This is a genomic window from Paenibacillus tabacirhizosphaerae (assembly GCF_040812395.1).
In the GTDB taxonomy this organism is placed as follows: Bacteria; Bacillota; Bacilli; order Paenibacillales; family NBRC-103111; genus Paenibacillus_E.
Window position 1 is genome coordinate 1 of record NZ_JBFNXH010000016.1, and the last position, 57,671, is coordinate 57,671.

The 57,671-nt window shown below is 49.5% G+C and carries 54 protein-coding genes and 2 other annotated features (1 of these 56 running past the window's edge); of the genes, 25 read left to right on the forward strand and 29 right to left on the reverse strand.

The genetic code is table 11. The features are described from left to right. Nucleotides 1–193: 193 nt before the first annotated feature. The gene (locus ABRS97_RS22195) at nucleotides 194–370 is read right to left on the reverse strand and encodes a hypothetical protein (RefSeq protein WP_367818016.1); all 177 of its coding nucleotides are present in this window, start codon (nucleotides 368–370) and stop codon (nucleotides 194–196) included. Nucleotides 371–991: 621 nt separating this feature from the next. Between ABRS97_RS22195 and ABRS97_RS22200 the strand changes: the two genes are divergently transcribed. After that, nucleotides 992–1,402 carry a tyrosine-type recombinase/integrase gene (locus ABRS97_RS22200; protein ID WP_367818018.1) on the forward strand — a complete coding sequence of 137 codons (411 nt, stop codon included), beginning with the start codon at nucleotides 992–994 and terminating at the stop codon, nucleotides 1,400–1,402. Between the two features lie 139 nt (nucleotides 1,403–1,541). On the opposite strand, the gene groL is transcribed toward ABRS97_RS22200, so the two are convergent. The 8 genes from groL to ABRS97_RS22240 form a co-directional block, all read right to left on the reverse strand. Then, complete coding sequence (groL, locus tag ABRS97_RS22205) at nucleotides 1,542–3,170, reverse strand: chaperonin GroEL (RefSeq protein ID WP_367818020.1); 1,629 nt, start codon at nucleotides 3,168–3,170, stop codon at nucleotides 1,542–1,544. A gap of 99 nt (nucleotides 3,171–3,269) precedes the next feature. After that, nucleotides 3,270–3,551, reverse strand: a complete 282-nt coding sequence (gene groES / locus ABRS97_RS22210; protein WP_028553854.1) for a co-chaperone GroES — start codon at nucleotides 3,549–3,551, stop codon at nucleotides 3,270–3,272. Between the two features lie 230 nt (nucleotides 3,552–3,781). Then, nucleotides 3,782–4,540 (reverse strand): twin-arginine translocase subunit TatC, encoded by a 759-nt coding sequence (gene tatC / locus ABRS97_RS22215; protein WP_367818022.1) that lies wholly within the window; start codon nucleotides 4,538–4,540, stop codon nucleotides 3,782–3,784. Nucleotides 4,541–4,620: 80 nt separating this feature from the next. Continuing rightward, entirely contained in the window at nucleotides 4,621–4,911 is a 291-nt protein-coding gene (locus ABRS97_RS22220) for a twin-arginine translocase TatA/TatE family subunit (protein ID WP_367818023.1), read from the reverse strand. A gap of 20 nt (nucleotides 4,912–4,931) precedes the next feature. Then, a complete protein-coding gene (locus ABRS97_RS22225) occupies nucleotides 4,932–5,948 on the reverse strand; it encodes a molybdopterin-binding protein (RefSeq protein ID WP_367818025.1) in 1,017 nt (338 codons plus the stop codon). Then, a complete protein-coding gene (gene mog, locus ABRS97_RS22230) occupies nucleotides 5,945–6,436 on the reverse strand; it encodes a molybdopterin adenylyltransferase (RefSeq protein WP_367818026.1) in 492 nt (163 codons plus the stop codon). Before mog ends, ABRS97_RS22225 begins: the two co-directional genes overlap by 4 nt. Nucleotides 6,437–6,477: 41 nt before the next feature. Next, nucleotides 6,478–6,966: a cyclic pyranopterin monophosphate synthase MoaC gene (gene moaC / locus ABRS97_RS22235; RefSeq protein WP_367818027.1), complete on the reverse strand. Its 489-nt coding sequence runs from the start codon at nucleotides 6,964–6,966 to the stop codon at nucleotides 6,478–6,480. Nucleotides 6,967–6,981: 15 nt separating this feature from the next. Beyond that, a complete protein-coding gene (locus tag ABRS97_RS22240) occupies nucleotides 6,982–7,614 on the reverse strand; it encodes a 5-formyltetrahydrofolate cyclo-ligase (protein WP_367818029.1) in 633 nt (210 codons plus the stop codon). 286 nt (nucleotides 7,615–7,900) lie between these two features. Here ABRS97_RS22240 and ABRS97_RS22245 point away from each other — a divergent pair, with 286 nt between their 5' ends. After that, the gene (locus tag ABRS97_RS22245; protein WP_367818030.1) at nucleotides 7,901–9,859 is read left to right on the forward strand and encodes an ABC-F family ATP-binding cassette domain-containing protein; all 1,959 of its coding nucleotides are present in this window, start codon (nucleotides 7,901–7,903) and stop codon (nucleotides 9,857–9,859) included. 1,484 nt (nucleotides 9,860–11,343) lie between these two features. On the opposite strand, the gene ABRS97_RS22250 is transcribed toward ABRS97_RS22245, so the two are convergent. The 7 genes from ABRS97_RS22250 to ABRS97_RS22280 all read right to left on the reverse strand — a co-directional run bounded on the left by ABRS97_RS22250 (nucleotide 11,344) and on the right by ABRS97_RS22280 (nucleotide 17,111). Further along, complete coding sequence (locus ABRS97_RS22250; RefSeq protein ID WP_367818031.1) at nucleotides 11,344–12,909, reverse strand: 2-isopropylmalate synthase; 1,566 nt, start codon at nucleotides 12,907–12,909, stop codon at nucleotides 11,344–11,346. 87 nt (nucleotides 12,910–12,996) lie between these two features. Then, nucleotides 12,997–13,254, reverse strand: a binding site (T-box leader). 63 nt (nucleotides 13,255–13,317) lie between these two features. After that, nucleotides 13,318–13,569, reverse strand: a binding site (T-box leader). Nucleotides 13,570–13,652: 83 nt separating this feature from the next. Next, the gene (gene tsaD / locus ABRS97_RS22255) at nucleotides 13,653–14,720 is read right to left on the reverse strand and encodes a tRNA (adenosine(37)-N6)-threonylcarbamoyltransferase complex transferase subunit TsaD (RefSeq protein WP_483312496.1); all 1,068 of its coding nucleotides are present in this window, start codon (nucleotides 14,718–14,720) and stop codon (nucleotides 13,653–13,655) included. A 15-nt stretch (nucleotides 14,721–14,735) separates the two neighbouring features. After that, a complete protein-coding gene (rimI, locus tag ABRS97_RS22260; RefSeq protein ID WP_367818033.1) occupies nucleotides 14,736–15,245 on the reverse strand; it encodes a ribosomal protein S18-alanine N-acetyltransferase in 510 nt (169 codons plus the stop codon). A 2-nt stretch (nucleotides 15,246–15,247) separates the two neighbouring features. Continuing rightward, on the reverse strand, nucleotides 15,248–16,075 hold the full coding sequence (tsaB, locus tag ABRS97_RS22265) for a tRNA (adenosine(37)-N6)-threonylcarbamoyltransferase complex dimerization subunit type 1 TsaB (protein WP_367818035.1): 828 nt from the start codon (nucleotides 16,073–16,075) through the stop codon (nucleotides 15,248–15,250). Further along, nucleotides 16,072–16,524 carry a tRNA (adenosine(37)-N6)-threonylcarbamoyltransferase complex ATPase subunit type 1 TsaE gene (tsaE, locus tag ABRS97_RS22270; protein ID WP_367818037.1) on the reverse strand — a complete coding sequence of 151 codons (453 nt, stop codon included), beginning with the start codon at nucleotides 16,522–16,524 and terminating at the stop codon, nucleotides 16,072–16,074. The genes tsaB and tsaE overlap by 4 nt, the downstream gene beginning before the upstream one ends. Nucleotides 16,525–16,708: 184 nt before the next feature. Beyond that, complete coding sequence (locus tag ABRS97_RS22275; RefSeq protein WP_367818039.1) at nucleotides 16,709–16,891, reverse strand: H-type small acid-soluble spore protein; 183 nt, start codon at nucleotides 16,889–16,891, stop codon at nucleotides 16,709–16,711. A gap of 34 nt (nucleotides 16,892–16,925) precedes the next feature. Further along, nucleotides 16,926–17,111, reverse strand: coding sequence for a hypothetical protein (locus ABRS97_RS22280; protein WP_367818040.1), 186 nt, complete (start codon nucleotides 17,109–17,111; stop codon nucleotides 16,926–16,928). A 166-nt stretch (nucleotides 17,112–17,277) separates the two neighbouring features. On the opposite strand from ABRS97_RS22280, the gene ku reads away from it, so the two are divergent. Continuing rightward, nucleotides 17,278–18,159, forward strand: a complete 882-nt coding sequence (gene ku, locus ABRS97_RS22285; RefSeq protein WP_367818042.1) for a non-homologous end joining protein Ku — start codon at nucleotides 17,278–17,280, stop codon at nucleotides 18,157–18,159. Between the two features lie 65 nt (nucleotides 18,160–18,224). Here ku and ABRS97_RS22290 read toward each other — a convergent pair whose 3' ends face one another. Next, a complete protein-coding gene (locus ABRS97_RS22290; RefSeq protein ID WP_367818043.1) occupies nucleotides 18,225–19,175 on the reverse strand; it encodes an ATP-dependent DNA ligase in 951 nt (316 codons plus the stop codon). Nucleotides 19,176–19,428: 253 nt separating this feature from the next. On the opposite strand from ABRS97_RS22290, the gene ABRS97_RS22295 reads away from it, so the two are divergent. Next, nucleotides 19,429–19,923, forward strand: a complete 495-nt coding sequence (locus tag ABRS97_RS22295) for a C40 family peptidase (RefSeq protein ID WP_367818045.1) — start codon at nucleotides 19,429–19,431, stop codon at nucleotides 19,921–19,923. A 527-nt stretch (nucleotides 19,924–20,450) separates the two neighbouring features. On the opposite strand, the gene ABRS97_RS22300 is transcribed toward ABRS97_RS22295, so the two are convergent. Beyond that, nucleotides 20,451–21,050, reverse strand: a complete 600-nt coding sequence (locus tag ABRS97_RS22300; RefSeq protein WP_367818047.1) for a nitroreductase family protein — start codon at nucleotides 21,048–21,050, stop codon at nucleotides 20,451–20,453. 217 nt (nucleotides 21,051–21,267) lie between these two features. Between ABRS97_RS22300 and ligD the strand changes: the two genes are divergently transcribed. Beyond that, complete coding sequence (gene ligD, locus ABRS97_RS22305) at nucleotides 21,268–22,149, forward strand: non-homologous end-joining DNA ligase (RefSeq protein WP_367818049.1); 882 nt, start codon at nucleotides 21,268–21,270, stop codon at nucleotides 22,147–22,149. Nucleotides 22,150–22,157: 8 nt separating this feature from the next. Here the strand turns inward: ligD and cls are convergent, their stop codons facing one another. Further along, nucleotides 22,158–23,588 carry a cardiolipin synthase gene (gene cls / locus ABRS97_RS22310; protein WP_367818050.1) on the reverse strand — a complete coding sequence of 477 codons (1,431 nt, stop codon included), beginning with the start codon at nucleotides 23,586–23,588 and terminating at the stop codon, nucleotides 22,158–22,160. 351 nt (nucleotides 23,589–23,939) lie between these two features. Between cls and ABRS97_RS22315 the strand changes: the two genes are divergently transcribed. The 4 genes from ABRS97_RS22315 to ABRS97_RS22330 are packed head-to-tail and all read left to right on the forward strand — an operon-like array spanning nucleotide 23,940 to nucleotide 28,310. Next, nucleotides 23,940–25,475: a spore germination protein gene (locus ABRS97_RS22315; protein ID WP_367818153.1), complete on the forward strand. Its 1,536-nt coding sequence runs from the start codon at nucleotides 23,940–23,942 to the stop codon at nucleotides 25,473–25,475. Beyond that, the gene (locus tag ABRS97_RS22320; RefSeq protein ID WP_367818052.1) at nucleotides 25,475–26,656 is read left to right on the forward strand and encodes a Ger(x)C family spore germination protein; all 1,182 of its coding nucleotides are present in this window, start codon (nucleotides 25,475–25,477) and stop codon (nucleotides 26,654–26,656) included. The genes ABRS97_RS22315 and ABRS97_RS22320 overlap by 1 nt, the downstream gene beginning before the upstream one ends. A 5-nt stretch (nucleotides 26,657–26,661) precedes the next feature. Next, entirely contained in the window at nucleotides 26,662–26,895 is a 234-nt protein-coding gene (locus tag ABRS97_RS22325) for a hypothetical protein (protein ID WP_367818053.1), read from the forward strand. A 44-nt stretch (nucleotides 26,896–26,939) separates the two neighbouring features. Then, complete coding sequence (locus tag ABRS97_RS22330; RefSeq protein WP_367818055.1) at nucleotides 26,940–28,310, forward strand: GerAB/ArcD/ProY family transporter; 1,371 nt, start codon at nucleotides 26,940–26,942, stop codon at nucleotides 28,308–28,310. A 57-nt stretch (nucleotides 28,311–28,367) separates the two neighbouring features. On the opposite strand, the gene ABRS97_RS22335 is transcribed toward ABRS97_RS22330, so the two are convergent. Beyond that, nucleotides 28,368–29,462, reverse strand: a complete 1,095-nt coding sequence (locus ABRS97_RS22335; protein WP_367818057.1) for a ParM/StbA family protein — start codon at nucleotides 29,460–29,462, stop codon at nucleotides 28,368–28,370. A 197-nt stretch (nucleotides 29,463–29,659) separates the two neighbouring features. On the opposite strand from ABRS97_RS22335, the gene ABRS97_RS22340 reads away from it, so the two are divergent. The 3 genes from ABRS97_RS22340 (at nucleotide 29,660) to ABRS97_RS22350 (ending at nucleotide 31,980) form a co-directional block, all read left to right on the forward strand. After that, nucleotides 29,660–30,682, forward strand: a complete 1,023-nt coding sequence (locus ABRS97_RS22340; protein ID WP_367818059.1) for a M23 family metallopeptidase — start codon at nucleotides 29,660–29,662, stop codon at nucleotides 30,680–30,682. Between the two features lie 2 nt (nucleotides 30,683–30,684). Then, a complete protein-coding gene (locus ABRS97_RS22345; protein ID WP_367818061.1) occupies nucleotides 30,685–31,134 on the forward strand; it encodes a bactofilin family protein in 450 nt (149 codons plus the stop codon). Nucleotides 31,135–31,230: 96 nt separating this feature from the next. Further along, nucleotides 31,231–31,980: an HAD family hydrolase gene (locus ABRS97_RS22350; protein ID WP_367818063.1), complete on the forward strand. Its 750-nt coding sequence runs from the start codon at nucleotides 31,231–31,233 to the stop codon at nucleotides 31,978–31,980. A 21-nt stretch (nucleotides 31,981–32,001) separates the two neighbouring features. Here the strand turns inward: ABRS97_RS22350 and ABRS97_RS22355 are convergent, their stop codons facing one another. Further along, a complete protein-coding gene (locus ABRS97_RS22355; RefSeq protein WP_367818064.1) occupies nucleotides 32,002–32,937 on the reverse strand; it encodes an ABC transporter permease in 936 nt (311 codons plus the stop codon). Continuing rightward, nucleotides 32,930–33,868: an ABC transporter ATP-binding protein gene (locus ABRS97_RS22360; RefSeq protein WP_367818065.1), complete on the reverse strand. Its 939-nt coding sequence runs from the start codon at nucleotides 33,866–33,868 to the stop codon at nucleotides 32,930–32,932. The genes ABRS97_RS22355 and ABRS97_RS22360 overlap by 8 nt, the downstream gene beginning before the upstream one ends. 178 nt (nucleotides 33,869–34,046) lie before the next feature. Here ABRS97_RS22360 and ABRS97_RS22365 point away from each other — a divergent pair, with 178 nt between their 5' ends. Both ABRS97_RS22365 and ABRS97_RS22370 read left to right on the forward strand, forming a co-directional pair. After that, a complete protein-coding gene (locus ABRS97_RS22365) occupies nucleotides 34,047–35,249 on the forward strand; it encodes a sensor histidine kinase (protein WP_367818067.1) in 1,203 nt (400 codons plus the stop codon). A gap of 186 nt (nucleotides 35,250–35,435) precedes the next feature. Next, entirely contained in the window at nucleotides 35,436–36,125 is a 690-nt protein-coding gene (locus ABRS97_RS22370) for a response regulator (protein WP_367818069.1), read from the forward strand. A gap of 50 nt (nucleotides 36,126–36,175) precedes the next feature. On the opposite strand, the gene ABRS97_RS22375 is transcribed toward ABRS97_RS22370, so the two are convergent. Then, nucleotides 36,176–36,628 carry a hypothetical protein gene (locus ABRS97_RS22375; RefSeq protein WP_367818070.1) on the reverse strand — a complete coding sequence of 151 codons (453 nt, stop codon included), beginning with the start codon at nucleotides 36,626–36,628 and terminating at the stop codon, nucleotides 36,176–36,178. Nucleotides 36,629–36,781: 153 nt separating this feature from the next. Between ABRS97_RS22375 and ABRS97_RS22380 the strand changes: the two genes are divergently transcribed. Then, nucleotides 36,782–37,057, forward strand: a complete 276-nt coding sequence (locus ABRS97_RS22380; RefSeq protein ID WP_367818072.1) for a hypothetical protein — start codon at nucleotides 36,782–36,784, stop codon at nucleotides 37,055–37,057. Between the two features lie 278 nt (nucleotides 37,058–37,335). On the opposite strand, the gene ABRS97_RS22385 is transcribed toward ABRS97_RS22380, so the two are convergent. From ABRS97_RS22385 to ABRS97_RS22395, 3 genes are all read right to left on the reverse strand, one after another. Continuing rightward, on the reverse strand, nucleotides 37,336–38,820 hold the full coding sequence (locus ABRS97_RS22385) for a glutamate synthase subunit beta (RefSeq protein WP_367818074.1): 1,485 nt from the start codon (nucleotides 38,818–38,820) through the stop codon (nucleotides 37,336–37,338). Between the two features lie 102 nt (nucleotides 38,821–38,922). Further along, complete coding sequence (gene gltB / locus ABRS97_RS22390) at nucleotides 38,923–43,515, reverse strand: glutamate synthase large subunit (RefSeq protein ID WP_367818076.1); 4,593 nt, start codon at nucleotides 43,513–43,515, stop codon at nucleotides 38,923–38,925. Nucleotides 43,516–44,318: 803 nt separating this feature from the next. Continuing rightward, nucleotides 44,319–44,915: a YdcF family protein gene (locus tag ABRS97_RS22395; protein WP_367818078.1), complete on the reverse strand. Its 597-nt coding sequence runs from the start codon at nucleotides 44,913–44,915 to the stop codon at nucleotides 44,319–44,321. Between the two features lie 101 nt (nucleotides 44,916–45,016). Between ABRS97_RS22395 and ABRS97_RS22400 the strand changes: the two genes are divergently transcribed. From ABRS97_RS22400 to ABRS97_RS22415, 4 genes are all read left to right on the forward strand, one after another. Further along, nucleotides 45,017–45,994, forward strand: a complete 978-nt coding sequence (locus ABRS97_RS22400) for an HD domain-containing protein (RefSeq protein ID WP_367818080.1) — start codon at nucleotides 45,017–45,019, stop codon at nucleotides 45,992–45,994. 27 nt (nucleotides 45,995–46,021) lie between these two features. Beyond that, nucleotides 46,022–46,603 carry a thymidine kinase gene (locus ABRS97_RS22405; RefSeq protein ID WP_367818082.1) on the forward strand — a complete coding sequence of 194 codons (582 nt, stop codon included), beginning with the start codon at nucleotides 46,022–46,024 and terminating at the stop codon, nucleotides 46,601–46,603. Nucleotides 46,604–46,666: 63 nt separating this feature from the next. Continuing rightward, entirely contained in the window at nucleotides 46,667–47,845 is a 1,179-nt protein-coding gene (locus tag ABRS97_RS22410) for an MGDG synthase family glycosyltransferase (protein WP_367818084.1), read from the forward strand. A gap of 27 nt (nucleotides 47,846–47,872) precedes the next feature. Then, a complete protein-coding gene (locus ABRS97_RS22415) occupies nucleotides 47,873–48,373 on the forward strand; it encodes a hypothetical protein (RefSeq protein ID WP_367818085.1) in 501 nt (166 codons plus the stop codon). Between the two features lie 601 nt (nucleotides 48,374–48,974). Here ABRS97_RS22415 and ABRS97_RS22420 read toward each other — a convergent pair. Both ABRS97_RS22420 and ABRS97_RS22425 read right to left on the reverse strand, forming a co-directional pair. Then, on the reverse strand, nucleotides 48,975–50,180 hold the full coding sequence (locus ABRS97_RS22420) for a WD40/YVTN/BNR-like repeat-containing protein (protein ID WP_367818087.1): 1,206 nt from the start codon (nucleotides 50,178–50,180) through the stop codon (nucleotides 48,975–48,977). Between the two features lie 219 nt (nucleotides 50,181–50,399). Next, nucleotides 50,400–51,245: a helix-turn-helix transcriptional regulator gene (locus tag ABRS97_RS22425; protein WP_367818089.1), complete on the reverse strand. Its 846-nt coding sequence runs from the start codon at nucleotides 51,243–51,245 to the stop codon at nucleotides 50,400–50,402. 154 nt (nucleotides 51,246–51,399) lie between these two features. On the opposite strand from ABRS97_RS22425, the gene ABRS97_RS22430 reads away from it, so the two are divergent. The 6 genes from ABRS97_RS22430 to ABRS97_RS22455 all read left to right on the forward strand — a co-directional run bounded on the left by ABRS97_RS22430 (nucleotide 51,400) and on the right by ABRS97_RS22455 (nucleotide 57,138). Further along, nucleotides 51,400–52,758, forward strand: coding sequence for an MFS transporter (locus ABRS97_RS22430; RefSeq protein ID WP_367818091.1), 1,359 nt, complete (start codon nucleotides 51,400–51,402; stop codon nucleotides 52,756–52,758). A 118-nt stretch (nucleotides 52,759–52,876) separates the two neighbouring features. Next, nucleotides 52,877–53,878 carry a M23 family metallopeptidase gene (locus ABRS97_RS22435; protein WP_367818092.1) on the forward strand — a complete coding sequence of 334 codons (1,002 nt, stop codon included), beginning with the start codon at nucleotides 52,877–52,879 and terminating at the stop codon, nucleotides 53,876–53,878. Continuing rightward, on the forward strand, nucleotides 53,878–54,318 hold the full coding sequence (locus tag ABRS97_RS22440) for a bactofilin family protein (RefSeq protein WP_367818094.1): 441 nt from the start codon (nucleotides 53,878–53,880) through the stop codon (nucleotides 54,316–54,318). Before ABRS97_RS22435 ends, ABRS97_RS22440 begins: the two co-directional genes overlap by 1 nt. 250 nt (nucleotides 54,319–54,568) lie before the next feature. Further along, nucleotides 54,569–55,027 carry a MarR family winged helix-turn-helix transcriptional regulator gene (locus tag ABRS97_RS22445; RefSeq protein ID WP_367818096.1) on the forward strand — a complete coding sequence of 153 codons (459 nt, stop codon included), beginning with the start codon at nucleotides 54,569–54,571 and terminating at the stop codon, nucleotides 55,025–55,027. 83 nt (nucleotides 55,028–55,110) lie between these two features. After that, on the forward strand, nucleotides 55,111–56,094 hold the full coding sequence (locus ABRS97_RS22450) for an aldo/keto reductase (RefSeq protein WP_367818098.1): 984 nt from the start codon (nucleotides 55,111–55,113) through the stop codon (nucleotides 56,092–56,094). Between the two features lie 165 nt (nucleotides 56,095–56,259). Continuing rightward, complete coding sequence (locus tag ABRS97_RS22455; protein ID WP_367818100.1) at nucleotides 56,260–57,138, forward strand: SDR family oxidoreductase; 879 nt, start codon at nucleotides 56,260–56,262, stop codon at nucleotides 57,136–57,138. Between the two features lie 116 nt (nucleotides 57,139–57,254). On the opposite strand, the gene ABRS97_RS22460 is transcribed toward ABRS97_RS22455, so the two are convergent. Next, nucleotides 57,255–57,671: the 3' end of an FAD-dependent monooxygenase gene (locus ABRS97_RS22460; RefSeq protein ID WP_367818102.1), read on the reverse strand. 690 nt of this gene lie beyond the right edge of the window; only the last 417 of its 1,107 coding nucleotides appear in the window; the start codon falls outside the window, past its right edge; its stop codon occupies nucleotides 57,255–57,257.

Genomic DNA, 57,671 nt, shown 5'->3' on the forward strand with positions numbered 1-57,671 from the left:
GCTCTTTTTAACGATGAGATCCGTCCCACACATCTATAATTGTTACTTTTGAGACAGCCTCTTGATTTTATTCTGCACGCGCTGTAAGTTTGGCTACCGCGAATCTCTCAAGACTTTTATCCTGAGAGGCTCAGGTCAATCCATTTTAGCTTTATGCTAAATCCTCAATATTCAGCAATGTTCGTCAGAACAGTTACTTATAATCTTTTTCGCCAGCAATATAACCGAATCGATGCGGCGCTTCCAAGAGACTCATGACTGCACTTATCGTATAATCATCCAACCCATTCAACCATGTAATAACCTTAGCCGCTTTCACTGTAAGCCCGCGACCTACCAAAGCTTCTACTGATTCTGTTGTAATCTCCATAACAACTACTCTCCCATGTTCTTTGATATTCAAACTTGCCGTCACAAGGCGGCTACAAATTCACCTTCATTATCTATTAAAGCAGCCCAAATTACCGCTTTTTATTTTGCTCGCATTTGTTGCAGGATAATTCCTCAAAAACGCCGCTGTTGTTCGATGCCTCTTTGCAGTCGTAGTCAGCATCTTCAAAATTGACTGATCCATCGAAATTTTCTTTAGAGTAAGAAATTTAAACATGTGACATTCGGTTAATCCCCTCTCATGTTCTTCGATATTCAGACCTTCTCATAACGTGAACTCACTAAAGGGAAAAGAAATAGACCGCTAGTGAAAAAAGTAGCGGTCTATTGTACATGGCGTAGATGTTACTAGCATCTGCGGCTTTTCTTATTTTTATAGATCAACCAAATTATTCATTTAAGTCTATAGATGAAGCTAACATAAATCTTCGAAGAGGAGGATTTCTTATATGGCTAGGATTCACAAAATTCCTTCAAAGAACGAACAGGGATTTAAGTGGGTTTGCGTAGCCGATGGCCCCCGATCCCGGTAACAGGTAAACGGCAACAAATAACGCGGCGCAGACCTAAAGAATCAACCCTTTGATACCCACAAAACAATATGAAAGAATATGAGCTCCCCCCACCTAAAACGGCTGGATCTATTCGTACCTTTAACATCGATGAGAGTGTGTTTGAATTGTTGAAGCTTCCTCAAAAGAAACAAGCTAAATTCAAAATGAAACATCGTCAAGATTTTGAGAATTTCCATGATAAGCATTTTGTATTCTACCGTGATAACGGATACCCATATATTCAAAAAACAATTTTGAACCGAATGCATCGGATTCTTAAGAAAACGTCAATTACCAAAGAAGCGACTCCTCATATTTTCCGTCATACACATATCAGCATGCTATCAGAGGCAGAGGTTGACCTCAAAACGATTATGCGACGCGTTGGGCATGATGACCCTGAAACAACAATGAAAATTTACACGCATGTCACGAAAAAAAATGAAAAAAGATGCTGATCAAAGATCAAAATCCATTTCGGAGACATCCTTGGAACCCTCAATTTGCAAGAAATGTGATTTTTTTGTGATTTAAATTTAAAACGGGCCCCCGAAGGAGCCCATCATTACAGTGTTTATAATGGTTCTGGCGAACGACTTACATCATGCCGCCCATTCCACCCATGCCGCCCATATCAGGCATGCCTGGTTTGTCTTTTTCAGGCTTGTCAGCGATGACAGCCTCAGTTGTCAGGAACATAGCCGCTACGGAAGCTGCGTTTTGCAGTGCGGAGCGTGTTACTTTCGCAGGGTCAACGATACCTGCTTCGAACATGTTTACCCACTCGCCGGAAGCTGCGTTGTAGCCGATGCCGACTTTTTCGTTTTTCAAGCGCTCAACGATGACAGAGCCTTCTTGACCAGCGTTAGCTGCGATCGTGCGAACTGGCTCTTCCAGGGAGCGCAGGATGATGTTTACGCCTGTTTGCTCGTCGCCAACAGCAGTAACCTTAGCTACAGCGTTGTATACGTTCACAAGGGCTGTACCACCACCAGAAACGATACCTTCTTCAACAGCTGCGCGAGTTGCGTTCAGAGCATCTTCGATGCGCAATTTGCGCTCTTTCAGCTCAGTTTCAGTCGCTGCGCCAACTTTGATAACGGCTACGCCGCCAGAAAGTTTAGCCAGACGCTCTTGCAGTTTTTCTTTATCGAAATCGGAAGTGGTTTCTTCCAATTGTGAGCGAATTTGAGTTACACGTGCGCCGATGTCTTTTTTGTCGCCAGCGCCATCAACGATAATTGTGTTTTCTTTCGTTACGCGAACTTGACGCGCGCTACCCAGTTGCTCTGGTTTTGTGGACTTCAGATCCAAACCAAGCTCTTCTGTGATCACTTGACCGCCAGTCAGAGCAGCGATATCGCCCAGCATGGCTTTACGGCGATCGCCGAAGCCTGGAGCTTTAACAGCTACGCAAGTGAATGTTCCGCGAAGTTTGTTCACAACCAAAGTAGCTTGTGCTTCACCTTCAACATCTTCAGCAATGATCAGAAGTTGTTTGCCGGATTGAACCACTTTTTCAAGAACAGGCAAGATCTCTTGGATGTTCGAGATTTTTTTGTCAGTGATCAGGATATATGGGTTATCAAGGATAGCTTCCATTTTATCTGTATCAGTGATCATATAAGGGGAAGTGTAGCCACGGTCAAATTGCATACCTTCTACAACTTCAAGTTCAGTAGCGAATCCTTTGGATTCTTCAACAGTGATAACACCGTCGTTCCCTACTTTTTCCATAGCTTCTGCAATCAATTGGCCTACTTCATCGTCAGCAGCGGAGATGGAAGCTACTTGTGCGATGGATTGTTTGCCTTCGATTGGTTTTGCGATAGCTTTCAGCTCTTCAACAGCTGCTTTAACCGCTTTGTCGATCCCTTTGCGGATAACCATTGGGTTAGCACCTGCTGTTACGTTTTTCAGACCTTCGCGAATCATCGCTTGAGCCAAAACAGTTGCTGTTGTCGTACCGTCACCGGCTACATCATTTGTTTTTGTTGCTACTTCTTTAACGAGTTGAGCGCCCATGTTTTCGAAAGCATCTTCAAGCTCGATTTCTTTTGCGATCGTAACACCGTCATTGGTGATGAGCGGGCTGCCGAATTTTTTCTCAAGAACAACATTACGGCCTTTAGGACCGAGGGTTACTTTAACAGCATTTGCTAATGCATCAACCCCACGAAGCATCGCGCGGCGTGCATCTTCACTGAACTTAATATCTTTTGCCATGAATAGGAAACCTCCTCTAATTTAGAACATGTACATAGTTAAGTAACAAAAACGGAAAAACTAAGTAGACTGCAAAACCCGAAACTATATCCTGCTAAATTAGGCTAATACAGCGAGAATGTCGCTTTCGCGCAAGATCAACAGTTCGCGGCCTTCGTATTTCACTTCAGTTCCAGCGTATTTGGAGAAAATGATGCGGTCGCCTTCGCTTACTTCAAGCGGAACGCGTACGCCATCTTTCAAAGCGCCTGCGCCAACGGCTACAACTTTACCTTCTTGCGGTTTTTCTTTAGCTGTATCTGGCAGCACGATGCCGCTTGCAGTCGTCTCCTCTTTCGCAACGGCTTCAATGATTACTCGATCACCTAACGGTCTGATCATGGAAAATAGCCTCCTTTAGAAATTGGTAATGGTAGTGTATGTTACATTATTAGCACTCGAATGTGTTTAGTGCTAACAACAATTCTTATGATACTCATTCTGGGAGTAATTTGCAAGTCCTTTTACACATTTTTCATTCTTTCCGGCACCCCCCTCATTGTATCCAAATGAAATGCAAATATTCTTCCATCTAAAGAAAAAACAGTCTGCATCCTGTGCAAACTGTTTGCTCATTTAGCCCCAAACTCCCGTTCCCATTCTGCGTCTTTCAACAGCTGCTTACGGTAGATGAAGCCGGACATAAATACGCTAAATTCATACAAAATAATGAGCGGAATCGACACCAAAATCGCTGAAATCGCATCCGGCGGTGTGATGACCGTTGCGAGAACAACCATCAGCATATAGGCATATCTTCTGAACTTATGAAGCCGCTTCGGGTTCAACAACCTTATTTTTGTCAGAAACATCACCACAATCGGCATCTCGAACACAAGCGCGAGTGGCAAAACGATATTGAACATAAAGGAAAAATATTGGGCAGCGCCGTACATTTCCGTAATTTCAAGGCTTTTGCTAATCGAAGTGGTAAAGTAAAAGGCCATCGGAAATACGACGAAATAACCAAAAGCTAAGCCAAGCAAAAATAAAATGAACGCATAAGGGACGTAAAGGATCGAAGCCCGCTGCTCCACTTCACGCAGCCCCGGCCTCACGAACGCCCAAATATGGTACAGCGCAACAGGCAGGGTAATTAGCAGCCCTACAGCCAAGCCGAAATTCATATACAGCCGCAGTGCGTCCCATGGCGAAAAAACATGCCAGCCAATCGTATCGGCTGGTGGAATGTTTTTCAAATATCGGATAATCGGTTTGGCAAGCACTAGGCCTCCCACCATGCCAATGACCAATACGATCATTATCCACATTAGCCGCTTGCGGAGCTCGGTAAGATGCTCCACGAGCGACATTTCTTCGTTCGTTGTCATGTTTCACCAACCTAATATGGGATCTTTGAGCCAAGCTCAAAGCTCCTTATTGTGAATCGAGCTTAAATCAAGAACGCGCCTTAGTCCGGCAGCCGCCGCGTTGCACTCGCAGGTGCCGGCTCAGATGCCGCCGAGGAAAGTTCATCTTCCGGCGCGGCCGTATTCTGTGATGCGGCCGGCGTCTCAGCTGGCGTCTCGGCCGCCGGCTCTGCGAGCGGCGTTTCGCTCAGCAACTCGCGCGTGCCCTTCTTGAACTCCTGAATCGTGCGCCCCAGTGTGCGTCCGATCTCAGGCAGCTTTTGAGGGCCGAACAGGATCAAGGCCACAATGGCAATTAATAAAATCTCGGTGAAACCGATATTTTGAAACATGGAACTTCATCTCCATCGAATTAGCATTGATAAAATCCACCGTAGCCCATCTCGGTAATGTCGCTGCGTACAATCTCTTCTCCCGCGCAGATACGCGGGAGAAGCACGTCAAAGGACGTGTACGGGTCGTGCATCACGCAACCCGGCAGGCCCATGATCGGCACATCGCCCAGATAGCCGATCATCAGCATCGAGCCCGGCAGCATCGGCGTGCCGTAGCTGACAACCCTTGCGCCGGCCATCTTGATCGCGCCTGGCGTACGGTCGTCGGGGTCCACGGACATGCCGCCCGTGACCAGGATCAGATCCACGCCAATCGCTTGCAGCGCGTGGATCTCCCGAACAATCGCTTCGCTGTCGTCGGACACGAAGCGTTGGTCTATCACCTCGGAGCCGAGCTGCGCGACCTTCTCCTTCACAACGGGGCCGAATTTGTCCTTGATTCGCCCCTTGAACACTTCGCTGCCGGTCGTGATGACGCCGACGCGCAGCTTGCGAAACGGCTTCACACTAACCACAGCCGTTCCTTTCTCTCGCAGCTCAGCCGCAAGCCGCTCGACTTCGACAATTTTCGCTTCCTCGACGATCAGCGGGATGACGCGCGTGCCCACTAATGATGCGCCGGGCTGCACAACCGCGTTCGAGCGAATCGTCGACAAGACGATTTGATCCACGCCGTTCACCGTATCGACGAATGCCTTGCCGATCTTCACGAGTCCGTGGATGGATGACTTCACGTTCACCTTGCCTTCATGAGGCTCGGTCAGCGTTACGTTCTCCCCCTGTATTGCTCTCGCCATGCGCTGCGCGGCTTCATCCTCATGCAGAAAGCCTGGCTGCAGCTCCATGACATAAATATGCTCTTTGCCAATGCTGAGCAGCGCAGGAATATCCGCTTCCGTCACCTGATGGCCTTTTCGAAACAAACGTCCTTTAAACTCGCCAGGCAAAATTTGCGTAAGATCATGCGGCAAAATCATGCCGATAGCGTCCTCCACTTTAACCTCGCGCAGCATAGCATCCAATGCTGGCTTCATCCATGATCACCTTCTTTGCCCGTCAAAATGCCGAGCGCATGCGGAAGCTGATCGATAATCGCCATTAAGTTCTCCTGAACACCCTTCGGACTGCCGGGGAGGTTAATAATCAATGTGCGTCCGCGAATACCGGACACTGCTCGCGATAGCATCGCTTTCGGCGTCTTCTGCATCGATACCATCCGCATCGCTTCAGCAAAACCAGGCGCAACACGATCAACCACATTGAGCGTCGCCTCAGGCGTGACATCTCTAGGTGCGAGTCCGGTGCCGCCTGTCGTCAAAATCAGATCCGCCTGATAATAATCGGTCATTTCTATTAATGAAGCCATAATCTCATCCATTTCATCTGGAACAACCCGGTATTCAATGATTTCGCCTTGAATTTCCTCTTCAATCAGCTCGCGGATTACCTGAGCACTGGTGTCTTCTCGTTCTCCTCGGTAACCGCGGTCACTGGCTGTCAAAATAGCAACTTTCCAGTGCATCCTTGTCACCTCTCCTTTTATACCTGAATGAGATAACCTTATTATGAATCATTTCGTTGGAAATCCCCGTTTTTGCCCCCTGTTTTGCTGATCAGCATCGTGGAGCCGATAACCATATCCTTTTCTACTGCTTTGCACATGTCGTAAACCGTTAACGATGCGGCGGACACGGCAGTAAGGGCCTCCATTTCAACACCGGTAGGACCTGTTGTACGCACAGTAGCTTCTATGTAAAGTTCATTGTTGCCGTTATCGCTGAATTGAATATCGATGCCTGTCAAGGCAATGGGATGGCACATCGGAATCCAGTCTGACGTTTTTTTGGCAGCCATAATGCCTGCCACTTGAGCAACGGCGAGCACATCGCCCTTTTTCATTTTGCCCAACTTGATTTTATCGAGTGTTTCACTTTTCATGAGCAAGGTGGAACGCGCCGTTGCGGTACGCTTCGTTTCCGTTTTTTCCGAAATATCCACCATCCGCGCTCTTCCTTGTTCATTGAAATGGGTCAGTCCCCAGGAATCGCTCAACGCACTCACCTCTCTCTAAACTTGTTCGGATTTAAAAATCATTTTGCTCTCTGTGATTAATCCATCTACCCGGAAATCATGCCATGACGAAGGCACCGCGGAAATCAATTGAAGATCAAAAGCCGCCGCTACCGACAAAGGCCTCTTCAACCCGCGCGCTGCAAACAACTGCATGAACCGGTCATAAAATCCGCCGCCGTATCCGAGCCTCCCAAAGTCCATGTCAAATGCGAGTCCAGGAACAACAATCATAGAGATTCGCGACAAATCATTCTCAATGGGCCCACCGCTGCGCGGCTCCCTAATTCCATAAGCTCCGCTTTCCAGATCTTCATAGCTGCTCACGATATGCAAATCCATCGTCTTCGTTTTCGCTACAACTTTCGGCAGCAATACACGAATTCCCTGCTGCCAGCACCATTCCATGAACGGAGCAACGTCAGGTTCGGACCGAAAAGGCATATAAGTCATTAAGGTAGGGGACTGGAAATCAGGTCCGTGCGATTGTCCTAGCAGCCGCTCCGCAGTTAGCTTGACCACTCTTTCATGAATCCGCTGCTGTTTCAATATTCGATCTTCATTCGTTAAGGAGGCGCGCTTTTCTTCCATCTGCTTGCGCAATTCAATTTTCTGCTCCCGGATGTTCATAGCTGCTCAGCCCTTCACTATAAGAGGAGTTGTTTCCCCCATTTTAACATAAACAAGGAAAAAAACTATACTCGTACGACAGGCACCAGTAGAATGCGCTCTACAGCGCCATTAAATTGTTCACATATGATTAGCAACAGTCCTGATAGTAAAGGATGCTGGGGGATGAATAAGCCTTTTACGATCATACCGCGCATGGTGTATACTAATGAATTAATGGGTTTTTGACCGCTGTTCCGGCGGAGTTCTTAATGCTTTCATTACAAGGCAGGAGGTAGCAGAGCAAATGCTTTTGCAGGTTTCTAATCTTTCAAAAAGCTATGGAGTTCGCTCCATTCTATCCAATATAACGCTACAAATTGAAAACAAGGAACGCATCGGGTTGGTAGGTGTGAACGGCGCGGGCAAGTCGACATTGCTGCAAATCATTGCGGGCGAGCTTTCTTATGACAGCGGCGATTTGTTTAAAGCGAAAGAAACGAAAATAGGCTATTTGAAGCAAAATAGCGGACTGCATACAGAAAAATCTATTTGGGATGAGTTATTGGGCGTATTCAGCTCCTTACTGGAGACAGAGAAGGAGCTTCGTGAGCTGGAAGCGCTTATGGCAGACCCGGCTCTGGCTGCCGATGAGAAAAAATACGAGTCCACGATGAACCGTTATGCCCAAAGATCTGAATGGTTCCGCGAACATGGCGGCTATGAGATTGAGGCCAAAATCCGCGGTATTCTCCACGGTATGGGATTCGGGCAGTTTCCGCCGAACACGCTGGTGCAGACGCTAAGCGGCGGGCAGAAAACAAGACTGGCCCTTGCCAAGATGCTGCTCGAAGAACCAGATCTGCTTATGCTGGATGAGCCGACGAACCATTTGGACATTGCAACGTTAACTTGGCTGGAAGGTTATTTGCGCGGCTATCCGGGCGCGATTCTCGTTGTATCTCACGACCGCTTTTTCCTGGATGCGCTGGCAACCTCGATCTATGAAATCGAGCGCAATGCCTCCAGACGATACACGGGCAATTACTCCCGTTTCATCGAAATCAAAGAAGCTAACTATGAAACGGAAATGAAACAGTATGAGAAGCAGCAGGATGAAATCGCCAAGCTGGAGGATTTCGTCCAGCGCAACATTGTGCGCGCCTCTACGACCAAAAGGGCTCAAAGCCGACGCAAAACACTTGAAAAAATGGAGCGGCTCGACAAGCCGATGGGCGATTTGAAGCGAGCTTCGTTTTCTTTCGAAATTGAGATGACCTCAGGCAAGGAAGTGCTGCAGGTTGATCGGTTGGCACTCTCCTATGACGGGAAGAAACGTTTGCTCGACAATGTGTCCTTCCAACTGCGCCGCTCCGAAACGGCGGCTTTGATCGGGCCGAACGGTGTAGGTAAATCCACCATGTTGAAGACCTTGATAGGGCAGCACAAGCAGGACGAAGGCACCTTCAAATGGGGAGCAAACGTTACGATTGGCTACTACGATCAGGAGCAAACGGGGTTGAATCCCGCGAACAGCGTGCTGGAGGAAGTGTGGAACACCTACCCGCACCTCGAGGAAGCGCGCATTCGGACTGTCCTTGGCAGCTTTTTATTCAGCGGCGAGGATGTGTTTAAGAAAGTTGCTTCACTTAGCGGCGGTGAGAAAGCCCGCGTTGCTTTAGCGAAGTTAATGCTGCAAAAAGCAAATGTACTCATTCTGGATGAGCCTACCAATCATCTTGATTTATATAGTAAAGAAGTGCTGGAATCCGCGTTAATGGATTATGAGGGCACGCTGCTCTTCATCTCCCATGACCGGTATTTTCTCAATAAAATGGCGGAAAGCATGCTCGATCTGAAGCCTGATGGCATCACCAGCTATTTAGGCAACTACGACGACTATGTTGAGAAAAAAGCGGAGCTTGCCGAAATGGAAACCAAACGTCTTGCTAAAGAGGCGGAAAAGAAGTCAGCTAGCAGCGCGGGCAGCGCACCTAGTGAAAAGAACGAGCAAGCTGGCGGAACCGGCAGCTACGAAGCCGATAAATTGGCGAAGCGCGAGCAGCGCAACCGCCAACGCAAAGTTGAACAGCTCGAGCAGGATATTGCCCGGCTGGAGGAGGAAGTGACCCTTCTTGAGGCGGAACTGGCTGATCCGGCTGTCTATAACGACTATGTCCTCGTACAGGAGAAGACAGCCTCTGTCGACCAGAAGAAAGAGCAGCTCGCTGCTTGTTATGAGGAATGGGAGACACTGCTTGCTTAGCGTAAATAGAGAGAACCTTCAATCTCACGTGGATTGAAGGTTCTTTTAGTATATGGATGGCCGTGCCGAATGGGAGCTGATCTGCGCTGTAAGGGTTCATCTGACTGGGAAATCTAGTCTGTAGTGGTGTTTTTGAACCTTTCAGCAGGGATGGCTGCGCCGATGGGAGCTGCTCTGCGCTGTAAGGGTGTTTTGGGGCGCTACGCTCTCATCTGACTCGGAAATCGAGTCTGTAGCGGTGTTTTTGACCCTTTCAGCAGATGATGGCGTGCCGAATGAGAGCTTCACTGCGCTGTAAGGGTCTTTTAGGGCGCTACGCTCTCATCTGACTCGGAAATCGAGTCTGTAGCGGTGTTTTTGGCCCTTTCAGCAGATGATGGCGTGCCCGATGGGAGATGATCTGCACTGTAAGGGTCTTTTGGGGCGCTACGCTCTCATCTGACTCGGAAATCGAGTCTGTAGCGGTGCTTTTGAACCTTTCAGCAGGGATGGCGTGCCGAATGGGAGCTGCTCTGCGCTGAAAGGGTGTTTTGGGACGCTACGCTCTCATCAGACTGGGAAATCGAGTCTGTAGCGGTGCTTTTGACCCTTTCAGCAGATGATGGCGTGCCGAATGGGAGCTGATCTGCGCTGTAAGGGTCTTTTGAGGCGCTACGCTCTCATCTGACTCGGAAATCGAGTCTATAGCGGTGTTTTTGAACCTTTCAGCAGATGATGGCGTGCCGAACGGGAGCTGATCTGCGCTGTAAGGGTCTTTTGGGGCGCTACGCTCTCATCTGACTCGGAAATCGAGTCTGTAGCGGTGTTTTTGGCCCTTTCAGCAGATGATGGCGTGCCGAATGGGTGCTGACTTGCGCTATAAGGGCCTTTTGGGGCGCTACGCCCTCATCCGACTCGGAAATCGAGTCTGTAGCGGTGTTTTTGACCCTTTCAGCAAGTGATGACATGCCCACTGGATGCTGATCTGCGCCAAATGGAAGGCAGGAATGGTTGTTGGTAGTGTGGTTAACAGAGTATCGGGTATTCTCTGTCCACATCACCCTTACGTCGATAGTCTCTTGATCTGCTTTTGTGGACAACTCCCACAAAAAAATAAAGATACCCACAGAACACTAACAAATACGGCGTTATAGTTGATGCTCCGCATATTTTTGTCTACAGCCTTTTTCTCTCCGTAGGAAAACGTCCCCGCTGCCGGATTGTTCCGAAAATTTACGGGACGTCTATTTTTACTTATTCACCTATTCACAACGTTATCCACAAAGAAAGAGAGGCATAATCTGCCTCTCCATCAGTGTTTTTTCCCTTTTCCACATTTTTATCCACATTATCCACAAAAACCTGTGAAAAAGTTATTCTTTTTCTGCCGCTTATAAATCCGTTGATAAACGTGGGTTTACACTAGTTATACACATTGTACACAGGGGGTGTGAATAACTTTGCACACATGCTGTGTATATATCTAAGTTTTCTTACAATTCAACTTAGGAAGCGGGAGCAGCCTCGGCTTCAGTAGCTTCATTGCCTTGCATGCGCACCGCTTGGTTGCAAGCCAACACGAATGCCTTAGCTACAGCGATCAGGATATCTTGATCAATTCCTGTATTTTTGTAAGTTTGACCGTTTACCGAGACAGTGACTTCTGCTTCTCCGGTTGCTTTTTCGCCTGTGGATAAGGAATGCAGTTCCAGATCGGAGAAATCCACGTCCATCGGCATCGCCTGTCTGAGACTCTGGATAATCGCTTCAATCGGACCTTCGCCCGTACCCGAATATGTTTTTTCCTCGCCCGTCTGATTGTTGCGTACTGAGACCGATGCGACACGATCCCGGTCGCTGCTGCTCACGACCTGCACATGCGACAGTGTAAAAGCCTCCATTTGCCCTTCAACCGTTGAGCCCACCAGCTCCATCAGCTGATCGTCGGTGACGATTTTCTGCTCATCAGCTTTCTCTTTGAAACGTGTATACAGAGTTTCCAGCTCTTCGCCTGTCAATTGTACGCCGAACTGTCCGACTCTATGCTTCAGCGCGTGGCGGCCCGAGTGTTTGCCCAGAATGATCATGGAGCGCGGGATTCCCAGCTTCTCTGGATCCATAATTTCGTAAGTATTGCGGTTTTTCAGCAGTCCGTCCTGATGAATGCCCGCCTCATGCTGGAATGCGTTGCGTCCAACGATTGGTTTGTTATACGCAATGGGGAAACCCATAATTCGGCTGACCATTTTGGATGTATTGAACACCTCGCCAGGGACGATGCCTGTTTCCACTCCCATCGTGTGTTTGCGCGTTTCGATGGCCATGACCAGCTCCTCCAGCGAGCAGTTGCCCGCGCGTTCCCCGACGCCGTTCACGGTTACTTCCACGTGCGTGACACCTGCCGCGATAGCAGCCAGGCTGTTTGCAACCGCAAGACCAAGGTCGTTATGGCAGTGCGCGCTGTACTCGACGGTGTCTCCGCCTCTGACACTTTGTCTCACGCGGCGGAACATAGCGCCGTATTCTTCAGGGAGCGCGTAGCCAACCGTGTCAGGGATATTGAGGATCGTAGCTCCCTCTGCAATAACCGCCTCTAGCACCTCGAAGAGGAATTCGTCCCCTGTCCGCGTTGCATCCATTGGCGAGAATTCGATGCGATCCACGAATTGCTTGGCGTAAGCAACCATCGAACGGGCCATTTCGACGACTTGCTGGCGCGATTTGCGCAGTTGGAAGTCCAGATGGATGTCCGATGAGGACAGGAACATGTGAATGCGGCGCTGCGCCGCGTCTTCCGTCGCTTTGACAGCCGCGTCGATGTCGTCCTTAACGGCACGGGCGAATCCGCATATTTCTATGGCCTGCAGTTCGCGTGAAATTTGCTGAACCGCTTGAAAATCTCCAGGACTGGAAATCGGAAATCCTGGTTCAATAGTGTCTACACCCATTTTGGCCAGCTGTCTGGCGATGCGAATTTTCTCCTCTGGGTATAGGGATGCGCCCGGCGCCTGTTCGCCATCTCTCAGTGTCGTATCGAAAATGCGAATGCGTCTGTAATTGTTGTTTTCCATCGTTAATTCCTCCTCGAATTGGTGCGAACCTTCATGGTTTCGCTTCTTTCACTGCCTAGCCACGCAAAAAAGACCCGTCGTCTCCATCAAAGAGACGACGGGTCTTCACCCGGCGCGGTACCACTCTTGTTGGCTCCACTAGGGAGCCCACCTCAGACATAAGGCGGCCTCCGCCCTATGTCACCCGATCACGGAGGCCATCCGTTCATCCCTAACCGTCTGTACAGACGGATCAGGACGACCGCTTCCAAGCGAGTTCGGGGTGTTCACGGACTGCGTCGCATCATCCCGCAGCTTTCTGTACCGCTCATTTAATCCCCTACTACTCTTGTTCATTGCGTTTGTTTATATATTGTCTATATGTGATTCTGTGTTTCGGAACAACCAAAAAAGCCTGCCATCTCTATAATAAGAGACGACAGGCTTATCACCTTCCGCGGTACCACTCTAATTGATCCGAGCTGTTACGCTCGAAACCACTCATGTACCCGATCACGGGGGTCAACCGTCAAGACCTACTTGGCTGCTGGATCCTTGGCATCCTTATCAGTCTTACCGCTCCCGGGCGAGTTCAGGTGACGTTTCGTCTGCGCTCTCACCAAATGCGCAGCTCTCTGAGCGAAACTGATCTTCCTTACTAATCCCGTTCGTTGCGTTTGAATGTATTGATTGTGATTATAATATGCAGTTTTACGAAAGTCAATGCAGTTGTCAGAAAATTTATTTTTCGTAAAGGATCTCGCCTACCACTCTTCGAGTTTGAGCAGCGGCTCCGCTTTCAGGGTCAGCTCGTCAAACTCCTGCTTGTCCCATTTCAGGAACGCGGCGGCCGCAATCATCGCCGCGTTGTCCGTGCAAAGACGCAGCGGCGGCACCAGCAGCGGGATATTCAGCTGCTCGCAGCGCTCTGCAAGCTTGCTGCGCAGCCCCTTGTTGGCGGCAACTCCGCCCGCCAGCAGGAGCTGTTTCGCGCCGAATTCTCGGACGGCTCGGCTCGCTTTCTCAACAAGAACGTCGATGACGGATTCTTGGAAGCCTCTGGCGATCTGCGCGGTTTGTACAGCCTCGCCGCGCATCTTGGCTTGATTGACGACGTTCAGCACGGCGGATTTCAATCCGCTGAAGCTGAAGTCGTAAGAGTCCGCTTCGAGCCAAGCTCGCGGAAGCGTAATGGCATGATCGGCTTCATGCGCAAGCCGATCGACGTGCGGTCCGCCGGGATACGGCAGACCCATAGCTCTTGCGATTTTGTCGTAGGCTTCGCCTGCGGCGTCATCGCGTGTCCGGCCAATAATCCTGAATTGGCCGGGGCCTTCCATGTGAATCAGCTCGGTGTGTCCGCCGGACACAACCAGTGCAATGAGCGGATACTCCAGCTCATGCGCCAGCTGATTCGCATAAATATGACCGGCAATGTGATGAACGCCGATCAGCGGCAGATCGAGGGAAAAGGCTAGCGCCTTGCCCGCTACGACACCAACTAACAGAGCCCCGATTAACCCGGGGCCTTCCGTTACAGCAATGGCGGACAGTTCGTGCAAGCCTATACCCGCTTCTTCCACAGCTTCCTGCAGCATCCACGTAATAGACTCCACATGCTTGCGGGAAGCAACCTCCGGCACAACGCCGCCATAGCGTTGATGGGTTTCGATTTGGCTCGATATGACATTCGAGCGGATCACTTTCCCATTTTCGACAATCGAGACAGAGGTCTCGTCACAGCTGGTTTCGATAGCCAATATATACACCGGCTTCGCCGATGGTTTCTGCATATTCTCTTCTGAATGTTGCGCTTCTGTTGTCAACTTCATCACCTGTATACGGTCTCAGTCTTCGAGACTATCCCTTCTTCTCTTCGACTTAGGCAGATCCGCCCACATAATGATCGCATCCTCGCGATTGTCGGTATAGTAGCCCCTACGGACGCCGACCGAGCGAAAATCTAATTTTTCATACAAATTCTGCGCAACGTAATTCGAGGCTCTGACTTCCAGAGTCATCCGAATTGCCCCCAAGAAAGCGGCCGTCTTCATCATCTCGCGAAGCAAACGTTCCCCCAGCTTACGACCCCGATACCCGCTGCGAACTGCTACGTTCGTCACATGCGCCTCCTCCATGATGAGCCACATGCCGCCGTAACCGGCAACCTCGCCTTCGATATCCATGATCATATAATGGGCAAACTGATTGTTTGTCAATTCATTCTGAAAAGCGCCTTCTGTCCAAGGCGTGGTAAAGGCTTCCTGCTCAATTTCGCAAATAAAGGGGATATCCTCCATTCGCATAGAACGAAACACCAAGGATGTTTCCGGAATATGCGCTTGATGCTGCTCCATGTTTATCGCTCCCCCTTCAGCTGCTTCTGTCTCGCCAAATAATTCACTTCCGCTTCCGGAAGCTGCGCATAATTCGGCACGAAATTGTGAACATCCGCTTGCTCCCCCTGAAGCAGACGCGGATACGCCAATCGGCCTATGTATTGCCCCTCAATCCGATAAGAAAGCGAACGGACTTTACCGTTCCATTCTTCCTGAAAACGGCCGATTTGATCTGAAAACCCTTCCGTTTCACCAACAAACAAGATCTCTTTGGGTTCTTCCAGCTCTGTGATTCCCGTCGCTTCTTGGCGCAGTTCTACCCGCTTCGCAAGACCAAGCAATTGCTCCGTCCAAGGCGCCATAACTCGAATGCCATCTGGCATTACGGTTCGCCAGGCATCTCCCTTAGCCTCGTAAGCCCCGGTGAATGCCTGAGTACGTCTTGCATCCATGAGGGGTACGATCCATCTCGCCGCACTTATGTCCCCGCCGCTTTCCAGCGTATCTTTGCTGTTTCCGCCCAGCGCCATCGCCTCCAGGCTTGAGACGCCGATCAAAGCTAAACCTAGCGACCATGCCAATGTCTTAGCCACAGAAACACCAATGCGGACTCCCGTATATGAACCAGGTCCCTGCCCAACGGCAACCGCATTCAGATCCTTTGGCTTTAAGTCCAAGCTGGCGAGCAGTTTCTGGATATCGGGAAGAAGGCCGATCGAATGATTTTTCTCAGCAAAAGAATTGAGCTCGCCGATCATTTTTCCGTCATCCAGCACAGCTACCGTCATCGACGAGGTCGAGGTATCGATCGCCAGTATTTTTTTATAATTCCGTGTCGAGTCTGTCATTGTAAGTGTCCGTTCTCCTTCATGTGTACGCACCAAGCCTGATACGGCTCACCGTAGGGGGTCAGGTGGAAAGCTCTTGTTTGATCCCCAAGATGGGCAATCGTAATCGAAAGCCGTTCGGACGGCAGTAAATCTTCGATTAAAGTGGACCATTCGATAAGCGTCACCCCAGTGCCATAGAAATAGTCCTCCAGACCCAAATCGTCAGCCTCCGCTTGTGAAATGCGGTACATATCCATATGGTAGAAAGGGAGCTCCGCCCCCTCGTATTCCTTCACAATCGTAAATGTTGGAGAATTAACGATCTCCGTAACGCCCAGGGCTCTAGCAAAGCCTTGAGAAAATCTGGTTTTCCCCGCTCCCAGGTCGCCATCAAGCGTTATAACGGAACCAGGCACCAAATGTGCGGCGAGCAGCTGTCCCAGCTTCTCTGTATCTTCCTCATGCAAGGAAGTATAGCGATATGTAAATGGAGTCAGCTTGTCTCATTCCTTTCTTCCGTCTGCGCGTGCTGTTCCTATTATAGCTCTGGAAAAGCAGCCTTAGCAACCTAGTATAGAAAGCGCAAACAAGCCCGCTCTATGTCTGATCAGAGTGGACTTGTTTACAGAGATACTTCCTGCGTGCTTGAAACTAATGTATTTCTTCCAGCTCATGAACGCCTACTGTGCGGGCTTCTGAGGGATTTCCTTCAGCATGGACTTTGGCCAATTCATTCGCGGAATCTACGCTGTCAATCCAGACAGCTACACCATTTAGCTCAACATGAATCTTCTCATCCGCTGCCAGGATCTCTTGAGCACGATGAACTTGCATAGCTTCCCTTCACCCATCCTTCCTGGTAGCTGGCTTATTGCTCATTCAATACAGAGTCCGGATGATCCATCGTATCCGTCGTCGAAGCATCGATTAACCCGCCCTGAATCGTTACATTGCCGCCACCTAAGCCTTCATTGATCATACGGTCAATGTCCATAAAATAATCTTCTTGCCCCTGATCATTCCGATCTTGGGCTGCATTCGGATCCTGCGTCATCCGAGAACCCCTCCTTTTAGCTGCTTCATTATTTAAGCTTTGTCATCAAGCTACTCCGCTTAAGGTTCCCTCATGAGGCAAAATCATTCTCTTAAATCTCTTCCGTATAAAGGAATCCGTTCAAGAGAATACTAGTACAATCTATGGTTTTGGGAGGGATTTTCGGATGCATACGGTTTGGAAAGGCGCCATCAGCTTTGGGCTCGTTCATGTGCCGGTTAAAATGTTTTCCGCTACGGAAGACAAGGATATTTCGATGCGCTATATTCATAAAACTTGCATTACGCCACTAGCATACGTGCGAAAGTGCAATACTTGCGAAAAGGAAGTAGAGTGGGAAGAAATTTCACGAGGCTACGAATATGAACCGGGCCGCTTCGTCATTTTCGAGAAAGATGAACTGGAGAACATTTCAGGAGAAGCGAATAAAGAGATCAAGATTCTGGATTTCGTCAACTTGACGGATATCGATCCTGTATACTTTCAGAAAACGTACTACCTCGGTCCCGGGGAAACCGGAGCTGGCGCATACAGTTTGCTTTTGGAATCCATGAAGCAGTCAGGCAAAATCGGCATTTCCAAAGTCTCAATTCGCTCCAAAAGCTCACTTGCGGCCATTCGCGTCATCGATAACTGCCTGGCCATGGAAACGATTTTCTATCCCGATGAGATCAGGCCTATTTCTCAAGTGCCGAATCTACCCGAGCAAATTAACGTGAATGAACGGGAGCTCGACATGGCCATGATGCTCATCAACCAGCTTTCCACTCCCTTCGAACCTGAGAAATACAAAGACGAGTACCGCGGCCGTTTGCTGGAAGCCATCGAGCATAAAGTCGCGGGAGAAGACGTGCAAGTAGCGCCTGAGGTGCAGAAAACGAGCGTAATCGATCTCATGGCCGCGCTGCAGGCAAGCCTGGACGCCACGAAGTCTACAGATCGCATCGATACAAGCAAAGTAAAACTTGAGCCGGATACCAGCGTTGCTGAAGTGAAAAAGCCGAAAACGCGAGCCAAAAAAGAGAAGGCCAAAGAAACAGTCACTTAATTTCCAAGGCCTCGTACATACAGCGCCTACTCCTTGCCGTACAAGGATTTCGGCGCTTCTTTCGGTTATCTGCGCGCCTGCTGGAATGTGCACTCGCTCGCAGTTTTCTCGACAATGGCCTGAATACTGGGCTGCCTCATCGTCCCTCCGGCGGTCCATTCCAGGAATTGAACCTTCACCGCCATACCAGGCTCCAGCCAAACGGTATCTTTGCTTCTTTCCGGTTCATTAATAAAAGGTCTTGATGATCGGACCAAAGGCTGAATTTGCACCGTTAATTGTCTCCATTCTTCATCGCTTAGTTTCCCCGTCCCCGCATGCCCGATATAAACAAATTGCGCTTGCTCGGTATACAGTCCGAGCAGTAATGAATTGACAACCTTGCCGCGGAACGTAACGCCGCCAATTACCGCAAACAAATCGTGCAGCACTTTTCGCTTTTGCCACCGCTTGTCTTTGCCGTCGATAAGATAAGCGCTGTTGACATTTTTATAAACAATGCCCTCCATTTGATATTGCTCCATCATGGCGTATAAAGCTTCTCCGTCCGGGAAATTTTGCACAATTTGAACATCATGCTGAGGTATGACGATGGTTTCGAGCAGGCGCTGCCGCTCTCGCAGCGTCTGATTCACTACCCAAGCGCCATTGCAGAACAGGACATCAAAGATCATATAGGTGACCTGCGTCAGCTTGATACCTCTCTCAATGCTCATTGCACTGCGCAGGCTATCGCGTTTCATCACTTCGTGAAAGGAAGGCTTACCGCCCTCCAGAGCGATGATTTCCCCATCGAGAATAAAGGAAGATGCTTTACAATATCTTGTCGGGTCATGAAACTCTGGGTACTGCTGGGTTCGATGATTTCCTTTACGATTGATAAGCCGCACTTGCCCCTCTTCGAAATAGCTCAACATCCGAACGCCGTCCCATTTCATTTGGGCGATCCACTCATCACCCTTTGGCGTTTCCTCAACAACAGTGGGTTCAAAAGGAACAACCGGTTTTAACGTCATGGCACCCTCTGACTTGTTTTATTTTCTAGTATTCCCCAGAAATGTCCCGCTAACATCAGTAAAATAAAGGTTTACTTATCACTAGCATTGTCAAGTATATTTTTATCAGAGCATTCTCATCGTTTTCTAATTAAAGGGTGTCGCCCCTTGCCAGCTTACGCTTTCCTCCACTGCTAGAAAATAATAGGCGGTATTCCTTCTGCTATACTAGGTTCAGCTAAGAAATTAGCCGAAACCATTTAGGAGGGAAACTATGAAATTACAACATACTTGGAGCAAGCGCTTGGCCATTATGACAATCGGAGCAACTATCGCCATCTCTGGAGGGGTAATCAGTAGTCCACATCCTACAGAAGCTGCTACAGTGTCCAGTTCAACCAAAGCTAATCAAATTATCTCACTTGGTGAAACATATATGGGCACACCTTATCAGTTTGGTGCAGCCGTTGGGCAAACCCACACCTTTGACTGCTCGACCTTAACGAAATACATCTACGGAAAATACGGCATTAGCTTGCCGCGAACAGCTGCTCAGCAATCGAAAGTCGGCAGCTATGTATCGAAGAATAATTGGAAGAAAGGCGATCTCTTGTTCTTCTCCGTACCAGGCAGACCAGGTGTAGGACATGTTGGCGTCTATATCGGCAACAACAAAATGCTTAACACTTATGGTGCAGGCGGTGTGAAAATTACTACGATCAACTCGTATTGGAATTCGCACTACATGACTGCGCGCCGCGTGCTTTAATAAGCGGCGATCCAAGCCCCTACGCGCTGTGTGCTGCGTAGGGGGAGTGGATGGGCAACAGCCAAGTGCTAGGTGGTTAATTTGACCGCCGCCATGCGTCGGCGGCACAACGTACGCCCGGGATTCATGCGCGTTGGGAACAAATCCCCAGCACTCACTCAGCTTAGCGGAACTACAGTGCGCTATGCTTGGGCATACTCCCGTTTTTCATCATTTGGCGGAACTGCAGTGCGCTATTCGGGCATTTTCAGGTGTATCATCCCTCATTTCATACTGATAGCGCATCCATGTTCCTCTACATCAACAAAAATGCCAAAAAACCGATCAATAACGTACCCACGTTCCGCTCGGCTAGCATAAAAATCACCCCGGCTTAAATGCCCCGGTTTCGAACACCCTATCTCACCGTAGGCTTACCGGCAGTCAGGTGACTGATCAAGAAATAAGGGGCAAGCTCAGCTCGCCCCCTATCCATTAAAAAGCCAGGACCGCTTTCCATAAGGAGCGGTCCTGGCTTTTTTTATATTTTATTCAAATACTTTCACGCGAGCTTCAACGGAACTAAATTCTTTCTCTGCCGGTTCGAAAGCCGGTTTGCCGAATGGCAGTTGCGCAATTAATTTCCACTCACTCGGAAGGTTCCATGTTGCTTTAACTTCCTCATCAATCAATGGATTGTAATGCTGCAAGGAAGCGCCCAGACCTTCTTGCTCCAAAGCTGTCCATACCACGAATTGCAGGATGCCTGAAGACTGGTTGGACCAGATCGGAAAATTGTCCGCATAGGAAGCGAATTGCTTTTGCAGGTTTTCAATGACGGTTTGATCTTCGAAGAACAGGACAGTTCCATATCCGCTGGCAAAGCTATTGACGCGCTCTTCTGTTGGAGCAAAGCTATCCGCGGGAACGATCTTTCTGAGTGTTTCTTTCGTAATATTCCATAATTTATCGGATTGCTCTCCGAATAAGACAACAGCTCGGCCTGATTGCGAATTGAAGGATGATGGCGTATGTTTGACCGCGTCTTTCACGATTTCCTGAATGCGTTCATTTGAAACGATAGCTTCTTTACTCAATCCGTAAAAAGTGCGACGTTCTTTCACTGCTTCCCAAAATTGTTTGCTCATCTCTCAATTCCTCCAATGTATACATTTTTAAGAACCTAATAGAAAATAACTACTTACTTTCATTTGAAATGATACTTACAAATAGTTATTAACTTTTATATTATTATGCTATTGATGACCCTATTTTGTCAATCATTTTTTAGAATCCTTCGTGTTTGAGATTTCCGCCGCGAGGGAATAATCAGGGAAAACAGGCTGATAAGGGGGACAACGCACCATGGCGGTTACAACCAAAGGAACGCTAATTGTGGAAGGGCATGAGTTGACCATTACCAACCCGAGTAAACCCTTATGGTCGGAAGCTGGCATCACGAAGGCGGATTATCTCGCCAAACTGATGGAGCTCTCCCCTTACCTGCTGCGTTACTGCCGAGATCGCCATTTAACGACGATTCGTTATCCCCATGGCTATCAAGATAAGTCGTTTTATCAGAAAAACGCCCCCGAACCCGTGCCATCATTCGTGAACCTAGCCCCGCTCGACGGAATCAATTATGTCAATCTCGACTCCTTATCCACGCTTATTTGGCTGGGCAACCTAGCCTGTTTGGAATTCCATCCATCCTTTCACCGGATAGGCGAAACGCTGCCAGCCGAATGGGTCATCGACATGGACCCCACACTGGAGGAAGAGCCGCGGATTATGGAAGCCGCGCACATTATCGGTGAAGTGCTGGATGCCCTGCACATCCAATCCATCGCCAAAACATCTGGAGCCACAGGCATACAGATCTATGTGCCCATTCAACACGGGTACACGTTCGAGCAGCTTAGACGCATTGGTCATTTTGTCGGGGCTTATGTCGTGAAAAAATACCCCCATCTTTTCACCATCGAGAGGTTCAAGAAAAACCGCGGGGATAAAATCTATGTGGACTATTTGCAGCATTGGTATGGCAAAACGCTGTCTGCGCCTTATACGCCACGCGCCAAAAAAGACGCATCTGTCTCCACCCCTCTCTTATGGAAAGAAGTGGAGCTGCGCCCAAGTCCGCGCGAATTCAACTTACAAACGGTGTTCGATCGACTTCGACGAATGGGCGACCTGATTGAGAACGTACCGCGCCAAAATTTAGACGCTATCCTGGAGCGTTTGTAAAGGAAGGATTAGAATAGCGGCGATAGCATTCGGGCAATAACTTCTTTCCCCTTTTCAATCGAAGATCTTTTCTCAAATTCAGCAAGCTCCAATTCCTCGCATTGTTTCAAATCCATAAAGAAATCTCTCTCTAACCGCTCAATAACTTCTACATTAAACATAACAGCATTCAGCTCAAAATTACTAAAAAAGCTGCGCATATCCATATTCGCTGTTCCGACGGTCGCCATCAGGCGATCGATCAGCATGACTTTAGCATGAATGAACCCTTTCTTGTACAAAAAGAAGCGCACTCCCGCCTGCATGAGCTCCAGAAGATAGGATCTTGAAGCATACTGAACAATGCGGGAGTCCGCTTGGAATGGAAGAATGATTCGCACATCGACGCCGCTAATTACAGCGGTCTTCAAAGCCATCGCGATGCTGGGATCCGGTATAAAATAAGGCGTCGTTACATAGATCCGTTTCTTGGCAGCAACGATTCCCGCGAAAAACATCTCCTGAATCGCATCCCAATGGGCATCCGGACCGCTCGAAATGACCTGAAGCAAGGATGCCGCGGGGAGATCGTGCTCCGGAAAAAAAGTACTTTCCACAAGCCGTTCGCCGCTGACGAACAGCCAGTCGGTCAGAAATGTCTGCTGCAAATAATACACAGCATCTCCGAGCAGTTGCAGATGCGTATCCCGCCAGAAGCCCAGCTTGGGATCACCACCAAGGTACTCATCTCCAATATTAATCCCGCCGGTAAACCCTATCCTGCCGTCAATGACGACAATTTTACGGTGATTGCGGTAATTCATTCGTTTATCGAAGAAAGCAATGAGCGGCGGGAGAAACGGATGCACCTCAATCCCCTCCTGCTTCAGCTGGTTAATGTAGCGGCTAGAGAGCTTATAGCTCCCAATTCCATCATAAATCACCCTAACTTTAACCCCTTGTCGTGCCTTTCGAATCAGCGCCTCCTGAAATCTCATCCCAATACTGTCGTGCCGGATCGTATAAAACTCGAAATGAATGTGCTTCTGGGCCTGTTCGATCGCTGTCAGCATCGCTTCATAGGTGGAATCCGCATTAGTCAGCACTTCTACCTCATTGTTTGGCGTTATCGGCGAGCCAGGTATGTTATGCAACAGCCCGAATAGCCGCGTTTCTTTATACAAATCATGTATACTCCCTTTTGCTGAGGGCATTGATCCGCTCATCTGATTCAGCCATTGATGCTGCGTTTCTGCCACCTTGCGCGGTCCCTTGCGGCGGACTAATTTACGTTGCGAATACTCTTTAGCCAAAAAGTAATACATGATAAATCCAATCATTGGAAAAATAAACATGACTAGCAGCCAAGCAACCGTTTTGGATGGCCGCCGGTATTCGCCTATCAAAATAGTTGCTGTCTGGAATATGAAAAGCAACAGCACAATCACGATCCATAACACGGCTTCACCCCCTACTTCATGGATTGATGTCTGCGTGTATTTCCCAACTGTTCTATGTTCCGTTAGCTTTTGCCAAGAGAGAGACAACTATACTCCTTCGCGACTCGTCGGCATCCTCCGACAATACTTTCCAACTTTCGTAATAAAATCCTGCAATGTGAGAAGAATAATCGTGGATTGTTAGGATTTCTTCACGATGCTCGAGCGGGAGGTGGAAGCACAATGAGCAATGCGTCCAAAAATTTAGTAAAGCGCATGCTGCGCGATCGTTTATTCAGCCATTCAGACGAAGGGGATGACAAGTCAGAGCTCGCCGACTCTCTCGACTATCACTTCATTGAAGAATTGAAGATGACTAAACTCTCGCTCCTGTTAAGCGACAACCATGAATTTATTAAAGAAATCTTCCAAGACTGCTCAGACGTAGTTGTACGCGAATTCGAAATTGAACCGCACATTCCAGCTCTCCTGCTGTTCGTAGATGGCCTCGCCAACACCGAGTTATTGAATGAAACGATGAAAGCCTTAATGCTGCAGGGAGGCGGCGAGACCGCCATTGATCGCATCACAGGCTCGATTCTTCCGGTCTCGCAAACGCAAGTCTCCGACAATTATGGAGACTTGCTCATTTCCGTGCTGAGCGGAGACACCGCTCTCCTTGTTGAGGGCAACGCGAAGGCGGTGCTGCTCGGCATTCGCGGTACAGAGAAGCGCTCCGTCGGCGAGCCGGAGACGGAAACCGTTGTCCGCGGACCGCGTGAGGGCTTCGTGGAGAGCTTGCGCACGAATACCTCCATGATCCGCCGCAAGCTGAAGACACCTCGATTGAAAATGAAATCGATGTGCATCGGCAAGGAGAGCAACACCAATCTTGTCGTCTGCTACCTCGACGATCTTGCGATGCCTTCCCTTGTAGAGGAAGTCGTTAAGCGGCTGGAACAGATCCACATTGATGCCATTCTTGAGTCCGGCATGATTGAAGGGCTTATACAAGACGATGTGTATTCGCCTTTTCCGCAGATTCAAAACACAGAAAGGCCGGACGTGGTGGCCAGCGCACTTCTGGAGGGACGCGTAGCCATCATCATTGACGGTACGCCCTTCGCGCTTATTGTCCCTTTTGTATTCGTCCAGATTATGCAAACGAGCGAGGATTATTACGAGCGATACCAAATCGGCTCTTTGTTACGCTTGCTTCGTTACATCTTCATGTTTCTGTCGCTTACAACGCCTGCCTTGTACGTAGCGATTACGACTTATCATCAAGATCTTCTGCCGACATCACTCATGTTAAGCATTGCCGCCTCCCGCGAAGCCATTCCGTTCCCGGCTGTAGTGGAAGCCTTTATCATGGAAATCACGTTCGAGGCATTGCGGGAAGCCGGCCTTCGGTTGCCCAAAGCTGTGGGTTCGGCTGTTTCAATCCTAGGGGCGCTCGTTGTTGGCCAAGCTGCCGTTCAAGCAGGCATTGTTTCAGCGCCTATTGTTATTGTTGTGTCTATTACAGGGATCGCTTCCTTCACCATTCCAAGATATAACGGAGCTATTGCTATTCGGATGCTGCGCTTTCCAATTCTCATTGTGGCCTCTTTGTTCGGCTTCTACGGTATTTTCTTCTCCTTGATGATTCTGCTGGGGCATATGGCGAATTTGCGTTCCTTCGGTGTGCCTTACTTATCGCCGTTGGCCCCGCTGTCGGCAGGAGACTTGAAGGACGTATTTGTTCGCGCTCCTTGGTGGCGGATGCAGAACCGACCGGAATTCATGGCCATTCAAGACGCGCAACGCATGGACAGTAAGCTCCCGCAGCAAATCCAAAAGGACGGAGGCGTTGACGGCAGCAAGATCCAGCATGAGCATAAAGCAAGTAAGGAGGGTAAGCCATAATGGCGAATCACATGCGAATCTCAGCGCTCGGAATCATGTTTGCCCTTTGTACAGTACTCTTGACTGCCTGCTGGGATCGGACCGAGACCAACGATATCGCCTTTGTCCTTTCCTCCTCGGTTGATTTGGAGGATGACGGGCGATACCGTGTCGCCTACATTTTTCCATTGCCTGGCTCGATGGGCGGGGCAAGCGGGGGCGGGGGCGGCACATCTGGCGGCAAAAGTTATTATATTGACTCCGAGGTTGGGGCGACAATGCGCGAAGCGTCCAGCAAATTGCAGCTGCGGATGTCGCGCAGACTATTTCTGTCGCATCGGCGAACCATTGTCATCGGCGAAAAGCTGGCAAAAGCCGGGATCTCTCCTTTGTTGGACGTTGTCCCAAGAACACCTGAGAGCCGCTTGACCTGCTTTCTTGTCTTAACCAAGGGCAAAGGCTACGATCTGCTCAATACGGAGCCTAAATTTGAACGCTTTCCGGCAGAAGCGATTCGTGAATTAACGAAATCGCGCCAAGCGATGGGGACCTCAACGAAAGATGTTGGGCTTGCTCTCAGCTTCGGCAGCGACCCGATAATAAGCTACATCGAAGCCCGGGAAAGTCAGTCCGATAAAAAGCCTTCGCATGAAATCCAACTCATCGGCTACGGGCAGTTCAAAGGAGATCAGTTGGTAGGCATTTACAAAAAACAAGAGGCAACTGGTTTGATGTGGTTGAGAAACAACGTCAAGGAGCATACGTTCACCTTCCCGATGAAGCCCGACGAATCCGGCCAGGATATTTCCATTCTCGTCACGCAAGGCCAGACTGAAATTACCCCCGATTTACAAGGGGACAAACTGATTTTCAACATCAAGCTGAATGCATCCGGATTCGTCCGAGAAGATTTATCCAAGCAAGATTTAAGCAAACCGGATAATCTTCACCAGGTTGAAATCAAATTAGCTGAACAAGTGAAAAAATCTGTTCAAGCTACCCTTGCCAGGATGCAAGAGGAAGGCACAGACTCAGCCCAGCTCAGTTTAAAGGTTTGGCGAAAATATCCGAATGCATGGAATAACACCTTAAAAGCACAGTGGCTAGATTTGTTTAAGGAAGCAGAATTCCGCATCACAGCAGAAGCCTCGATCTCGGAAACAGGACTCATTAATCAGAACGTCATTATCAATGGGAGGTAATAACGATGGATGGCAGCATCTTTATCCTATGTTTTCTTTACATCATGGTCGCAAGCTTCCTCATTGACAGAAAAAAGCTTCGCCATGAGAAAAAAGGCACACTTGCCCTCTATGCGTCAATTTGCTGTATTACGTTAGTCATCTTCTTCAGCAGAATCATGCATTGGAATATTCCGATGCCGTCTCGTTTCTTTATCCATACGGTATCTCCTTGGGTCAGCAACTTAATTGGGCTATGACCTCAACCTGCAAGCGTTAAGCAATCAGAAACGGAGGCGTGCACATGGATAAAAAGCAAGTAATCAACCAGAGACAGATCGCGTGGCTGGCTGCTTCCGTCTTTACAAGCGGAGGTCTTTTCAATTGGCAAAATGTGCTGATTCGAGTTAGCGAAATTGATGCGTGGTTCAGCTACTTATTATCCATTTTTTATGTATTTCTGATTGCCGCCTTTTTTGGCTACATGGCAAAACTATTCCCTGCCCGTAATATTTTCGAGATCTCCATGCTGTTACTGGGACGGGCGGGTGGCACAATCGTGAATCTCTTGATGCTGTTTCATTTCTGGGAATCTACCGTACTGGATGTTTCCTCCATGTCGAGATTCACGTACACCTTGCTGCTGCACAATACGCCAATAGAAATCCTCATCCTGGTGCCTTGTTTGCTTCTCATTTATTTCGGAAGAACAAGTATAGAGATTATTGCTCGCGTCAACGACCTGTTCTACCCGCTCTTCGTCATCGTAACATTGTTGATGCCTCTGCTGCTCGCAAACGAATTTCATCTTCCGCTTATTACTCCCGTTCTAACCATGCCATTTCAAAATATAGCTTCCGGCAACATACTTGCGCTCGGAAACACGGGTGATATATTCATTCTCGGCGCTTTTCTGCATACCGTATACAACGCAAAACAGTTCCGTTCGTCCATCCGGCATGGATCGATGTTGGGGATATTCTTGTTCACCCTTGTCATTTTCCTGGTGCTTATCGTGCTGGGGCCGAATATGCCGGCAAACTTCATTTACCCCGGATATAACTTGGTGCAAATGATTCATGTTACGGACTTTCTCGATCGGGTTGATCTTGTCCTCTTGACCATCTGGCTGCCAACGCTTGCCGGTAAATATATTGTTGCTTATCTCGCGATTCTGATCGGCATTAACTCCATGATGAATCAACGCGACTATCCCATTATGAATAAGCCGGTCGCTTTGCTATTTTGCCTAACAACATGCCTTTCCTTCAAAAGCACGACGGAGCTGCTATCCTTCGCTAATTTCAGCTCTCCCGTTATCGTGCTGGCTTACCAGCCTTTAGTCATGGCCATACTGTTCGCTGCAGCCAAGATCCGCCACCGGAAACAGCCTCTTGAGAACCAGCACTCCGAGGAAGACACGAATCAAAAATCCACTCCCTCTAAACAGATGGCTAGAATCAGCATGCGATTCTCCTATAATCAGTGGTTGTGGTGCGGCAATATCTTGATTCTTGTCTGCGCCTTCTGCGTCTTGATGGGGCTTGCTTTCGGCAAGTACAGCCCGCTTGTTGGCAATGTCTGCGCTCTGGGATTTGGCAGCTGTTTATTCCTTGCCGTCATGACAACCTACATGGAGGTGAGCCAATTGAAGCAATCGCAAGCCGGGAAATGACCTATGTTCCCCTATAACAAAAAAACGCACCTGCTACTCAGCAGGCACGTTCTATACTTAGACTGGCATTGTCGGGGTCATACGACTTTTGGCTACTTTCAAATAGCCGTACATATTGAGAAACTCGCTGTCGGGAGCGAACCGAAGCTTCATGGAGCCAGCGGCTTCCTGAATGTAAGGACGCAGGGCAGAAGCGCCTCCCCCTATGACATAGAAACACTGAATGTCAGGGTACTTGCGCCAGCGCTTCTTGATCATTTCGATCATGCGCAGAGCTGCTCTACGGAAGTGCTGGTCCACAATCGGCCGGATATCGACTTGGCCTTCGCCAATCAGCTGAATCGTAAACTCCCGGTTTTTGACACGCTGGACCAGCTTAGCCCGGCTTGGGAAGACATACCCGTAAGCGTCCTCCACATCACGGATGATTGCGTCCAGGTACGTAGCAATGCCGATCTGCTCGCCATGGCTGAAATGATTGTCGATCGCCATTCGTTTGATGACTGGAAAATCTGTCGTTAACGCGCCGATCTCGCATACGCCTATGCACCCGTTGTAGATCTCCTCATCCTTCACTAGGAGACTATCGTGCGTCGCCAAGTGAAACATCGCGGCAGCACCTTCGATCGAAACGGCTACTTTTCGAATGGAAACTTTGATCTTGCGGTTGTGAAGCTGTGGCGTAGAGAGGAAGGTAACCTCGTGCTCGCCAACAAGTCTTTGTTCGAACAATTGGTTATATTTCGCATACGCACGTACAGGCAGCCCGGTTCCCAGCGTATACTCCACCTCGTCGGCGCTGCCGTATCCTGCGCCATGATTGCCGCCGTTCATCAAACCTTGATAGGCCAGAGCCGTTAAAGCCACGATGAGGGATTGGTCGGAAGCCGCTTTGTTATCGCTGTCCTCGAGTTCCAGATTGTCTTCATGCTCCAATGCCAGTTGGCCGACAAAATACCTTTGATTTCTTTGCGAAAGGGAAGGACTGTAGATCATGACATCCAAAGCCTTCCAGGGGGAATCCTCTTCCTGCAAAATATGCCTTTCGTAGCCAGGTGCGATGATATTCGGAATGACCAGCGGTTCTCTTGAACCATCCAGCACCAGTTTGATGCTGTCATTACCTATATCAATACCAGCAAGCTTATTCATAAGCGCCTCCATCCAACATATAACGTTTTCCTATTTTTTCTAAGTAAATTCGATCTATTCCGACAATAATCCTTCCTACTTTAGTCTCATTTTATATAGGACTCATTGGTGCTAAGAGGGTTTTTGACGAAATATGACGAATTGTAGAGAGTAGGACGTTACCAAATTCAACCATGACAGGAGAAAATATAGCCGTAATGAAGCTCAAATGGAAGCCAAAAAAGCTGACACTGGTCATCATTCCAGATGCCAATCAATCTGTTGTCAGGTTTCGTATTCCCCATCTGTTTGCTTATATAGCTGCTGCATGTTTCTCTGTGCTGCTGCTGATTTCAATCCTTACATATACCGTGCATACGCATACGGTCAAAACAGCCAATGCGCTTCAATCCAAGCTAAATGGCGCGAATCAGCAATGGAACGCGACGCTTACAAGCAAAAATCAAACCATTGAACAGCTCCAGAACGAAGTGATTCAACTCTCCCAACAAGCTGAGCTGATGAAAACTAAAATTGATGAAATGAAAAAATTGGAGAACGATCTGAAATCCATCGCACAGCTTGATACCAGCGAAACTCCTACTAAAGAACTAGCTGCTACTCAAAAAGGGCAACCCGAAACGGAAGCGGCAGGTGCCTCCAGTACGGCAGGCATGGGCGGCAGCCCGCAGCCGGCTTCCCAGGAAGAGATTATGAAGCTCGGCGAACAGACACTTGCTTCCTTCTCCGTTCTGGATACCGAAGTGAAAGAACTTCGGACAAGCCTCACCGAAACGAAGATGAAGGTAGCCGTTAAGCAGCAGCAGCTGCGCATAACGCCAACACTGTGGCCGACAGATACCAAAGTCGTCACTTCAACTTTTGGCTATCGTACCGATCCCTTTACCTTTCGTCCCAGCTTTCATTCGGGCATTGATTTCGGAGCCAAAGAAAATGATCCTGTTTACGCCACCGCTGATGGGAAAGTCATCTCCACAGGCCGGGATCAGTTTCATGGCAATAACATCGTCATCGAGCATTCCAAGGGCTTACGCACCTGGTACATGCATTTAAATAAAATTTTAGTCAATAAAGGGGACAACGTTGAAAAGGGGAATACGATCGGCCTTGTCGGTTCTACCGGACGCAGCACCGGCCCCCACATGCATTACGAAGTTCTCAAAAATGGAGCAAGCATCGACCCTAAACCTTATCTCAAAGCCATGCGAAAGGATGAATAACCATGTTTAAAAACAAAAAGCTTTCCATGAACCCCAATATGACGGACACGCTCATCGGGGAAGGCACCTCGTTCGAAGGCCGCATTAAATCTGAAGCCAGCCTTCGAATCGAGGGCAGTATTACAGGCGACATCGAGTGCTTGGGTGATGTCATCATCGGCGAGCATGGAAGTGTGAAATCCAATATTTCCGCTAGAGATGTTATTCTGGCAGGTACTGTTCAAGGCAATGTAGTAACCAAAGGCAAGCTGACGATTACTTCAACAGGATCGCTGAACGGGAATATTACCGCAGCCTCATTTATCATTGAAGAAGGCGGCCTGTTCCAAGGCACAAGCAAGATGGATACGAAAGTGCCGGATAAAGGGCCTCAAGGCGGAGAACCCGAGTATGGAAATAAACCGGCTCCTGTTGCAAACGGAGCATTTGGCGGCAATACCATAGCGATGTAAAATCCGTTCATCTCTGCCATGATTAGGCACTAAGAGCATCATCATGCTATAATAGTTGGAAATTCTTAATTTCTGACTGATGCAGGAGATAATCTTATGAGAGAACAAACGATTTTATTCGATCTGGATGATACGCTCGTTCACTGCAACAAATATTTTGATTTCGTCATCGATCAGTTCGTCGATCTGATGCTGACCTGGTTTTCCGGGCATAACCTGAAACCGCAGGATATTAAGCAAAAGCAGCTCGAGATCGATCTTGCGGGCGTTCAGATACACGGTTTTTTGCCAGACCGCTTCCCCAAATCGTTCGTCGAGACGTACCAATGGTACGCCATGCATTACAACCGTCCTGTTAGCAAGAGCGAAGAGTCTTGGCTGCTCCAGCTCGGCCATACGGTCTATGAATATACCGTTGAGCCCTTTCCGCAGATGAACGAAACGCTGGAGACGCTGCAGAATGCGGGCCACAAGCTATTTCTGTATACAGGCGGAGATGCTTCCATCCAGATGAAGAAGGTACGGGATTCCGGCTTGCACGATTATTTCGATGATCGCATCTTTGTGACCGTACATAAGACGCGAGAGTTTATGGAATCGCTGCTGATCGAACACCGTTTTGATCGGCGCCATACCTGGATGATCGGCAATTCGGTCAAAACCGACGTGCTGCCAGCCCTGCACGCAGGCATCCATTCCATCCATATTCCCGCCCTGCAGGATTGGGAGTATAACACAGGCAAGATTGATATCGCGCCCAAAGGTGCGTTTTACCAACTCACCTCACTGAACGAAGTGCCTGAAACCATTCAAGACTATACCAAAAAGACTGCCGTTTCCGATTAAGGAAAGGCAGTCTTTTTGGTATTAAGCCGCGATATCTCGCCGGCGGAATATTTCCCAAGAGAGCACGTTAAACAGAAGGAAGTAGAAGAGCAGCACCGTAATGGAAAAACCAAGCGTCATCCCTTCGGCAAGCGGTCTTCCCTCCAAATACGGCGTCAGGTCCGTGTTGGCGAACAGGAAATATTTTCCCCAGCTGTACCGGAGCAAGAAATAGGTGATGACCTGCCCCATGAACATGATGAAAATACTGATGCCAATCGCGAGTGAAGAGCTGCGGAATACGGTCGAAATCATAAAAGCGAGCGTTACAATCATGATGAGTTCGATCAGCTTATACCCATACGTCGCAAATACATAAAGCAGCATGCTTCCTTCATGAACCGTACCATCCGCGTTTAAAGTCAAATGAGGAAGGTTCAAGTTATGGAATCCATACAAGATTCCGTTCGCGATCCATGCACTAATAAACATCGTCACCAGCAGAACCGCCGCAAAGAGCAGCGTAGCCGCATACTTGGAGAAGAGAATCTTCGCTCGACTTGCCGGTCGAATAAGAAGCAGCTTGATCGTTCCCCAGGTAAACTCCCCAGCCACCATATCTCCCGCAATGATGACGGTGAACAGGGTCACGATCTGGATGAGATCTACCGCTCCTAGCACGCCTCCCCATAGCGTGTTCTGAGCAGGCGGCATATTATGATCGAGCGCATATTGCTGGAGTGTAATTTGATCCTTTAAGCCTTGTTTGAATTTCGCCGGCAACTCCGGATTCTCCAGCTCTTTCTGATTATGCTCGATCGCATCCTTCGCACCAGCTTTCCACTCATCCGTTTTACTGGAATCCGAATGGCCCAGCAAGGAGACGAAAACCACGATAACAATCAGCAATATCCCCAAAATCCATGTGCGCAGCCTGCGATATATTTTCATATTTTCATTTTGGATAAGTCTAAGCAATCTGATCACTTCCCGTCATTTCCAAAAATTGATCCTCGAGCGATTTCGTCGTCGTACGAATGCCGTACACGTGAATGCCAGCCTCTACGAAGCGTTTATTCCACTCCGCAATCAGCTTCCTGTCAAGGTTCATGACCAGCTCACCGCCTTGAACGGCTGATTCCAGTTGAAGTGCTGATTCAGCAAGCAGTGCGGCTGCCTGCTCCATCGGCTCTACCTCAAAAGCAACTCGTTGCTGCCCCTCAACGTCAGCGAATTCCTTGATCAGCCGAACATCTACCAGCTTCCCGTTCTGGATAATGGCGACACGGTCGCACATCAGCTCCATCTCCGAGAGCAGATGGCTGGACACGATGACGGAGATCCCGTCCTCCCGGGTGAGCTTGCGCAAATGGTCGCGCAGCTCGCGGATACCGGCGGGATCAAGCCCGTTCGTCGGCTCATCCAGGATGAGAACGGACGGCTTATGCAGCAGCGCTTGCGCAATGCCGAGCCGTTGGCGCATGCCCAGCGAATAGGTTTTGACCTTATCGTGGATGCGGTTCTCCATGCCGACGAGCGTGATTACTTCTTGGATGCGCTGCTCGTTGATGCCGGGAATCATTCTGGCGTAATGAACCAGATTATGATAACCGCTCAGAAACTTATACATTTCCGGGTTCTCAACGATGGCGCCAACATGCCGGATCGCTTGTTCAAAATGCGTTCGAATCGACTGCCCCCCGATCCGAATGTCTCCTTGCGTAATGGACATCAGCCCGACCATCATCCGGATCGTTGTCGTTTTACCTGCACCATTTGGTCCGAGAAATCCGAAAACCTCTCCCCTTGGCACATCGAAGCTCAGGTTATCAATAATCGTTTTGGAACCGATGCGTTTGGTAATATGTTCAATCTGAACAATCGGCGTTTGCGATTCTGTTTGCGTCATGGAATAGCCTCCTTCGCGTTAATTACAGAGTAGTGTATACATTCTTCTCTTCGTTGTGGCACGGGCCACACAGAAGTCACACGGGAAGTCATATCGGATTATGACCGATCTCACTATGGCATTTGCTCTTTTTTAGGTACAATGAGTATACAAAGATGAACGATAAGGGAGTCCTACTATGATACAAAGAAGACAATGGCATGGCGTGGAGTGGTCCCTTTTCATCGTTTTGACCGGCTCGACGATGCTTTCCTTGCTTTATGTGCTTTTGCATATGAGCGAGTTTGAACATATCTCTATCTTTTTCATGATTGCCTCAATTCTCCTTTCTTATGCCGCTCCTCTACTATTTTGGAGACCTAATTATATCAATGTCCCGCTCTATCCCTTAGCTGTCCTGCTTACGGGCGAGCCTCTACAAATCTATCTATCTTGGATGCAGCAAGAAGTCTACTTTATTATTAATTGCCCATTAATGGTCATTGGATTCCTCACTGATCGAAAAAATGCCTGGTGGATAGCCCCTGTCTTTCTCGTAGCCATGCCCGTCTCCTTTTTTTTCGTCCTTCATAATGGGATAAACATAGGGGAATTGTCTAGTGTGATCTTGAATTCCGTGCTCTTTTACGCGATTGGACTCAGCTTGCAGCGTGTTGTCACATCGAATGAGAAGACGGAAAAGCTTTTAGCAGAAAATCAGCGTCAGTACCAGCTCATTCATGAGCAAAATAATGCCCTGGAGCAGTATGCGAATCAAATTGAACAACTCACGCTGCTGGAGGAACGAAATCGCATGGCGCGAGAACTGCATGATACAGTTGGACACACGTTCACTTCGGTCATCATGGGCATGGATGCCGTCTCCTATCTCATCGAAGCTGCGCCGGAAAAAGCGAAAGAAAAGCTTGATGTGCTTCGGAACGTGACCCGCAACGGATTAGAAGAAGTGCGCAGCAGCATTCATCAAATGGTTCCGAGTGGCGACGACATGCTTCTGTCCCAGCAACTAACCCGGCTGGCCAATGAATTCGCCCTCCATACAGGAACCAAAATCTGCTTCAAAACAAACGGAAACGAGTTCGAAATTTCCAAACAGACCAAGCTTTCCCTAATCCGCTGTCTGCAAGAGTCTCTGACGAATGCCAAACGGCACGGCAGAGCTAACTCTGTTGAAATTAGTTTGACTTACGGGGATCATGAAGTCAGTTTGCGCATCGAAGATGACGGTATCGGTACCGAGCAGCTTAGAGCTGGTTTCGGCATTAACGCCATGCAGGAGCGAATCTCTGCCCTGCAAGGCACGCTGCAGGTAAGTTCAGCTTCAGGACAGGGCACCATCGTCTCCTGTTTGATTCCAGCTAGACGGATTCCCGCGTTGTAGCTCCCCGTTCTGTCCATGTGAAATGAGACATGATACAATGAGCTTATATTTGTAAATGCTTACGAAGATAGTTTTGCTATAGCAAAACTCAGTTAATGCTTACGATGCCAGTTTTCCTTTCGGAAAACTCAGCCAATGCTTACGAAGATAGTTTTGCTATAGCAAAACTCTTAGGAGGTCTCACCCATGAGCACAACCCCATTAAAGCTCCTTCTGGTCGATGATCAGGATTTGATTAGAGAAAGTTTGCATATTGTGCTCGACATGGATCCGGAGATTACCGTGGTTGGACTTGCGGAAAACGGCAATGCCGCCATCAAGCAGTGTGAAGAGCACCAACCGGACGTTGTCCTCATGGATATCCACATGCCCGTCATGGATGGCGTCGAGGCTACACGCCAAATTAAAGCTGCTTGGCCGCAGATCCGCGTCATTATCCTGACCACCTTTCAAGAAATCAGCTACGTCGTAGATGCTCTTGGCGCTGGCGCTGAGGGCTACCTGCTCAAAGCGATTCACCCGAAGGATCTAGCAGCAGGAATCAAGTGGGTGCATCAAGGCGGTACGCTCATCCCTCAGGACATCGCCAAAATGCTCGTTCAGCAAGCAAGAGGCATGCAGGAGGGATCCGCTCGTGATCCTGAAGCGAAAACGAGTGCTGAAGAGCCTGTACGCACGGATGCATATGGACTGAGCGAACGCGAAGTCCAGGTTCTTCACTGTATCGCTGATGGGCTCAGCAACAAGGAAATTGCCGAGAAGCTGTATTTGTCGGAAGGCACCGTCAAAAATTATATTTCCAGCATCTATTCCAAAATGGACGTGCGCGACCGCATCCAAGCCTCGAAAAAGGCGCATGAGGAAGGCCTGCTGTAACTTACGGACATAAGCAAAAGCCGCACTTCATTTGAAGTTGCGGCTTTCTTTTATTCAAACAGCTTTTCAATAAATGACTTTTTTCTTTTTCGAATCTTGCTATAGCTTTTCACCCTCGAATAGGTTGCCGGTTCCTCGCTTGGAGCGGAAGGAGCGGTCAGCTCACTCGCTGATAATTCTATCGCCTTCGGCTCATTTTCTTGCGAATTGTCCGGTTGGGTCTGCTCCAATCCTTTGGACAGCTCCAGATGGAGTTGTTGTTCAATTTGATACTTGAACTGCCGGAGCAACTGCTCTTGATGCTTATGCTGAGCTTGGAAATGCTCATGAAGCTGATCTTGAAGAGATTCCACTTGCCGACTGAGCAGCACGACCGCTTTTTGCAGAGAAATCAGATGTTGTGCGCCCATAAGCTCGTCCGTCCCAAACATCTGAACATCCTCCCCATTTTCAGCTAGCAGCGCATGCAGCTCAGCTGGTGTAATGAGCTCCTCTTTCTTCATGTGCTCTCCCCTTCATCCGCCCGATATTGGCTAATTGTTATTCAAGCATACAGCCTATTTTCTCTATTGTACATGAACCTTGTCAAATGTTCATCCTCTGAATCCATTTGACTCCAAAACAAAGCCATCTCGCACGGGAAAACACTATGTTCCATGAACAGCAAAAAGCAGCGGAGCCTCGATCCAGGGCAGCTCCACCGCGTTTCTTTCACGGATCCAAACAGTGGTTCCTTAGAAATGGCTGACCGTTTCGAACCCCCTCTTTATCGCGCTGCCTTTCATTCCGTTGGCATGGGTTCGGGATTGTCCAGAAGCCTCCCAACGCGCTTGAATCCTGGGCGCGCGCTGCTTCGCCGGCGCATGGCGGCAGTCAAACCCCACAGACTACGCTATGAAGGCGGAACTACATTGCGTTATTCCCCTGAATAGTCGTAATTTAAGCAGCGAAGAGGAACTACGATGCGTTATATTGCTGCTTGCACGTTTATAACCCTTAATTTCCTATGAATAGCATACTGTTGTTCCACGAATTAACCATAAAAGCGAATATGACTCCCCATAGCGCACCCAAGTTCCGCTTCCTTATGTCGGATAGGAAGAATACCTATCAAGGATAAGCAAATTTGTGCATATGCAGGTTAATTCGCGCAAAAAAAAGACTGCTTGCACATAGACATCGTCTACTTGCAAGCAGTCGTATTTGGAATTTATGGCAAATTCGACGACCCCATCAAAAAACGATCGACTTCGCGAGCCGCTGCGCGGCCTTCGTTGATCGCCCAGACAACAAGGCTTTGACCGCGGCGCATGTCGCCGGCTGCAAAGACGCCATTCACATTCGTTGCGAATGTGCCGTATTCCGCCTTCGCGTTGGAGCGCTCGTCTTTGACGACGCCAAGTTGGTCCAGCACCGTATTCTCCGGTCCTGTGAAGCCCATGGCGATCAGCACCAGCTGCGCTGGATACACCTTCTCGCTGCCCGGCACTTCAATGGGCACGAATGCGCCCTTCTCATTCTTCTGCCACTCGATCAGAACTGTATGCAGCTCTTTCAAGTTGCCATTCTCATCACCCACGAATTTCTTCGTGTTGATTAAGTACTGACGAGGATCATCGCCTTGCACCGCTGCCGCTTCCTGTTGGCCGTAGTCCACCTTGAGGACCTTCGGCCATTCCGGCCAAGGATTGTTCGCCGGACGCGTTTCCAGCGATTTCGGCATAATCTCGAATTGCGTCACGCTCTTGCACTTATGACGTAAGGACGTCCCCACACAGTCCGTTCCGGTGTCCCCGCCGCCGATGACAATCACATCTTTGCCTTCGGCAGAAATGAACTGCTGATCCGCGTGCTCGGAGTCCAGCAAGCTCTTCGTGTTTTTGCTTAGGAATTCCATCGCCAAATGAACACCGCTCAGCTCGCGTCCTTCAATGGGAAGGTCGCGCCCTTTCGTGGCTCCACCGCAAAGGACGATCGCATCGAACTCCTCCTGCAGCTTTTCAATTGGATAGTTCACGCCAACGTGAGCGCCGGTTACGAACGTAATGCCCTCGGCTTCAAGCAAATCCACACGGCGCTGGACATACTTCTTATCCAGCTTCATGTTCGGGATGCCGTACATCAACAATCCGCCTACGCGATCTGCGCGTTCGAACACGGTAACCCAGTGACCGGCTTTGTTCAACTGCGCTGCTGCGGCGAGTCCGGATGGACCGGACCCTACAACGGCAACCTTTTTACCCGTGCGGACTTCCGGAGGCTCTGGCGTAATCCAGCCCTCGGCGAAGCCTTTATCGATGATGGCCTTCTCGATGCTTTTGATCGTAACCGGTGTATCTTTCAGGCCGACTGTACAGGACCCTTCACACGGTGCCGGACAGACACGCCCTGTAAATTCAGGGAAATTGTTCGTCTTGTGCAGACGATCCAATGCCTCTCTCCAACTCCCGCGATACACCAGATCATTCCATTCGGGGATCAGATTGTTCACCGGACAGCCTGCTGCCATCCCGCTAATCAGCTTGCCCGTATGACAAAAGGGAATGCCGCAATCCATGCATCTGGCGCCTTGCGTTTGCAGCTTCTCGTCCGTCAGCGGAGTAGCGAACTCCTTCCAATGGCCAATCCGCAGCAACGGAGCGGCTTCAGTCGCCACTTCACGGCTGTATTCCATAAAACCTGTTGGTTTACCCATTGCGTTTATCTCCTCCTGAGAGTTTTGCTTTAGCAAAACTGGCATCGTAAGCATTAGCTGAGTTTTCGTAAGAAAACTTACTTGTAAGCATGTTCTGGAATTTTAGTTTCCGCCGACGCGGGAAACGTCTTTCATATTGGCCTCGAACGCGACCATGACGGCTTCCTGCTGACTAAGACCTGAACGTTTCACTTTCTCAATCGCGTCAAACATCCGTTTGTAGTCTTTCGGAATCACCTTAATAAATTTCCAAACATATTCATCCCAGTGGTTTAATATGCGATGGGCAACCGTGCTGTCGGTAAACGTGGCATGATGTTGAATCATCGTTTTCAGCTCATTCATTTCGTAAGGCTCTTCCAATTGCTCAAGATGAACCATTTCTTTGTTCACTTTGCCGGTGAACTCGCCCTTTTCATCGAGCACATAAGCGATACCGCCGGACATGCCGGCTGCGAAGTTGCGACCTGTAGAGCCTAATACAACAACGCGTCCGCCTGTCATATACTCACAGCCATGATCGCCTACGCCCTCGACAACTGCACGAACGCCGCTGTTTCTTACACAGAAACGCTCGCCGGCAATACCGCGAATATAAGCATCTCCATCCGTTGCGCCATAAAAAGCAGTGTTTCCGATAATGACGTTATCTTCAGGAACAAAGGTTGATTTACTGGAAGGGAAAATGGCCAGCTTACCGCCGGACAATCCTTTACCGACATAGTCATTGGCGTCGCCTTCCAAGGAAAGCGTCATCCCTTTCGGCACGAAAGCGCCAAAGCTCTGCCCTGCCGAGCCGTTAAAATGCAACCGAATCGTATCGTGCGGCAGGCCGTCCACGCCGTGGCGGCGTGTCACTTCACTGCCGACGATTGTACCGACAACGCGGTTGATGTTCGTAATCGGCACGATGGCGTGCACGTGCTCCTTGCGTTCAATCGCCGGCTCGCAAATCGCCAGCAGCTGCGTAACGTCAAGGGAGCGATCCAGACCATGATCCTGCTGCATTTGGCAGAAACGGCCTACATCCTCGCCAACATCAGGTTGATGCAGAAGCGGCGTCAGGTCTACGCCTTTCGCTTTCCAGTGCTCCACAGCTTGCTTTGACTCCAGCACATCTGTACGGCCGACCATCTCCTCGATGGTGCGGAAGCCTAGCTCAGCCATGAGTTCACGCACATCCTCCGCGATGAAAGTCATGAAGTTCACCAGATGCTGCGGGTCGCCCGCAAATTTTTTGCGCAGCTCCGGATTTTGTGTCGCGACCCCAACCGGACAAGTGTCCAGATGGCAAACGCGCATCATCACGCAGCCGATCGTAATTAATGGCGTTGTTGCGAAGCCAAACTCCTCCGCTCCGAGCAAGGCGGCAACGACAACATCGCGGCCTGTCATCAGCTTGCCGTCGGTTTCTACGACGATCCGGCTGCGCAGGTTGTTCAACACGAGCGTTTGGTGCGTCTCAGCAAGCCCGAGCTCCCACGGCAGACCCGCGTGGCGAATACTCGTCTGCGGCGATGCGCCTGTGCCTCCATCATAGCCGGAGATCAGGACAACGTCCGCTTTCCCTTTGGCTACGCCAGCGGCGATTGTGCCAACGCCCACTTCGGATACGAGCTTGACGCTGATCCGTGCCCGCGGGTTGGCATTTTTGAGATCGTGGATTAGCTCAGCAAGATCCTCGATCGAATAGATATCATGATGCGGCGGAGGCGAAATCAAACCTACGCCCGGGGTAACCCCGCGAACCTCGGCGACCCAAGGGTACACCTTCGTTCCCGGCAGCTGTCCGCCCTCGCCGGGCTTGGCGCCCTGCGCCATCTTGATCTGAATCTCGTCAGCATTGACGAGATAGTTGCTTGTGACGCCGAAGCGGCCGGACGCTACCTGCTTGATCGCGCTGCGGCGAAGGTCGCCGTTCGCATCCGGCGTGAAGCGCTCCGGATGCTCGCCGCCCTCGCCGGTGTTGCTTTTGCCGCCGATGCGGTTCATCGCGATCGCGATCGTCTCGTGCGCTTCCTTACTGATGGAGCCATAGGACATGGCTCCGGTCTTGAAGCGCTTAAAAATCGACTCGATCGGCTCGACCTCTTCGATCGGGATCGGCTGGCGGCCTTCCTTGAAGCTCAGAAGTCCGCGCAGCGCCATATATTTCTCATCTTCGCGTTGGATGAACTTCGCGAAATTTTTGTACATGCCGTAATTGTTCGTACGTACAGCCGTTTGCAGCGCATGCACCGTCTCCGGCGTATACAGATGCTCCTCGCCGTCCTTGCGCCACTGCAAGTCGCCGCCTGTATCAAGCACCCGGTCGCGTCCCTCCTGCTCGGAGAAAGCGCGATTGTGGCGAAGCAAAGCTTCCTGCGCCACGATATCGATGCCGATCCCGCCAACCGGCGTGAAAGTCCAAGTGAAATATTGGTCAACAAGCTCTTGGCTCAGACCAATCGCTTCGAAAATCTGCGCTCCGCGATAGCTTTGAATCGTAGAGATTCCCATCTTCGCGAGTACCTTCACTACGCCTTTGGTGACCGCTTTAATATAGTTGTAAGTCGCTTTCTCAAGGTCCACGCCGACAAGCTGCTTCCGACGGATCATATCATCCAGCGTCTCCAAGGCCAGGTAAGGGTTGATCGCTCCCGCTCCATAACCAAGCAGCAGCGCAAAATGATGCACTTCGCGCGGTTCGCCGGACTCCACAAGCAAGCTTACTTTGGTTCGCGTGCCTTGGCGAATCAGATGATGATGCAAGCCCGAAGTCGCCAGCAAAGCCGGAATTGGCGCATGTTTACTATCTACGCCGCGATCGGAGAGGATCAGCAGCGTTGCCCCGTCAGCGATCGCCTGATCGGCAGCTGCATACAAGGTTTGCATTGCGCTTTCCAAACCAGCTGTGCCGTGAGCAGCTTCGAATAGCGTAGGCAATGTCACCGTTTTGAAGCCATCGCGCTTGATATAACGAAGCTTCGCCAGCTCCTCATTGGAAAGGAACGGCGATTTCAACCGAATTTGACGCGCGCTTTCCGGCTCCGGGTTGATCAGGTTGCGCTCAGGCCCGATGGTTGTGCCTTGAGCCGTAATGATTTCCTCAAAGTTCGCATCGATCGGCGGATTCGTGACCTGTGCGAACAATTGTTTAAAATAGTTATAGAGCAGCTGCGGCCGATCTGACAGCACAGCGAGCGGCGCATCCGTACCCATGGAGCCGATCGGGTCTACGCCGGTTTTGGCCATAGGCTCCAATGTTTTGCGAAGCTGCTCGAACGTATAGCCGAAAGCTTGCTGACGCTGCAGCACGGTATCCTGATCGGAACCCATGACGATCTCAGCCTCTTCCAGATCTTCCAAGCTGACGAGATGCTGGTCAAGCCAATCACGGTAAGGCTGCTCGCTCGCGATACGGCTTTTGATCTCCTCATCCGCAACGATGCGTCCTTCCACCGTATCGACAAGCAGCATGCGCCCAGGACGAAGCCGCTCTTTGTGAACGATACGCTCAGGTTCGATATCCAAGACGCCGACTTCTGAGGCAAGCACGATCAAATCATCGCTAGTCACATAGTAGCGCGACGGGCGAAGACCGTTACGGTCAAGCACCGCACCAATGATGCTGCCATCTGTGAAGGCAATCGCCGCTGGTCCATCCCATGGCTCCATCAGCGTACTATGGTACTCGTAAAATGCTTTCTTCTCATCATCCATCGTCTCGTGCTTGGACCATGGCTCAGGAATCATCATCATTGCCGCGTGCGGCAGGGAACGTCCAGACAGCATGAGGAATTCCAGCGTGTTATCAAACATTTGCGAATCGGAGCCGTCGTTATCGATAATAGGAAGAATTCGTTTGAAGTCTTTGCCGAACAAATCGGAATCGCACATCGCCTGACGCGCATGCATCCAGTTCACATTGCCGCGCAGCGTGTTGATTTCTCCATTATGGATCAGGTAGCGGTAAGGGTGCGCGCGTTCCCAGCTCGGAAACGTATTGGTGCTGAAGCGGGAGTGTACAAGCGCGAGCGCCGAATCCACACGTTCGTCCTGCAGTTCCACATAATAAGCGTCAACTTGCTCGGGCGTCAGCATGCCTTTATAAACAATGGTTCTGCTTGACAAGCTTGAGTAATAGAATTGAATATCGCTATGTGTTAACTTGATAGCGTTTTCAGAAAGTTTACGAATGACATACAGCTTTCGCTCAAAATCCAGATTGCTTGACACGTCTGCACTTTGCCCGATAAACACTTGACGTACGAAAGGTTCAGCCGACTTCGCGGAATCTCCCAATGAATGATTGTCCGTAGGAACGGTTCTCCATCCTAAGAACTGCTGACCTTCTTCGCTCACAATGCGCTCAATGATATTCTCGCACGCTTGGCGAGCTTCCAGATCCTGAGGCAGATAGACCATACCTACACCATAGCTGCCCGCAGTCGGGAGCTTCATGTTCTCTTGCTGGCAAGCGGCTTGAAGATACGTATCGGGAATTTGCATCAGGATGCCTGCGCCGTCACCCGTATTCTTCTCACACCCTTGACCTCCGCGATGATCTAGATTGCAAAGTACGCGAAGCGCCTGTTTGACGATCTCATGCGATTTGACCCCTTTAATATTAGCCACAAAGCCAATACCGCAGGCGTCACGCTCAAACTGAGGATCATACAATCCCTGCTTGGGAGGTAACCCGTTTTTAGTCATGTTGTGCAACCTTTCTTTTCTGGTTTTTGGACATGCTTTTTCCAATGTACGCTTTAAAGTGTTAAATTGCCGCTGCGCAACATTTTCTATTTCACCAGGATGTTAAGGAATGCTAGTTCTTGAAATAGTCACAATATTTTTTATATTATATTAACACTTGAAATAGTATAGTTCAATTTAAAATTAGTTACGTTGAAAAGGTTTTCATACATTTCGTTTATTCCTAAGAAAAATCTGAGGCTGTGCCGCAGGTCCTTGTCTAAACCCATGCGCTTGAGCATGGGGAGGGAACTTGAATATGGGCTTCCAACCGCTATTAAAGTCGTGTTCCTTGAATGGACAAGGTGGTGCGAACACGCCTTTAAAGGCGGACGCTATCCACCTATTCCCCATGCACAGCGATATCGGCGGAACTACGATGCCTTATTCCACGGCAAACTCCCTTTTCTCCCCCTGAAGCGGAACTAGGGTGCGTTAAATGAGCGAAAACCGTGCCTACAACCCAGCATTTCCTGCTCATAACGCACGGTAGTTCCGCGAAACGTCCCTACAACCGAAAATACCGCCTCATAACGCACCCACGTTCCGCTCACCCGTGCAAAAAGACGATCTATCGCAGATCGAGGCGGTTTTCCGATGATCCAAACCGCTGTGGCACTTCCGGATCTTCTAGTCCATCCTGTAAAGGATTTAAACATTCTTAATTGTTAAAAAAGGTAACCGCTCCCCCTTTCTTCATATAGTATGCAAAATCGTCGGATCGCCTGAATGGGAAACAGGTAACCCGACGATTCGCTGGCTGTTCAGCGGTAGCTCCCCAGTGCCCATTGTAGGGCAAATGCAGCAATTCCCGCACATTCGCGGAGCGTATAATACGTAAGTGCAAGCGGGCGAATCTGTACCGGTTCTACCGTGGCTCGAATGCCTAAACTGCGCGCCATAAGCGAAGCGCGGTAGGCATGGAACCCGTGAGTCACGATAACCGCTTTCTCCAATCCCTTTTCTTTCATAATTGCTCGACTATTGCGTAAATTCTCTATCGTGCTTCTCGACTTGTCCTCAACCAGAATCGCTGTTTCCGGAATGTCCTTGTCCAGAAGGAATTTCTTCATCGTTTGCGCTTCGGATGGCTCACTCCCTCCAACCCCTCCCGTTACGATCAGGGTTGGCGCTAACCCGTTCCTATAAGCCTCCACCGCGACATCAAGACGTTCGCGCATAGCCGGACTCGGCTTGCCTTCCCAAACCGCAGCTCCGAGAATAATCATGCAATCGCTTGGCGTTCCATGCGAAGTTTTCCAAATATAGCTAACCTTCCAGCTCATCAGAGAAAAATAAAGAGCGGCGGTTATGAACAACGCGGCAACGAACCAAAGGCATATTTTGAGTTGTTTTTTCATACCCTCATGATAGCAAACTTTCTATGTTTCATGCTATGATAGCTAATACCGCTGCAAGGGAACGTGCATCCAGATTTTCACAGCCTAGGAGGATCTCAGTTTTGAGTATACAGCATACATTTTCTGCCGGAACGATCTGGGAGCCGTTATATCAATGGCATGTAACAGCCCATCCGGTTGAAGTAGAGCTTTTCCGGTCGCAGCCGGTTCGCCGTTTAAAGTTTCTGCATCATTACGGCGCATCGGCGCTATTTTCGCCCATGACCCATTCTCGCTACGAGCACACCGTTGGTGTGTGGTCGCTGGCGGTGCACTTTTTCCCAGATGATTCTATGCTGCGCATTGCTGCGCTTCTGCACGATATCGGCCATCTGCCGTTTTCTCATGCTGTCGAGCGGACGCTCGGCTACGACCACCATAAGCACACGGAACGATTGATTGAAACGGGCGTTGTCGCCGACATTTTAAACAAACATGGCATATCTCCCTCAGCGATCATTGCCCTTTTGAAACAAGACAGCCCTTTAACGAACAAAACACCCCTTATGGGTTTGGATCATCTCGACAGCTTTCTCCGTGATACCTATCACGCCGGACAATATAAGCTGCTGCCATCGGAACTCGTGCGAATGCTCCGTTTTCGCGGACATTTTCTTGAAGCTGACGAAGCTGCGGCTCTTGCGCTCGTTCATGCGGTTGTGGAGGATCATCGCATCTTTCTGCACCCGCACTTTCTCGCCATGGACGCTCTGCTGGCCAAAGCTGTGTCCCATCATTGCAAGAAACAAGCCGGCACGGTGAACCGCATTCCCGATCTGCTTGATCACGAATTGATCCAAGAACTTCGGCAAAGCGACAGCCGGACGGCCAGAGACATTATGAACGTGCTGTTGTATGAGCCACATCGCATTCAATTGATGCATGAACCTGTGCCTGGAAGCATTCAAGTACAGATTGGCAAATTATACAAAAAACAGCCGCTGATCGGTGATAAACCCGCTTCCGAAGCGAGCTTTAATGCCGCTCTCAAGCTATCGGAGCTTGACACGATGACTGCAACGTACTTTTTCACCATCTAATGCACCTGCAGAGAGGACTGGCCCCGCTTGGCAAAATTATATTTTCGTTATGGTACGATGAACAGTGGAAAATCTATTGAAGTCTTGCGCGTCGCGCATAATTACGAGGAACAAGGGAAGAAAGTCCTCCTCTTAACACCAGTGGTGGACACCCGCTTTGGGGCAGGGAAGGTTGCCTCCCGCATCGGTATGCAGAAAAGCGCGATCGTTGTAGACGAGAACCTCGATATGATTGAACTCGCGCACACGGAGCAGCCGAACTGCATCTTGGTCGATGAGGCGCAGTTTCTGAATAAAGAGCAAGTCGCACAGCTCATAGACATTGTGGATAATTTGAATATCCCTGTCATCGCATACGGTCTCAGAGCCGATTTCATGGGCGAGTTGTTTGAAGGCAGTACAGCTCTCATCGCAGTAGCCGACACGATTGAAGAAATTAAGACCGTTTGCTGGTACTGTGACAAAAAAGCAATTATGAATATGCGCTGCAAGGACGGGGAACCTATTTTCCATGGCGAGCAGATTCAAATTGGAGGCAATGAGAGCTACGTACCGGTATGCCGGAAATGCTATGCTTCCAGGAAAAAAGCGGCTTTAGCCGCTGAGTGAACGAAAGAAGACGGCAACTGCGTCTAATTGCTATTGAAGGTTTTACAAAGAAAGGTGAGTTCCTTGCGAAAAAAACGGATTTTGCTCTTATCCGAGGGTTTCGGTAAAGGTCACACGCAAGCCGCTCATGCGCTATCGGTAGAGCTCAGACAGAATTCTTCTGAGATCATTACCCGCGTCATTGAGCTAGGTGCGTTTCTGCATCCTACCCTAGCCCCTTGGATCTTTTCGGCATACCGCCGCACGGTTACTTCACAACCCAAACTTTATGGTATGCTTTACCGCAATCAGTACAAAAAATCGCTAAACCGTGTTGCAGCTCTCGCTTTGCATCGCATGTTCTACGCGCAGACGAAGGCGGTCATTGCTCAACTTAAACCGGATATGATCGTGTGCACGCACCCTTTTCCAAGCATTATTGTGTCCCGCCTGAAACGCGCCGGCCTGCCGATTCCGCTCTTTACCGTCATTACGGACTACGATGCGCATGGCACATGGATGGATCCGTCCATTGACAAATACTTGGTATCGACGCCGGCCGTTCGCGAGCTGCTGCTGGGCCGCGGCGTTTCTGAAACGCATGTTGAAGTGACGGGCATTCCCGTGCATCCGAGCTTCCGACAACAGCACAACAAAGAGCAAATTCGCCATGAATTTGGTCTGCAAGATATGCCAACAGTCATGGTGATGGGTGGCGGCTGGGGCGTCTTTAAGAAGGAAGAGAAGGATGAGCTCCTTACGTACATCGCCAATTGGAGCGAGCATATCCAGCTTCTAATCTGTCTCGGCACCAATGAAAAGGCCCGCGAGCAATTGCTGGAGGAAGAAGTGTTCCAGCATCCCCATGTTCATCTCATTGGCTTCACGCGCGAAATCAATAAGCTCATGGACATAGCTGACTTGCTCATTACGAAGCCAGGCGGGATGACATGCACGGAAGCCATGTCCAAAGGCATTCCCATGCTGTTCTACAGCCCTATTCCCGGGCAAGAGGAAAGAAACTGCGAATACTTTCAAGAGCAGGGCTATGGTCAACGAATCACCTCGATGGCCATGATCGACCATTGGTTCAAGCTGCTGCTTGAGCAATATCCCAAGCTGTCGAAGCGCAGGTCCGACATCCGCAGCGATCAGCAGTTCCGTGCGCAGGACTGCTCGAGCGCGATCATTCGATATTTGAATCTAGTGGACAAACGTCCGTATATACAGGCATCAACATCAACACCGCTCATACAATGGTAGTAACCATGTATAGGGCGGTGTTGATTTATGGAGCCTCTCCAACGATTAGGAAAACAGTCCATCTTTGCGTATCTGCTCCTATGGTTCGTCGGCAGCCTATGGATGATGGCGGTGCTTGACAGCGGGACGGTTCAAGGCAAGCTGCTTGGCGTCAACATGAATCTATACCGCGATTACGCAACATTCGGCTTCGCCGGCGCTTTGGGGGGAGCGTTATATGGGCTGCGCATGTTTCATGAGCACTACCATGACCTGACAACACAGTGGGTGTACTGGTACCTGATGCGTCCCGTGCTCTGCTTCGGTTCAGCCATCGTAACGATTATTTTATTCGAAAGCGGCATTCTGCTGCTGCAGGTAGGTGATTCCATGGCCGCTCGCATCAGCGTCGCGTTCCTGACGGGATTTGGTTATGGAAAATTTATGGAGAAAATCCGTGCGCTGACGAACACGTTCTTTAATGGCGGGGGTGGCGGCAGCGACAAGGGTGGAACTGGCGGAAAAACTGGCAGCAGTCCTCCGAAGTAAACCCGAATTACGGTACTCTCCTAACCTCCGTATCCAGCTAGCCGGCCATCTATGGTATTCGACAACGGCCATACAGCGCCGGAACACACGCCCAGATTCGCGCGTTAACAACCGCTAGTCGGTAGTTGAAGATCTTCTTATGCGCAGCCTTCCGCTAGTCAGCAGTTGCTGATCTTCCTATGCCCAGCCTTCCGCTAGTCAGCAGTTGCTGATCTTCCTATGCGCAGCCTTCTGCTAGTCAGCAGTTGCTGATCTTCCTATGCGCAGCCTTCCTTCTGCTAGTCACCCCTTGTTGCTAACACTGCCTAGAAGATTCCGTACAGTGATCACACCTTAGCTCGCGGAACTACAGTTCGCTATTCTCCTGAAAAGTCCCAATTATAACGAAGTCAGGGAACTACGGTGCGCTATTCAGGCATTTACATGCGAATCATCCTTCAATTCTCGCGAATAGCGCACTCACGTTCCGCGAAATCATCCCACAAGCGGGATTTGCGAACCATAACGCACCCCTGTTCCGCTCAGTCAGCATCAAGCACATCTTATCAGAAAAAGAGGCCGCGCCCTCAGCGAATACTCGCTGAAAGGCGCGGCCTCTTGCTCAATTCGGTGCATCGAAGGCATGCACCTTCGTCCAGTTGGCGCCACCATTGCTGGTGGTGTACATAACGGATGGCTGCACCGTATCGTTCGTGACCATCCAGCCTTTGTTCGCATCCGCCATGGCGAGGAGCGTCTCGCCATAGCCAGTGAGCGATTCCTTGCCGTTCACCCAGGTCTTGCCCCCGTCCTTCGTCCAGCCGACGGTGTTCGGCTTGTCGCAGCTCGGGCACTGGCCGCCCATGAAGGCCACTTCCGGACTTACGACATAAAGGGGACCGGGCTTCGTGCCGCTATTCTTCGGCCCTTTATTATCCCCTGTCGGGAACCCGGGTGCCGGTCCTCCGCCTGCGGTGCTGTTGGCGACCACCGTCTGCCAGTTTTTGCCGCCATCCTTCGTATGAAATAACGCGTACGACGTTTGGGTCATCCCCGAATCTCCAACCATTTCAATCCATGCGTCATTTGCGCCTGCAGACCGAATCATAACTCCTGTTAGCGGTGCAACCGTTTTCCGCGTCATCACGGTGCTCCAGGTTTTCCCGCCATCCTTTGTTCGTAATACGCTTATTGTATCTTTAACCTGCTTGGCCGCCCAACCATGATCTTTATCATGGAAATAAGCATCTCCCGTGATTCCTTCCGGCACCTTCAAGAATGTCCAATTCTTGCCGCCATCCATCGTCTTCGCATTTCCGCTAAACGCTTCTTGCTTGGTGACAAAATGCAGAAATGCGGAATTCGGCACCGTCCCTACCGCCACCCAATGCTGGCCCCCATCTGTTGTGCCCAGAAGCTCTTTGCCAACCGCAGCCCATGCCTCCTTACCGTTCAGTGCGTACAATTGCTGTACATCGCCCGACACTTCATACTGCACCTGCCACTTCACGCCGCCATCATCGGTTCGGGCAATCCAGCCCTTCCCGCCCATCCAGCCTGACTTGGCATCAGCTAGCCTGACGGCTGTTACAGTTCGCATATCAATGGCCGATGGCGCTTCACTTGCTTTGCCAGAGCCTGTCTCCGCCTTAGGCGTCGCCGTTACTGCCGGAGGCGTTGAAGATGAGGGTGCTGGAGTTTCGACTCCAGCAGAAACGGCGGGACTCACAGCTCCGCTTGTCGCTCCCGACGATCCCGACGATCCTTGACAGCCTGAAAGAATAAACACGGACAGCATCAACATCAGCATTGATCTTCTTATTAACATAGGACTGCACCATCCTTCCATTTCACTTGTCTTCCTATACAAATAGACGAAGGATCTCCTGAAAAGTTGATGATATTTTGGGATTTTATCCCATAGTAAGCCTCGAGACATCGTATGTCTCACCGCATTAAATTCCATTTCATATATTTTTTCCCGAAAATGGGTAAGAGGCCAACTGGCATCTACGCACAGCTGACCGAAGCATCCGATCTTTCATCTTTACTTTTCCATCGATAAAAGCTTTCGCATTTTGAGCAAAGTATCTGTTTCGGCTACAGGCGTGTTGACAGTTACTTGCAGATCGGGTGATTCGTTGACCTGAAAGGTAATATGGTTAAAAGATAACTGTCCTGCGATCGGATGATTAATCGTTTTCTGATCTTCAGGGCTGTCGAGCACGTCATGAAGCTGCCACCATTCGCTGAATTCGGCGCTGATTTCCGAGAGGTCGCGAATGAATTGATTCCACCTCGGTTCTTCCGTATGTCTTCCATAAAACGCCCTGAATTGTGCGAGGCGGCGTCTAGCTAGGCTTTCCCAATATTCCCCGCTAAGTTCCCGAACATAAGGCGATGTGAATACGCGCCAAACCGCGTTTCTCTCCATATCGGACATGACATTGTAATCGCCATAGACGGCACATGCCGCTTCATTCCAAGCCACGACGTCAAACCGGGAATTCATCACAAGAGCTGGCGTCGTTCCCAATTGATCCAGGAAGTCCTGCAAAGCAGGACTGACGATCGATTGCTGTGAATGTGCACCGGGAGGTATATGATGAAGCGCCAGCACATACAGGTGCTTGCTTTCATTGCTGTCCAGCTGAAGAGCGCGTACCAGACTTTCCAATACTTGCGCGGATACTTGAATATCTCTTCCCTGCTCCAGCCAAGTGTACCAATCCGCACTAACACCAGCGAGCATCGCTACTTCCGCGCGGCGAAGCCCCGGCGTTCTTCGCCTGATGCCACGTGGAAAGCCCGCTTGCTCAGGGGAGATTCTGGCCCTCCGACTCTGTAGAAACTGAGAGAGCTCCTTCAATCTTCCTTGATTCCGAGTATCCATATCCAAATGATCTCCATCTCTTTCAAGTCTAAAAAGCTATCGTAGAACTTTCTCTCCTAGGATAACTACGCTCCTAGCTCCTAGCTCCATACTCCATATAACCCTACAATTTCTATATGATACCATCTTCAGCTTGAGAAGGGAGTTTTTTTGCATGAAAAATAAAAAAGGTCTATTACTCCTAGGGATATCCCTAGGATACTTCATGGTGCTGCTCGACACGACAATCGTCTCTGTAGCGCTGCCGTCCATCCAAGATGAGCTGGGAGGCAAACTCTCCACGTTAGAGTGGATAACTAACGCTTACACGTTAGTATTTGCCAGCTTGTTGCTAACGATGGGGAGCCTCAGCGATAAGCTGGGAGGCAAGCAGCTGTACAGTATTGGCTTAGCCCTCCTTGGCCTCTCTTCTGTAATTATGGCCATCACCTCATCCATTAGCGTTCTGATTAGCATGCGCGCCGTTCTAGGCATTGGCGCCGCCGCCTTGCTCCCGTCCTCTATGACGCTGTTTTCGCACGGCTTCCCAGTACCCTCCGAACGTGCCCGAGCCATGGGCATTTGGGCTGGAGTAACTGGAGCCGCACTGGCTGCCGGTCCTGTTGTTGGCGGCTTCCTTGTTGATACGGTAGGTTGGCGAAGCATTTTCATGCTCAATGTACCCATCGCTTTGATCAGCTTTGGATTAGCGCGAGCTTTTATTAGCGAGACCCCCCGCCAGTCCCAGAAGAGTATAGACCTCCCGGGTCAGCTGACAGCCATGGCCGCTTTGGGCTTATTTACTTTCGCGCTGATTGAAAGCCAAACGTTAGGATGGCGCTCTCCTTGGGTGCTTACCACTCTATGCCTCGCACTACTTGCGGCTGCCTTGTTTATTCGGATCGAAATACGCGCCAGTCATCCGATGCTGCCTCTTCACCTCTTCCATATAAGAGCCTTGTCTGCCGGGATGTCCGCTGGGATACTGATTAACTTTGGATTCTCGGGCATTCTGTTCATCATGCCCCTGTTCTTTCATCATGTATGGGGATATTCGGCTTCGGTCACTGGGCTGGTCTTCCTCCCACTAACCCTTCCTACCGTTGTAGGTCCAATTATGGCTGGGAGAGTGGTCAGTCGAATTGGCCCCAAGCTCCCGATGACCTTTGGTTTTATCGCTACATCGGTTGGGGCGTTCCTTCTTGCAGCAGCAACCTTCTATCCAAAAGGTGGTGTCACAATGATTATCGCCATGGTGCTTCTGGGCTTCGGCAGCGCTTTTACGATTCCACCGCTTGTTACAGCAACACTCTCAGCTTCGCCGCAAGGCCAAACAGGCATTGTCTCCGGTGCGCTCAATACGAGTCGTCAGCTTGGCGCTGTGCTGGGTGTCGCCATTCTAGGAGCGATTCTGCACGGAAATTCTTCCTACTCTGCCGGTGCTCAGCTGAATCTCGCCATCACTGGCGTACTGCTGCTGGGTGGTTCGGTGCTTTCTTATCGGTACATGGGCATTCAACAGAAGAATAATTAAGAGCAGCTATTCAGTTATGGACCTCCTTTTGTCCAAATAAAATAGGCATGACACACACCAGTGACGAATACAATCGAATCAAGGAGGGGGACTTTGTTACGGAAAGGAAGAGGATCGGTTGAAGTTCATCTGGGGTAAAAAAGAGTTCACCTTAATGATCATTCCGGGCGCCAACCGCCGAACCGTAAGAATTAAGCTTCCACACAGCAGTCTTTATGTTGTGCCCAGCGTGATCCTGCTCGTGCTGATTGGATTTTTTGCCACGATTTACTTGATGAACACGTACTTTCATCAAACGAAGAGCACCATGCAGCAATCGTTTGATGGACAAGAGCGCCAACTGGTTAATCAAATTACACTTAAAAATAGCGAGCTCGAACAGCTTCAAAACAATTTGATTGACTTGTCACAGCAAGCCGGAGAATTCAAAGCAAAGTTGGAAGAAATTAAAAAGTTGGACCATGTCGTGCAATTGATGACCCAAACAGGAGAGACAAGCAAAAAATCCGCCGGTGCCGGCAAACCTTCATCGGCAGATGTACTACAGGATGTTGGCGGCGCCGAGGTTTCGGTCACTTCACAGGAAGTCTCTCAGCTTGTCACGACCACCAAGCAAGGTCTAACTTCACTTGTCGGAGACATCAATTCCCTGCTGGTTAACTTGAGCGATTCCGAAGCTAAGCTGAAAGAAGCCGAACGGCTTCGCAAAATTACGCCAACACTTTGGCCTACCGTGACGCACAGCATTACATCGGGTTTCGGTGTTAGGCGGGACCCTTTCACCCAGAAGCCTACCATGCATACAGGACTGGATCTCGATGGCGAATTGAACGACTCCGTGTATGTGACCGCAGACGGTAAAGTGGTGGAAGCCAGTTACGATGACGAGCATGGCAACCACATTATCGTCGACCACACGCGTGGACTGCAGACGGAATACATGCATTTGAATAAAATGCTTGTCAAAAGCGGAGAATCTGTAACGAAAGGGCAAAAGATTGGCCTCATGGGAACAACGGGCCGAAGTACGGGAACCCACCTTCATTACGAAGTTCACAAGAACGGCGTCCAGATCGACCCCTCCCCTTATCTCATTAACGATAGAAAGGATGAACCCTAATGCTGGGAAGCAAACCGAAGCCTATTGATGCTAAAACAACGGATACGTTAATTGGTGAAAGCACGATTGTCGAGGGTAAAATCATGTCCGAAGCCAGCCTCCGCGTGGAGGGACAACTGCACGGAGATATTGAATGCGCTGGCGACATCACCATAGGCGAGAATGCCGTCGTGCAGTCCAACATTCACGCCCGTGACGTGCTGATTGCCGGCAAAGTTAAGGGCAACATCCACACGAAAGGCAAACTTGTTGTCGCCAGCACCGGCGTGCTGATTGGGAATATTGAGGTGCGCTCCTTCATCATTCAGGAGGGCGGGATTTTCCAAGGCAGCAGCCTCATGAACATGGCTGTTGCTGATCGTAGCGGCGGTAAGGTCATCGACGCCACGGCTCATAAGCAGCAAAAGAACGAGCAGCAGGCTGCTGCCGGCGGGAACTAGCTTTGCAGGAGAACCACGATGAGCGTGTGGACGCTTGTCGTGGTTTTTTAGATGGATGGTGGTCGTAGCCCAAGCGAAGGCGCGGGAGCTTCCTTTTTTATTGAACCAGGATTCTTTAACATCGTTCAGAATAGGTGACACCAGGAGGTAACATCGTCAATAGCACAACGACACATCTAAAACCTATCATTGACAAAACTAAAAACCGAGTATATAGTGTAGACATCTACATGATTCCAAGGAGAAACCTATGCAAAGTGTTTTCGACATGTACCCCTATAGCCTATACATTAAACTTATAGCACAAAAAGTTCGGGAAATACTCGATCAGCTTCTGATGGATCATGGCTTGAATGCCTCGCAAGCGATTCTTCTGTGTCATATTCATCAATCCTTAGAAGAGCAAATTGAGATCAACCGAAAGTTTCTTGAAAGATCAATGGCATTAAGTGGTCCGTCTGTGACAAACTTATTGAACGGTTTGGAGAAATCCGGATTTATCACGCGCAATAGTAACCCTGCCGACGGACGTAACCTCCGTATTGATGTAACGGCCAAAGCCAAACAATTTCTTAATGAGAGGAATGGTGCCTTATCGAAATCTGAAGAATTGATCACTCAAGGTATGTCAGATGCCGAAAAAGCCATGTTTGTTTCTCTGCTGACCCGTGCTTTTGAAAACGTTGAAAGGCAACTATCAAAGCTATAAATTTTTGCTATGTATTCGTTTATTTTTTTAAACAATTATGTAGACGACTACTTATTTAAGAAAATATAATTTAGGGGGTTATCATGAAGAATTATCAAAATAACGGACTGGATCTATCCAGAATCGGACTCGGTTGCGATCGTATGTCAAATGCCAACGATGCCGTTAGAGGTACTAGCATTGCCGCAATTCATGCCGCTTTTGAGAGTGGAATTAATCATCTCAACACTGGGGATTTTTATGGTGCAGGCCGAAGCGAGATGTTAATCGGTGAAGCACTGAAAGGGTATAAAAGGGATGAATATTTTATATCGCTGAAGTTTGGGGCATTGAGTGCGCCTGACGGCTCCCTCTATGGACTGGATGTCTCCTCCCATAATGTTAAGAACTATCTTACCTATTCGCTCAAACGACTCCATCTTGACTATATTGATCTTTATCAGCCGGCAAGAATAGATCTGGGTATCCCTGTTGAAGAAACGATCGGTGCTATTTCCGAGTTGGTTAAAGCCGGCTATGTAAAGCATATCGGAGTCAGCCAGGTCGATGCTGAGACATTGAGAAGAGCGCATGCAACGCATCCGATCAGCTTGTTGGAAGTCGAATACTCGCTTTTTAACCGAAGAATAGAAAAAGATATTTTACCAATAGCAAGGGAATTGGGGATCGGCGTTGTCGCTTTCGGGGCGGTGGCTCATGGGCTTCTTGCCGGCAATTGGACAGACGAGCGAATCCAAAAGAGCAAAGGCGGCTACATCCCGTTATTTTTCGAAGAAAATATAAAAAAAAATGTTGCTCTGGCCAAGAAGCTGGGTGAGATCGCTGCAAAAAAACAAATGACGGTATCTCAACTGGCGCTTGCATGGATATTATCCAAGGGTGAAGACATCATACCGCTCATTGGAACCGTATCACCAGCTCATATTCAAGAAGCTTTGCAGACGCTTGATATTCGTCTGACTGAAGACGATATTAAGAAAATTGAAGAAGCGATACCCGAAAATGAGATAGCCGGCGCTTCCTTCCCCAATATGCAATTTAGAAACGGTAAGACTGTTCGTCGATAAAGAGCCCAATTAATTATGAATAATGGGTATCACGCGCGGATCAGTGAACAGAGAGGATAACACAACGGTAACAGCCTTTTGCTGGTTGTTCAAAAAGCTCATTCCATTTCCGCAAAACTGTAGTGTAAGCAACACTTTAAAACAAAATGAAAGGATGTTGTTGTTATGATTATCGTTACAGGAGCCAACGGGAAATTGGGTCGGGCTGTGGTAGAGCAGTTACTTAAACGTGTACCTGCCGAACAGATTGGTGTCAGCGTCCGCGATCCGAATCAGGCACAAGAGCTTCAGGAACGTGGAGTTCGTGTCCGTCGGGGTGATTTCGACGATGCCGAGAGTCTGCACCACGCCTTTGAGGGGGCGTCGCAGGTTTTCATCGTTTCTTCCGGCATCCTGGGTGAGGCTGGTATCCCGCATGGAATCCGGCAGCATCAAACAGCGATTGACACGGCAAAGAAGGCCGGTGCTAGTCGGGTGCTATACACAAGTCACATGGGCTCTTCCCCGACATCACACTTCGCTCCTATGATTCACCATGCGGCTACCGAAAAACTGCTGAAAGCTTCAGGTATTGCCTTCACGTCGCTCCGTAATGGCTACTACGCCGCATCGGCACTAATGTTGATCGGCGGTGCAATAAAAACAGGGGAATTGATCGCTCCTGAGGATGGTCCGGTTGCCTGGACAGCACACTCCGACTTGGCCGAAGCTACGGCGGTGATCCTAAGCGAGCAGAAATTAGATGGCATGACTCCAAATCTTACGGCATCCGAAGCAATTGACATGGAAGGGATTGCGACAATCACTTCCGAGGTTTTGGGGCGGACCATCCGTCGAATCGTTGTGTCGGACGAAGAGTTTCGGGACCGCATGATGTCTCAAGGTGTGCCGGAAGCGAGTGTAAATATGCGGATGGGGATGTTTCTAGCGAGCCGTCGGGGCGATTTCGCGCAAGTCGATCCTGCTCTAGCTAATTTGATCGGTCGCCCCCCAATTAGTTTTAGAGAGGTCCTGAAAGAGTCGATTTCTCATCAACAAGGTTGATTCATTAGAACATGCTAGTAAAATGGGAGTGACCGGCTAATTTAGAAGATTCCGAACTCCAGGCTGATAAATGAGAGCCCATACCCTGCCCGGATTTCCCACGACAAGCGCCGTAATTATCCTTCTTGCGAATTTCTTTCGTGAATGGCTTCTTCAGTTCGTGGGATAAGAAACTCTACGCCAAATTTTTCCGCATTCGCTTGCACTTCCTCGATGAAAGGACGGAAACTCTTATTGTATGCTTGGAACGCAAGTTCAAAATTACCATGGCATTTTTGGAAAGCATCAGCCAAGGCGGCTGCCCCATCTATTGCCAGTGATCCACCCATGCCAGCAGCCGGAGAAGCACAGTATCCAGCATCACCGACCAGCGCTACCCTGCCTTTTGTCCACGACGGCATTTTCATTTGGCACAGCTTGTCAAAGTAAAAAGTTTTCGAGTCCTTCACTTCTTCCAGCAATTCCGGCGTTCGCCAGCCTACTCCAGAAAACTGATTCAATATTATATGCCGTTGCTGTTCTTCGTTTCGATA

Bases quoted from the DNA above. Each gene is read 5' to 3' on its own strand.
- ABRS97_RS22195 (WP_367818016.1), bottom strand. From the start codon at position 370: ATGGAGATTACAACAGAATCAGTAGAAGCTTTGGTAGGTCGCGGGCTT.
- ABRS97_RS22200 (WP_367818018.1), top strand. From the start codon at position 992: ATGAAAGAATATGAGCTCCCCCCACCTAAAACGGCTGGATCTATTCGT.
- groL (WP_367818020.1), bottom strand. From the start codon at position 3,170: ATGGCAAAAGATATTAAGTTCAGTGAAGATGCACGCCGCGCGATGCTT.
- groES (WP_028553854.1), bottom strand. From the start codon at position 3,551: ATGATCAGACCGTTAGGTGATCGAGTAATCATTGAAGCCGTTGCGAAA.
- tatC (WP_367818022.1), bottom strand. From the start codon at position 4,540: ATGACAACGAACGAAGAAATGTCGCTCGTGGAGCATCTTACCGAGCTC.
- ABRS97_RS22220 (WP_367818023.1), bottom strand. From the start codon at position 4,911: ATGTTTCAAAATATCGGTTTCACCGAGATTTTATTAATTGCCATTGTG.
- ABRS97_RS22225 (WP_367818025.1), bottom strand. From the start codon at position 5,948: ATGAAGCCAGCATTGGATGCTATGCTGCGCGAGGTTAAAGTGGAGGAC.
- mog (WP_367818026.1), bottom strand. From the start codon at position 6,436: ATGCACTGGAAAGTTGCTATTTTGACAGCCAGTGACCGCGGTTACCGA.
- ABRS97_RS22240 (WP_367818029.1), bottom strand. From the start codon at position 7,614: ATGAACATCCGGGAGCAGAAAATTGAATTGCGCAAGCAGATGGAAGAA.
- ABRS97_RS22245 (WP_367818030.1), top strand. From the start codon at position 7,901: ATGCTTTTGCAGGTTTCTAATCTTTCAAAAAGCTATGGAGTTCGCTCC.
- ABRS97_RS22250 (WP_367818031.1), bottom strand. From the start codon at position 12,909: ATGGAAAACAACAATTACAGACGCATTCGCATTTTCGATACGACACTG.
- tsaD (WP_483312496.1), bottom strand. From the start codon at position 14,720: ATGAAGTTGACAACAGAAGCGCAACATTCAGAAGAGAATATGCAGAAA.
- rimI (WP_367818033.1), bottom strand. From the start codon at position 15,245: ATGGAGCAGCATCAAGCGCATATTCCGGAAACATCCTTGGTGTTTCGT.
- tsaB (WP_367818035.1), bottom strand. From the start codon at position 16,075: ATGACAGACTCGACACGGAATTATAAAAAAATACTGGCGATCGATACC.
- ABRS97_RS22275 (WP_367818039.1), bottom strand. From the start codon at position 16,891: ATGCAAGTTCATCGTGCTCAAGAGATCCTGGCAGCGGATGAGAAGATT.
- ABRS97_RS22280 (WP_367818040.1), bottom strand. From the start codon at position 17,111: ATGACGCAGGATCCGAATGCAGCCCAAGATCGGAATGATCAGGGGCAA.
- ku (WP_367818042.1), top strand. From the start codon at position 17,278: ATGCATACGGTTTGGAAAGGCGCCATCAGCTTTGGGCTCGTTCATGTG.
- ABRS97_RS22290 (WP_367818043.1), bottom strand. From the start codon at position 19,175: ATGACGTTAAAACCGGTTGTTCCTTTTGAACCCACTGTTGTTGAGGAA.
- ABRS97_RS22295 (WP_367818045.1), top strand. From the start codon at position 19,429: ATGAAATTACAACATACTTGGAGCAAGCGCTTGGCCATTATGACAATC.
- ABRS97_RS22300 (WP_367818047.1), bottom strand. From the start codon at position 21,050: ATGAGCAAACAATTTTGGGAAGCAGTGAAAGAACGTCGCACTTTTTAC.
- ligD (WP_367818049.1), top strand. From the start codon at position 21,268: ATGGCGGTTACAACCAAAGGAACGCTAATTGTGGAAGGGCATGAGTTG.
- ABRS97_RS22315 (WP_367818153.1), top strand. From the start codon at position 23,940: ATGACTAAACTCTCGCTCCTGTTAAGCGACAACCATGAATTTATTAAA.
- ABRS97_RS22320 (WP_367818052.1), top strand. From the start codon at position 25,475: ATGGCGAATCACATGCGAATCTCAGCGCTCGGAATCATGTTTGCCCTT.
- ABRS97_RS22325 (WP_367818053.1), top strand. From the start codon at position 26,662: ATGGATGGCAGCATCTTTATCCTATGTTTTCTTTACATCATGGTCGCA.
- ABRS97_RS22330 (WP_367818055.1), top strand. From the start codon at position 26,940: ATGGATAAAAAGCAAGTAATCAACCAGAGACAGATCGCGTGGCTGGCT.
- ABRS97_RS22335 (WP_367818057.1), bottom strand. From the start codon at position 29,462: ATGAATAAGCTTGCTGGTATTGATATAGGTAATGACAGCATCAAACTG.
- ABRS97_RS22340 (WP_367818059.1), top strand. From the start codon at position 29,660: ATGAAGCTCAAATGGAAGCCAAAAAAGCTGACACTGGTCATCATTCCA.
- ABRS97_RS22345 (WP_367818061.1), top strand. From the start codon at position 30,685: ATGTTTAAAAACAAAAAGCTTTCCATGAACCCCAATATGACGGACACG.
- ABRS97_RS22350 (WP_367818063.1), top strand. From the start codon at position 31,231: ATGAGAGAACAAACGATTTTATTCGATCTGGATGATACGCTCGTTCAC.
- ABRS97_RS22360 (WP_367818065.1), bottom strand. From the start codon at position 33,868: ATGACGCAAACAGAATCGCAAACGCCGATTGTTCAGATTGAACATATT.
- ABRS97_RS22365 (WP_367818067.1), top strand. From the start codon at position 34,047: ATGATACAAAGAAGACAATGGCATGGCGTGGAGTGGTCCCTTTTCATC.
- ABRS97_RS22370 (WP_367818069.1), top strand. From the start codon at position 35,436: ATGAGCACAACCCCATTAAAGCTCCTTCTGGTCGATGATCAGGATTTG.
- ABRS97_RS22375 (WP_367818070.1), bottom strand. From the start codon at position 36,628: ATGAAGAAAGAGGAGCTCATTACACCAGCTGAGCTGCATGCGCTGCTA.
- ABRS97_RS22380 (WP_367818072.1), top strand. From the start codon at position 36,782: ATGAACAGCAAAAAGCAGCGGAGCCTCGATCCAGGGCAGCTCCACCGC.
- ABRS97_RS22385 (WP_367818074.1), bottom strand. From the start codon at position 38,820: ATGGGTAAACCAACAGGTTTTATGGAATACAGCCGTGAAGTGGCGACT.
- gltB (WP_367818076.1), bottom strand. From the start codon at position 43,515: ATGACTAAAAACGGGTTACCTCCCAAGCAGGGATTGTATGATCCTCAG.
- ABRS97_RS22395 (WP_367818078.1), bottom strand. From the start codon at position 44,915: ATGAAAAAACAACTCAAAATATGCCTTTGGTTCGTTGCCGCGTTGTTC.
- ABRS97_RS22415 (WP_367818085.1), top strand. From the start codon at position 47,873: ATGGAGCCTCTCCAACGATTAGGAAAACAGTCCATCTTTGCGTATCTG.
- ABRS97_RS22420 (WP_367818087.1), bottom strand. From the start codon at position 50,180: ATGTTAATAAGAAGATCAATGCTGATGTTGATGCTGTCCGTGTTTATT.
- ABRS97_RS22425 (WP_367818089.1), bottom strand. From the start codon at position 51,245: ATGGATACTCGGAATCAAGGAAGATTGAAGGAGCTCTCTCAGTTTCTA.
- ABRS97_RS22430 (WP_367818091.1), top strand. From the start codon at position 51,400: ATGAAAAATAAAAAAGGTCTATTACTCCTAGGGATATCCCTAGGATAC.
- ABRS97_RS22440 (WP_367818094.1), top strand. From the start codon at position 53,878: ATGCTGGGAAGCAAACCGAAGCCTATTGATGCTAAAACAACGGATACG.
- ABRS97_RS22445 (WP_367818096.1), top strand. From the start codon at position 54,569: ATGCAAAGTGTTTTCGACATGTACCCCTATAGCCTATACATTAAACTT.
- ABRS97_RS22450 (WP_367818098.1), top strand. From the start codon at position 55,111: ATGAAGAATTATCAAAATAACGGACTGGATCTATCCAGAATCGGACTC.
- ABRS97_RS22455 (WP_367818100.1), top strand. From the start codon at position 56,260: ATGATTATCGTTACAGGAGCCAACGGGAAATTGGGTCGGGCTGTGGTA.